The sequence below is a fragment of the Phaeocystidibacter luteus genome (genome assembly GCF_008933115.1).
In the GTDB taxonomy this organism is placed as follows: domain Bacteria; phylum Bacteroidota; class Bacteroidia; order Flavobacteriales; family Schleiferiaceae; genus Phaeocystidibacter; species Phaeocystidibacter luteus.
The window spans coordinates 1-57,671 of sequence record NZ_WBVO01000010.1; the positions used below are offsets into that span (position 1 = coordinate 1).

Genomic DNA, 57,671 nt, shown 5'->3' on the forward strand with positions numbered 1-57,671 from the left:
AGACCAGCTTCGGGAAAATGGACCATGCTTTAGCAGGTTCATTTTTGATTGAAATGCTGCTACGGGATATTCTGGACCGGTGGAAATCTTCTTGCTTGTGGATGAACGGCTGATCATAGGCACGGTGCTTTAGCGCGTGCCGCTGGAAGATAGACCTTTGGACTACCAGACCCACGGACTAATAGACTGGCTTCAGGAAAATGGACCATGCTTTAGCAGGTTCATTTTTGATTGAAATGCTGCCACGGGATATTCTGGACCGGTGGAAATCTTCTTGCTTGTGGATGAACGGCTGATCATAGGCACGGTGCTTTAGCGCGTGCCGCAAGATGAGGTGGCTTCGCTCGCAGAGAATTGAAGAATCATTGGTGGTGGTGAGAGTTCGCAGAGGAAGTCGGCGCTGCAAACACCCCTTGGATTTTCAACATCAGCATTGGGTATAGCATTGATTGGGAGAGGGCATCTAAGTGATAGCATCCATCGTTTGGGTCAATTGACTAAACACATACCTTTACTAGGTCAATTGATTTACTCTTCTCTCTGTGAAAATCTATGCATTCTCTGGATTAGGAGCCGATAAGCGAGTGTTCGAACATCTAAAGCTGGAACACTCGCTTATTCCCGTAGCTTGGATATCACCAAACAAAGGTGAACCATTAGCTGAGTATGCTCAACGGATTTCATTGAGCATTGATAAGAGTGAAGAGTTTATGCTTATGGGAGTCAGTTTTGGTGGATTGGTAGCTGTCGAAATTGCCAAGCTTCACCCTCCTGTCAAACTAATTCTTGTTTCTTCAATTGAGAAGAGTGATGAAAAGCCGGCATGGCTCAAGCTTCAAGGCCTACCCTCTTTGTTGAGCATACTTCCGAATCGAGCTTTCATTCCACCAAAGGGACTGATTGCTTGGTTGTTTGGCGCAGAAAATAGGGCTCTCCTCATTGAGATCTTGAAGGACACTGATTCGAATTTTGCCAAGTGGGCCTCTATTCAATTCGTAAAGTGGAAGAATAGAGAAGCGTTACCGAATACCATACGAATTCACGGTTCAAAGGATAAGGTAATTCCGTGGAAGTCGCATAGGAAAAGAGGAACATACCTTATCGATGGCGGAGAGCATTTCATGATTGTAGATAGGGCTGATGAAGTAAGCGACTTGTCTAATCGTTTCATCAAAAACATAAAAGACAAATCGACCTTGATTCGAGAGACTGTTCAAAAAATCAAGTTCGAAGCAGATGACAAGCTCGTGAACATACTACGAGAAAACAGACTCGCGATTCTTCAAAATGTAGTTCGTTCATTTGACTTTGAAAATGGTGGTAACGACTTCTCCATCGCAATAGATTGGGCCGTTGAATTAATCCGAGCAGATGAAGAATCTGACAATATCCTGATGCTTGCTGCTACATCTAGAAATGACACTTATTTTGAAATTTCACCATATATCTTACGTGTCCTTCAAGAGAGAAACCTCGAACGAATAAAAGGAGATGAAGCCACGGCAAGAGTAGCTTTCCACTTAGTTAGTCAGATTGTTCTCGACGGAAATTTGTGGCATTCAGTTGGCGAATTGAGCAAGTTATACACGACTGAATATAGGACCTCTGAACTTGCGGAGTTCTATCTAATCTATTGGACATGGCGAGATTTAGAGTCTGGATATACGAGTTACTACCTTAACTTTACTTCCATTGATGAATTGAAACAGTATGCGAAAGCTTATAGCCAAGAATGGATTCGACATAGATTGCACTACTTACAATGAGAGGTTCAGTCATCTCGGGATTCTTAAAATACTATGCAGGAAAATCTCCTTCTATTCGTCGCGAACAAACATGAATCTCTGAAACCATGTCTACCACCCCCGAACACGACGCCAGAATTGCGAAAATGACCTTTGCCTCGGTTTACCCCCATTATGTGACCAAGGTTGAAAAGAAAGGTAGAACCGTGGAAGAACTTCACACTGTCATCGAATGGTTAACGGGCTTTGACGATGCCAAGCTTCAATCGCTAATCGACGAGAAGGTCACCTTCGAAGCTTTCTTTTCTGAAGCTAGTGTTAATCCGAACGCTGAGTTGATCAAGGGAGTTATTTGTGGCTATCGCATAGAAGAGATTGAGACCCCCTTGACGCGTGAAGTGCGTTACCTCGACAAGCTGGTTGACGAGTTGGCAAAAGGGCGTAAAATGGAGAAGATTTTGCGATAGCTCGACATACTTTGACGAAAGAGTTGTAGGCAATACTAAAAATACCAAGGGCCCGTCTTGCGACGGGCCCTCCCCTTCCACTCTGATGAGAATTGCTTCTCATCATGGTTAAAATCTTATCCGAGATAACCTTTTGTACAAGCTATTTTCTCGGTTTGCTGTACGATGTTCTTTGGTTGATGACGTATACAATCGACAAGGTGAAGAGTCCAAAGAGGAAGCTCACGAGGTTCGACAGCGAAAGACCAGCAGCTTGTGTTTTAGCTTCTTCTAGACTGTGAACAGCCGCTTGTAGCTCTTCTATTTGCGAAGCCTGATGATTGATCACCGCTTCTTGTTCTTGAAGACCTTTGGTCAAAATTGGAATAAAGGCGGTGTAATTTAGGCTCAAATATGACGTATCGGTTTCTGAACCAGACACGACCTCTGGAAGTAGGGCGTTCACTTCTTGTGCGATGAAACCGTATTCTTCTTTGGCTTCAGAATGGTCGGAACACGCTTTCTTGGTGTATCGAACAGGACGCAGCTCACTTATTACCGCCATTGCGCTTTCCAAATCAGAGATATTGGTCTTCAGTCTACGGTCTGAAGAAGTATGAAACGCCGATGCAAACATGTATCCTTCTGCGGCCATATGTGTGTTGGTCCATACGCCATTTTTAATCTGAGTACGTGGCGTTGAAATCCCATAGCTGTTCGCCTGGCCGGTCGTTCCATATCCAAACGTCATGTATGGGTTGGAACTGCCACCGATTGTAAGGATGTCGTAGAAATTGTCGCCATTCTCGTATCCAAACTGAATGGTGCCACCTGCAGACTTGTAGAACTCTGCCCCTCCCGGGTGAAAGCCAATTCCATATCCAACAGATCCGTTGTAGAACAACTCAAAAGCGCGTGTTCTCGCCCAGCCATTGTAGGTGTCATTCACCTGATTCATGGCGTTGGCTCCTTCTGTTTCACCCAGGCTAATTAGGGCGCGAGAATCCAGAGCAGCATCGAAATTCAAGTTTCTTCTATCCACCACGAGATCGTGGTTTTCATTCGGAATACTCAGGTAAACACCCTTATCTGAGTCACCTGAAAGCGACATAAGTACGGTACCTGTCGAGTCAAGCAATGTAATCCCGTCATTTACGTCCATTGATGAATCTGCGTTCCGTTGTAGTTGCACGGAGAATTCACTCATTGGATTTGTGGTTCCCACTCCAACTTGACCGAAGGCCAGTGAAGTACAGGCTACAAAGAGTGCAGCGAAATACGTCTTAGTCATGTTTTCTTCTAATTACTGATTTGTCAACCTCTTTTCTTCTAGTTCTCGGCTGATTAAGTGTTAAATAGTTAGCGTTGCGCTTACTCTGCTTTTCAACATTCACGTTGAGCCTCAGAATCGAGCGCTTTTCTTTTTCGAGCTTTGCTGGTACCATATGCAGCTCCCGCTGCGATGAGTACTGCAACTCCTCCATCGATAGGTGCTGGCGTATCTGGACCTCCAGGTTGCGCTAAACACGCAGCCCCTAGCATGGTTAAAACCACCGTAAAGAGTATTCTCATTTTTTCCCTTTCTGTTTAATGGGTTATTGAATAAGTACTTTGAGTGGTTGCGAATTTGATTTGGATAGGTAAATGAAATAGATGCCTGGAGCCAAGGAAGATGAGAGTACAAGATCTTGACCTCGCTCCAGTGTTTCTGTAAAGAGGACCTGTCCGTTTAGGTTACATACCTGTACGGTACCCTCTGTTTGTGCTCCACCCTGAATGAGGAGCAATCCTTCTGTATTTTGCCATGCCTGTAGCTCGTCATCAAGCTGTTCGCTTTCTGAGATTGCCACACCAGATTTGTTAATGTGAAGCACGAATCGATCGTCGATCACATTCGAAGCCAAGTTGAAATCGGCGGTTTTGAGCGCTCTCAGGTCGTATCGCTGCCCTGTCTGCTTATCTTCTAGTTCAACGGATGACCAGGTGTCCATGTCATCGTCATTCAATGCAAAAGAATAGTTCATGTTGGCTCGAGGAACTGCAACTTTTAGAGGCAGACTGTGCGAGCCCGACGGTAAAGCCGCAATAGATATTTCTCTCGCTCCCTCGATCACCGCCATTTGTGGAGCATTCTGATCTCCCACTCTTTTAAGCGCCTCTAGTCCTAGGTCGTATGAAGTGGAAGCGGCTGGATCGAAATAAACTACCACCTGGTCGACTCTACCATGGTTATCAATAAGGTTCAATCGAAGTAACTCGGGATCCTTTTTGTAGAAAGCTGTCGCGGTTCCTTCTGCGTCACGCATTGCATTCGTGAGGATCAGGCTGTTTCCACTATTATCCGCCTTCACCCAAAAACCTTCAAGGGGCGCGATGTGTGTGGTTGAGTTATTATTCGAACCCGACGTATTGTAATTGATTGCTACACCACTTGGAAGTACGGCTACAAATTGTCCAGTACTTTGGTCCCAAACGTGCACTGCCTTATACCCGGGAAAGCATGCCGCATTTAATAAAACGTTCAGCGATAGGTTCGAAGGATATGGATTCGGAATGTAGTTCCATCCGGATGCATCAGCTTGAACTCCACCCGAGAACGCGGGGTCTAGGGTGTAGTACAAACTGAATGTTACCTCTCCATTGAATGGGGTCCCAGACACCTGAATATCCTGAGAGAAGTCGTGTACTCCATTGTTGGCGAGGTAGACAGATGCAGCCGCTGGGAGGCTATGATTAGAAGAGACCGACTCCCAGCCAGTGGCTGCGCTTCCACCTGCATCTGTAGAATTCCATGCGAAAAAGTTATGTCTTGCCGGTATACCCCCATCGTTTGCCGTATGGATAAAGGGCATGGTAGAATTGAAGTTCAAATCTGCAAACGTCCCAGAGAAAGGAAAGGCCATGTATCGCCATCCGTCGGTCGAGCTGGCCATTCGCTTTCCAAGTATCAGGTTAACCGAATTCGACACGTCATCCGTTTGACTGAGCTGTGAATACGCTGTAGCGTCCGCTTGTAGGTCGATGTATCCACTACCACTAGCAGATCCGTTGACGTGAAGAATATGTCCTGGTGTGACTACCAGCGTGTCACCACTCGAAACAAACAAATCCGATTGTCCGTATACAATTCCAGATAAGAGAACCAGAAAGAAAAAAGTACCTCGTCTAACCGTAGAATTCGAGCTGTGCATGCCTTGTAGTTTTATCGCTTTAAATGCAGTTTGTACTGCTCGAATGAGCGATTCACTTCCCGCGAATCTTACGCTCATCCTCTGGCAACAAAACTATTTGGCTAGATGTCAGTACTTACTGACAATACTTACACGCAACGTGTAAAGTGTGGGGTTGTTGGAAATTTTCTACAGCTCGCTAGATTCCCTTTGCAATCAAGAAAACCGTCCGTACCTCAAGGCTAAATTGTTTATCTCCTCCCTGCTCTCTGTACCTAACTTCTTGTGTATCCTACTCATATAGGTTCCGACCGTATTCACCTCGATAAATAGGGTGTCCGCGATTTCCTTATACGTTTTACCCTCTACGATGAGTGAACATACCGTGTGTTCCCTGGTACTTAGACTTTCGAACGGATCTACATTAATCGCAATATCCTTCCGGTACAGTCTGGAATCAACATATACCTCATCTAACATTACGAGCTTGATTGCGAACCCGACTTCCTCCCAGCCTGCCATCTTCGTCACAAATCCTCGAGCACCCATTTTCATCAATCGGTTTACCACCTCAACTATTCGGGTGCCCGACAAAAAGAGAACCTTCTGAGCGGGATGCTTTCTCCGAATCTGAGCAAAGACTTGCTCTACATCCGTATTGGGCATACCAAGGTCCATAAGCAGAAGATCGAATTCAAGACCACCCGACAATTCGGATAATAACTGTTTAGCGGAGGAGTAATGTATAAACTCCGAGAATCCCCAGGATTCACATTGCATCCGGACACTTTCAGCCACAAGTAAATGGTCTTCTAGTAAGCCTAGTCTCTTAAATTTCACGTTTCATTGGTGTTTGGTGGTGTGCGGTTGGCAGCTAGTCTGAATTAGAAATTACTAAATATTTCAATGTTACCGTTGTTCCGACGCCGACATCAGACTCAATCATCAGCTTCATCCCTAGTTCATCGCACAACTTAAAGGCCGTTTGAAGCCCCTTGCCAGAGCACGTTTCGCCATGGGTCCCCGCATTGCTACATTGGTGTGTATTGTTTCGTAAGGATCGAATCGTCTCTTGACTCATTCCTGCTCCTGTATCCGCGATGCTTATCGACAATATCTGACCTTGCACCGCGCAGAATATGGCCACTCTACCCGTGCTCGTATGCTTGATTGCATTATCGAGCAAGTTCCTCAATATGGTAGAAAGTGATTTCCGGTTTGATTTCACAAAGAGGTCATCTTCAATTCGTTGATAGATTTCAATGTTCTTTGCAAAGGCATTTAGTCGGTATATTTCTACCAAAGATTCTACCAGCGGTTTGAGTTCTACCCGTTCGGCACCCTTGAAGAAATCGGACTTCGCCTCTCCCCATTCAATCAATTCTTCCAGTAGATTCTGAACCTGCTTTAGACTTGAAACCGCATGAACCCTCAAGTTCTCTTGCTCTGCAACATCCAAGTTTTGCCTCTGTAATGTTTCCACATAGTTCCTCAATCCCCAGATGGGCCCGCGCATGTCGTGACCCAATATTTGAAGCAGTTCCACACGCTGACGTTCAATCTCCTCGAGTTTAGCGAAGTTGGATTGAATTTGAACCTCCTTTTGTTTCAGCTTGTACTTTATCCTCCAAACACAGTATATAAGAATGCAGATCAGTAGCCCCAAAATGGCACAACCCAGAATGAAACTAAACATCAAAGTGTCATAGCCTTCCACGTACGTCAAGTAACCATCTGCTTGGTCTGTCGCTCGGGTGTTAAAGGGTTTTGACCTCATTGTGGAGGACGAGGACCATTGATTCACTTTTCGATTTGGCATTTGTGGTAGTGTGCCAAAAAGTGATTGCAATGTAAGTGCAGAAAAGAGTACGGACACTCCCTTTACACGTAGACTAAACGAGTAATTCATGTTAGCGCTATCGGTATTGGCGAGTGGAGGGGGGATGACAAAGTTATGTCATTTCTAGAGTATTAACCGCGGCTAGGGACAGTTAAATAATCCTGCTAAAGCCCTAGCCCATCGATCTCCGACCTTATGCTACAGGAAACGGTTCAATTTGTATCGTGGTTCCCTCATTCACTTTTGAGTCGATATGAATGTGCACTCCCACCTCACGCGCTAGTAGGAAAACCGCACTCATTCCTAGGCCGGTCCCACCTTCCCCATGCGTACCTTCCGTGCGCTTAAAGGCACTTTGCGCTCTCAATGCGTGCAGCGTTTCTGCCTCCATGCCATGCCCCGTATCACGAATGGAAAGGGAAACAGTTTCTTCTCTTCTCTCAGCTTGTATGACCACCGTTCCTTCTGCCGTATGTTTGATAGCGTTCTCGATGAGGTTTCTCAGAATAGTAGAAAGTGCCCTCCGATCAGAAATAACCTCGAGGTCTTCATCAATTTCAATTCTGATATCAAGATTCTTTACAAGCGCATGAAGTCGGTAAGCCCCTAGTAATGAATCCACAAGCGCTCGTAATTCAATATTCTCTTTGTTACTGATAAGCATACCCGCAGAAGCTTCGGCCCAAGCCGACAAATCTTCGAGCATATCCTGAATTTCAAGCATACTGTTGAAAGCGTGAGCACGCATCTTCTTCTCATCTTGCTCGCTGATATCACCAGCATTCATGCGCTCTATGAAGCTTCGCAACCCCCACATTGGTCCGCGTAAATCATGACCAAGAATGCGGACGAGCTGAATTCTCTGGCGATCTACTTCTTCAAGTTTTTCATTGTTCAGCCTGACCGCGTGTTCGCTCTCACGAAGCTGCTTGCGTGTTCTAAAGAGGTAATAGACCAAAATCGAAAGCACGATGATAAATGAAGTGCCGATGTAAATGAGGCGTCGCCAAAACTTATCGATCTCTACGTAGTAGTCGATGAGCTTTGACTTCTCCACGTTTTCATCAAACAGTTCAAAATTACTCTGCTCTAAATCATGCAGTTGAGAGGAGCGAATCTCATCTAACCTGTGCTGGTCGTAGATCGAGTCGGTATGCCATATAATTCTGGATTTAACCCAACTGGCACCTTCGTAATCTTCCACTTTATCAAGAAACGTCGCGTATCGCCTAAGCACCCCCTCAATCAAGAGTGGGTTTTGATAGAGCATTGAATCACTCAAAATTGAATCGTACAGTTCGTTGGCCTGCTCGAATTCACGCAAGCTCGTATGTGCATTGGCCATTCCCATGAATGCCTCCACTTTTACGTCGTAATACATATCCGACAACGTGGTAGAAAGCAAGGATTCGTAAGTCTCCAGGGTTTTATTGAACTCGCCACGCGTATTGTGCAATCGCGCTTCTGCTCTCGTCTGCATAATTTTTAAGCGCAGTCTTTCCGATTCTGGAACACGGATGTGGTTAGCTAATTGAATGAGGCTATCGGCACTCTTGCTATCCTGTGCAGAAAGTTTAGAAACGGCCCATCCGTAATAGCAAACCTTCAAATCAACATCTCGATTTCCTTTGGTAAGCATATCTACACCCCTTTTGAAGAATACATCGGACTGTTCGAAGTCGCGCAATGTTGCCATCACTTGCCCCATAAAGCCAAAGTACGGGTGAATGGAATCGCGAAACTGAGGCTGCTGAGCGAGCTCTATGGCCTGGGTGAGCACTGATCTTGAGGTTTCAAAATCCCCTTTATGCAAATACGTGACAGACAATTGATTGAGAACTTTAGCCCGATTCCAGTCATCGTTTAATGAATCGTAGAATTCATAACTCAAGTCTAAATAAGTAGTTGCTGAATCTAGCTTACCGTGCAGCATGAGCGATTCACCCAACTTCATAAGTAATCGAGCTCCGACAGCCGTATCTCCTGCCAACAAGCTCGATCGGATACAATCTTCGTATGAAGCGGCCGAAACCGCATGAAGGCTTTGAACTTCGGATAGAATATGCGAATAGCATTCGGGATACTCAATATCAGACTGGGCGAAGAGGCCGCCAGGAAATAGTAGAATGCTAAAAAGCAGTCCACCTTTCGAGAAGTAGCTGATTAGGTTTTCTATGCAGGGCACAGTTGAATGGGGAATGTCAGGGTTCTACTTAAAGCTATGACAATTTATTCAATGATGGTACGGGATTCCGCTCTCAGGAGCCCAGAAACGCGAATAGCAAATAAAATTGACGCTTTTCAACTTTAGGTCGGCTTAGAAATATCTGAACGAGAAGCACGTTTGCCCAACAACCTATCCTATAATGCGAAACTTAACCCCACTCTATCTCCTTTCCTTTTTCACATTCTCATGTTTTGGGCAGAATCCCAGGGCATTTTTGAGATACACGTTTGAGACGGCTCAGTATGACACACTTCAAGTTTCCGGAACCAACCCTCTGGGGACCTTCGGCTATCCTCATTCTACCGGATACAATACCACTGGGGTTTCGAACATGCCTCAATCACTTGTTGGTCCAACCATATCAGGCGCGCAATACAGTCGAAAGACTAGAGCTGCTGAAGATTACGCCTACACCTCATTTCCAATGTCCACAGCCGTAAAGCTCATGATGATTGAAGGCGGAGATACCTTTTCGTTGTGCAGTGGAAGTATGGTGAGTGAAAAGCATGTCATGACCGCCAGCCATTGTTTGCATGATTTTGGGTCGGACTCCGTTCGATTCGATTCACTACTCGTTTGTCCGGCATATGACAATGGTCGTATGAATCCCATCTTCAAATGTAGCGGGGTGGTCCGAGCTCTTTACCCATCCAATTGGTTATCCGATTTCACAGACATCACGATTTTGGAGTTGGATAAGGAACTCGGGAAGCTCACTGGATATCTCGGCTTGACTTCTAGCGCTGAGGAGGATTCGCTGACAAATCGATTGTATTACAAGTTCTCCTACCCCAGCATTCACGTCCCTGTGTTCGACTCAGTACCCTACAATGGCGATACGCTCTATTTCAGCTATGGTATTGTCGATTCCATTGGTCCAAATACATTGATGATTTTGGGAGGCCATGGAATTCCTGGAGAAAGTGGCAGTTCACTATTTCGCAAAAACCGCTATTGGCAGGCTTATGGGGTGGTAAGTCGATCGGTAAACTACACTCATTCGCGCTTACTCAATTGGCAGTACGAGGTAATTTATGCTGAAATCTTATCTAGCCTTCACAGTCCATCCAGTCCGGAGGCGTCGCTTATCCTTTTCCCAAATCCAACGAGCGGCTCTTTCACGGTTCACAATAAAGGTTCTGGCAAAATGGAACGTGTTGTTTTAAGTACAATCACTGGGCGCGTTGTGAAGGTTTGGGAACCTGATTCTAGATCATTATACATTGACAACACAGAGCTTCCAGGAGGTGTGTATGTGGTTATGGTTGAGAGTGGCGGGATGGTGTTTGGGGAGAGGATTGTGGTGCGGTGACCTCACCGGCCGTTGGTCGGGCAAGCTAGATAGGCTCTCGCAGAGATGATGAGGATGTGCGTGATGGAGAGAGAACGCGGGGGTGCGTGGCGTCTCATCGGATGTGTTCCGCGCAAAACCGCAAAAAGCAAAACCGCAATATTGAATTATCGCTACGTGTAAAAAGCGCAAAACAGATGCGGGGAAGCGCCAACTTGCGTCACGTACGTGTTTGATGCCCTGAATTGATAACAATAGGTACGGGGGCTCTCGCGGAGATAATGAGGATGTGCGTGGTGGAGAGAGAACGCGGGGGCGTGGTGGATGTACTGGGTGGATATGCGTGATGTGGTTCTCGCAAAACCGCAAAAAGCAAAACCGCAATATTGAAATCATCGCGACGCGTAGAAAGCGCAAAACAGATGCGGGGAAGCGCCAACTTGCGTCATTTACGTGTTTGATGCCCTGAATTGATAACAATAGGCACGGGGGCTCTCGCGGAGATAATGAGGATGTGCGTGGTGGAGAGAGAACGCGGGGGTGCGTGGCGTCTCATCGGATGTGTTCCGCGCAAAACCGCAAAAAGCAAAACCGCAATATTGAAATCATCGCTACGTGTATAAAGCGCAAAAAAAGATGTGTTGAAGCGTGAACTTGCGTCATGTACGTGTTTGATGTGCTGAATTCTTAACTATAGGCACGGTGCTTTAGCGCGTGCCGGGCATTACGAACGCCATTCCCAGGAGGGGATCATTCTATTAGCCTCGTGGCTTTAGCCCGAGGGTATGTAAGGTCGCGATTTCAATTTGGCGATTTCTACTCGGTCCAATTGATTTTTAATTAGCGATTTTGCGTGAAACCCATCACGTTTTGCGGTTTTGCATTTTGCGTTTTTGCGTGAACCACATTAAGCGATTTTCCTCGAAACACACTTCATTCCATATAACAAAGCTTATGCTTACGATATAAAGTATAAATAAAAATATATCAATCATTCCTCTTTCCTTTGTGCTGTTCGAATGAAGTAACAAACGAACTTAAATCGCAAGCACATGGAAACATCACTTCAAACTCCTTCTAAAGGCAACGGCACTTCTACTGCGGTAAAGGTTGCATATGCTAAGGGAGATGGAATCGGTCCAGAAATTATGGATGCCACACTTCGAATTCTTGAAGCTGCAGGTGCCCGAATCGATTTCGAAGAAGTAACGATTGGTGAACAGGTTTACCTCAGTGGAAACACAAGTGGAATCGACAAGCACGCTTGGGATACCATCCGCAAAAATAAAGTGTTCCTCAAGGCTCCTATCACAACGCCTCGCGGAGGTGGTTACAAGAGCTTGAATGTGACCATCCGCAAATCTCTCGGTCTTTACGCAAACGTACGTCCTTGCAACAGCCTCAGCCCTTTTGTACAAACCCTTCACCCGAATATGGATGTGGTTATTGTGCGCGAAAATGAGGAAGATCTCTACGCAGGTATCGAGCACCAGCAAACCGACGAAGTGGTTCAGTGCCTCAAGCTGATTACTCGTCCAGGTGTTGAGAAAATCGTTCGCTATGCGTTTGAATTTGCCAAGGTGTACAACCGGAAAAAAGTGACGTGTTTCGTGAAGGACAACATCATGAAACACACGGACGGTCTATTTAGCACGGTCTTTCAAGAGATTGCTGCCGAGTATCCGAATATCGACTCACAGACCATGATTGTGGATATAGGCGCGGCCAAGTTGGCGAATCGTCCGGAGGACTTCGATGTAGTTGTGATGCCCAACCTTTACGGGGATATCATATCTGACATTGCAGCTGAGATTTCTGGCTCTGTTGGATTGGCTGGATCATCAAACATCGGAATGGAATGTGCCATGTTTGAAGCGATTCACGGATCTGCTCCAGACATCTCTGGACAGAACATTGCGAACCCGTCTGGTTTGCTTCGCGGAGCTATCATGATGTTGAATCACATTGGTCAGCCCGACGTTGCCGAGAAAATTGAGAACGCTTGGTTGGCAACGATTGAAAATGGAATCCATACGGCTGACATCTTCAACGAAAACCACAGCACAAAGAAGGTAGGCACCCGTGAATTTGCTGATGCAGTGATTTCACATATGGGACATAAACCAAACGCCCTAAAGGCTGTTTCTTATGAGGCTGATGCACAATTCAACCTCCCTGCATACAAGCGTCCAGCTCCAAAAAACAAGGAATTCAAGGGCGTAGATGTCTTTGTTGACTGGAAAGGAGAAGACGTGAACGATTTGGCGAGAATGCTGAATGAGATTGAAGGTCCACTCAAGTTGAGCATGATTACCAACCGCGGCGTAAAGGTGTGGCCGGAAGGTTTCAGTGAGACTTTCTGTACAGATCACTGGAGATGCAGATTTGAAAACGCATCTGGCGCAGAGGTGACATCGAAAACAGTAGCAGAGGTACTATCACAAGCCTACGTGAAAAATATAGATGTAATAAAAACGGAAAACCTCTACACTTTTGATGGCGAACGAGGATACTCGCTTGGCCAGGGTCAATAGTAGAGAGGCTTACAATTCAGGGTCGGAAGGGGACGCAGCGTAATGCTCGTCCCTTTCTTTTTTGGTGGGTTTCGGGCGTGGATGTGTGTGGTGTGTTTCTCCCGCCGGTGGTCGGGCAGGCTGCAAAAACGCAAAAGTCAAAAAAGCTAAAGGCTTATTAAACTCTATTGATGAGCGTGATGTGGTTCTCGCAAAACCGCAAAAGGCAAATTCGCTAATTAAAAATCAATTGGACCGATTAGAAATGGCCAAATTGAAATCGCGACCTCACATACCCTCGGGCTAAAGCCGCGAGGCTAATAAAATGATTCCCTACGGGGAATGGCGTTCGTTATGCCCGGCACGTGCTAAAGCACCGTGCCTATTGTTATCAATTCAGCACATCAAACACGTACATGACGAAAGTTCACGCTTCAACACATCTTTTTTGCGCTTTTTACACGTAGCGATGATGTGGATATTGCGTTTTTGCCTTTTCCGTTTTTGCGAGAAACAGGTTATACTAAACCTAGCCTATAATCCCATTCAGCGTCGTGCTCGGGCGCATCGCAGCGCTAGCTAGCGCTTCATTCGGCTGGTAGTACCCACCGATATTCATAGCTACGCCTTGGGCAGAATTAAGCTCGGATACAATCGCAGATTCATTGTTTGCAAGCGCTTCCGCGATTGGCGCGAATGCCGCTTTCAAATCAGCGTCTTTATCCTGATTTGCCAATTCTTGTGCCCAGTACATCGCCAGGTAGAAGTGGCTTCCACGGTTGTCGAGTTCATTTACCTTTCGGCTTGGGGATTTCCCGTTGATGAGAAGTGTGCTCGTCGCATTGTCAAGCGCTTCGGCTAGAATCAATGCCTTAGGGTTATTGAAGTTGTTGCCCAAGTGCTCAAGTGAAACTGCGATAGCAAGGAATTCACCGAGCGAGTCCCAACGCAAGTGATTCTCGCTTTCAAACTGCTGAACGTGTTTTGGAGCAGAACCTCCGGCACCGGTTTCGAACAACCCGCCGCCATTCATCAATGGAACGATACTCAACATCTTAGCACTCGTTCCAACTTCCAATATTGGGAAGAGGTCGGTAAGGTAATCGCGAAGAACGTTTCCAGTAACAGATACTGTATCAAGCCCTTGACGAATGCGTTCAACAGAGAAGATCGTTGCGTCTTCCGGTTTCATGATTCGGATATCCAATCCGTTTGTATCGTGCTCTTTCAGGTATTCATTCACCTTGGAGATCAACTGAGCATCGTGTGCACGATTTTCATCTAACCAAAAAATGGCAGGAACACCCGTTGCTCTTGCTCTATTCACCGCGAGCTTCACCCAATCTTTAATTGGTGCGTCTTTGGTTTGACAAGCACGGAAGATATCTCCGGTGCCCACTTTGTGTGACATCAAAACGTTTCCGGCATCGTCGAGCACCTTCACAGTACCTGCAGATGCCATTTCGAAAGTTTTGTCATGGCTACCGTACTCTTCAGCTTTTTGGGCCATTAGACCTACGTTGCTCACGCTACCCATGGTCACTGGATCGAACGCTCCGTTTTTCTTACAATCATCAAAAACAGCACGATACACGCTTGCGTAAGAACGGTCTGGGATAATCGCAACGGTGTCTTGTTGTTCACCTTTCGCATTCCACATTTGTCCGCTTGTACGAATCATCGCTGGCATGGATGCATCGATAATCACATCGCTAGGAACGTGGAGGTTGGTGATACCGCGATCTGAATCGACCATGGCCATATCTGGACCATTTTCTAGGGCAGACTTAAACGCGGCTTCAATTTCATTTGCTTTTTCAGCAGGCAAACTCTTGATGGCAGAAAGCACGTTTCCGAGTCCATCATTTGGATTAGCACCGGCAGCATTCAGATCGGCTTCATACTTCGCAAAAACATCTGCAAAGTAGGCGCGAACAGCGTGACCAAAGATGATTGGGTCACTCACTTTCATCATAGTTGCTTTGAGGTGCACGGAGAAAAGAATTCCCTTGCTCTTTGCCTCTTGAACTTGTTGAGATAGGAACTCGCGAAGTTTAGCAACGTTCATTACAGAAGAATCCAGAACCTCACCAGGGAGAAGAGCAATACGGTCCTTTAAAGTGGTCGTATTTCCGTTCTCATCTTCAAATACAATAGAAGCGAACTTGCTGTTATTGTTTGTGATAGATTGCTCACTCCCGTAGAAGTCACCCTCTGACATGCTAGCCACATAGCTCTTCGAATCGGCTGTCCACTTGCCCATGCGGTGCGGATTGCGACGTGCGAATTCCTTCACCGCCTTTGGTGCGCGACGGTCGCTATTACCTTCACGAAGCACTGGGTTTACGGCAGACCCTTTGATTTTGTCGTAACGAGCCTTGGCATCGGCTTCGTTGTCATTTGACGGCTCATCCACATAATTCGGCACGGCAAAACCGTGAGCTTGAAGCTCGGCGATTGCGGCCTTAAGTTGAGGAATGGATGCACTAATATTTGGAAGCTTGATGATGTTCGCCTCTGGAGTTTTGGCAAGCTCTCCGAGTTCGGCAAGGTGATCTGCAATGCGCTGATCTTCGGTCAAGGCTTCAGGAAAGTTGGCAAGAATACGTCCGGCCAACGAAATATCTCTCGTCTCAATGTCAACCCCAGCTTTAGACAGGAAGCTCTCCACGATTGGAAGGAGCGAATATGTTGCTAGTGCTGGTGCTTCATCTGTTTTGGTGTAGATGATTCTAGATGCTGACATGTAGTATGATTTTCAGGGTCAAAAACTTGTTTCGAGGGCAGCAAAAATAAGGAGAATTAGTGAGAAATGTGTGGTGGAGAGGGAGATCGTAGAGCGTGAATGGACCTATAGACTGATAGACTATTGGACCAATAGACGGGCTTCGCCTCACGTATTACCCCAGGGGAGAAGATTCTATTGCATGGAGCTTTCGCTCGTGCCGTTGAATGTCGAATTGGGGCCCATAGATAGTTTGAGAGCAATTCGTAGTTGGGAATACAATAGGTCTGTTGCCAGAGATGCTGGCCTATGGTAAGTAATAACGAGACAGAATGAATAACTTCGGAACATGAAAGCTCTTCTCACCGTTCTCTCCTTTTTTGCACTGAGTTCATGGGTTTCAGCGCAAATGACTCGAAGTTCAGATATGCATTCACCTCCCACCCATTACTATACAGAACGGGGTGCCTACATGGAGCCTTACATCAGATTTGACCTTTATTATAATTGGGCTTCATCCAGCCGGCACCGTATGTCTGACCTTAATCCAAGATTTGGACTTTTCTACAACCTTACAATGGATGGAATATCTAAACCATCGGCAAGTCAAGGTGCTGTGAGAATAACAGATTGTAGAGGCACTGATACGGTCACTGAATACCTTATAACTAGAGTAAATGATACGATTACCAATTCAATGACGTATTCGTATCCTCCAAATTACGATACTAAGCACACCCGTGAATGGAAGAGAGTTCAAGATTGTTTCCAGTCTACGGACAGCATATTTGATGCGTATACTATAATCGAAAATACTGATTTTTCAAGGGGACAATCTTCATACAGCTTCTACCCGAATGGGCACATTCGCAAGGAGAACTCATTTTACCATGACGTTCATAATGACTACTCGGACATTTGGTATTCTTCATCCTTCTATGACCGCGAAGGATTCCTAGTGTCAGCTAAAGATTCTTCGATTACAACTGATGAGCGTTACACGGATAATGTCACTTTATTGTCCAAGTTGAACGGAGTAAGAACATATCAGCATATTCGTACTAGCACAAGTTTTTACGACAGCATTTCAGGTCTTCAAATTTACAGTGACACCAGTTTTTACCTTGTTAACTCGCAGGGTTGGTTGATAGGCGGCTCCAAGTTAAAAGGTCTCAGACCGCAAGTAGATTCCATATTCGTAGATATCGAAAAGCAAAGCGAGAAGAATGACACAGTTCGTGCATACTCCTACAGCAAACTTCATTCAAACGCAAACAATAGCACAGCTCGAGAACAAATCATAGTTGGTGTGCAAACATTCATAAATGGTCATCGAATTGAGGAAGATTGGCGAACTGAAGGAAACCGTTGGTCGAGGCTAAAATTCTCTTATGATGATCAAAATCGATTGGTTCAAGTACAAAAGGCATCTTACAATCAACAACCCTCTAAAGACGCTGAGCCAACAACTGTGACCATGCATTATTCTAGGAAATTCGATAACCAAGGGCGCGTTATAAGAGAGGATTACCCTTATGAAACGACGTACTTTGAGTACGAATGAGTTTCATTGATGTGTACAGAATTCACTCGGCATACCTTGGGTTAAATCCCCCCACCACCCATCCGACAAGTTCAGAATATCCTGTCGCTCTAGTCGGATTGTAAACGTTTAAAAACGGATAGATTTCCACATCCAAAATTGTAGTCTGAGATTCACGATTTCGAGTTTTCAATCAGTAACTTGAAACCGGGGTGGGAATACCTCTCCCCTTCCAGAAGAGCCCACTAACCAATCATGCTTCTGCTCCAGTCCACCTTACCCTGACGCTCTCCGAATCTGCTCCCCCTTGCGGGATTCCTCCTTCTAGTCTGAACATTTCAGTAAGTCCATCAGTCTATAAGTCCATAAGTCCAACCCTCTAACCCTCCAACCCTCTAACCCTCTAACCCTCTACATCTACAACTCCCGAATCGGCTTCACCTCTCGGGATTCCTCCTTCCAGTCGGAACCTCCAACCCTCCATCAATCTGTAAGTAATTCGTACCTTCGCGTCTCACTCTAAAAACGAGTATAAAAACCGATATTTTCCCCATGAAAGAAGTCGTAATCGTATCTGCCGTTCGCACCCCGATTGGCAGCTTTGGCGGGAGTTTAGCTTCCGTTCCTGCAACGAAATTAGGCGCCACAGCTATCAAGGGCGCTTTGGATAAAATCAATCTCGACCCAGCACACGTTCAAGAGGTGTTTATGGGTAATGTGCTTCAAGCTAACCTCGGACAAGCGCCTGCGCGTCAGGCCGCTATCTTCGCTGGAATCGGACAAAACGTTCCGTGTACCACCGTGAACAAGGTTTGTTCCTCAGGTATGAAGTCCGTAATGCTCGCCGCACAGTCTATCAAAGCTGGCGACAATGACGTTGTCGTTGCCGGCGGTATGGAAAACATGTCTGCCGTTCCTCACTACCTCAACGGTCGTAGTGGTCAGAAACTTGGCGACATTAAAATGATTGACGGTCTCGTGAAAGACGGCCTAACCGACGTATATAACAACCAGCACATGGGCGTTTGTGCAGAGCTTTGTGCTTCTGACATGAACTTCTCTCGTGAAGAGCAAGATGCATTTGCACTCGAGTCTTACCGCAGAAGTGCTGCCGCTTGGGAAGCTGGCAAGTATGCCAACGAGGTAGTGCCAGTGGAAATACCACAACGCAAAGGCGACCCTATCATCTTCGCAGAAGACGAAGAGTACAAGAACCTTCGTGCCGACAAAGTTCCTTCACTTCGTCCGGTGTTTAAGGCCGACGGATCGGTAACGGCTGCTAACGCATCCACCTTGAATGATGGCGCTGCTGCTATCGTACTCATGAGCCGCGAAAAAGCTGACGAGCTAGGCATCAAGCCTATTGCCGTGTTGAAAGGATATGCTGATGCAGCGCAAGAGCCTGAGTGGTTCACCACTGCTCCAGCCAAAGCTGTTCCTGTGGCTATCGAGCGTGCAGGCTTGAAAAAAGAAGACATTGAGTATTACGAGTTGAACGAGGCATTCTCGGTAGTAGGTTTGGCCAACGTTAAGCTTCTCGGAATTGACGGAGAAAAGACCAACGTAAACGGTGGTGCCGTTTCTATCGGTCACCCACTAGGAGCATCTGGTGCCCGTATTATGGTTACACTCCTCAATGTACTCGAGCAAAACAACGCAAAGTACGGTGCTGCTGGCATCTGTAACGGTGGAGGCGGCGCCTCTGCAGTTGTGCTCGAACGCGTATAATTTACTAGCTTCATCCCGACGTCCGCAATAATGCGGATTGTCGGGATTTTTATTTTTCCATGGAATACGGAATTTGTCCGCTTAGCATTGTGCCAATGAGAGCCGAACCATCCGACTTGAGCGAGATGGTGAACCAAATGCTCTTTGGTGAGGTCTTCAAGATTGTCGACCAACGCAAAAAGTGGTACCGTATCCGTCTGGCACATGACGACTACGAGGGATGGATCGATCGCAAGCAAGCCCATCTCATCAAAAAGGAAGAATACGTTGAGCTCTCAAAAGCCAAACTTCCTGTTTCCGCTGCACCTGTCGACATGCTGCAAAGCCCCAATCCAACAGGACATCTTACCATTGTGCAAGGATCATACTTGCCTGGACTTCATTCGGGTGATAAAGTGGCATTTGACAATGTGACGTTCGAAGCACCTGAAGTCATTCTCAAAGAAAGTGGAACCAAGGCAGATCTTGTTGAATGGGCGTACTCTTATCTCAACGCTCCCTATCTGTGGGGTGGTCGATCTCCAATGGGAATCGACTGTTCGGGCTTCACGCAACTCGTCTACAGAATGATTGGGGAAGCCATCCCTCGCGATGCAAGTGACCAAGCCAAAATTGGCGACGCCCTTAGCTTTATAGAAGAGGCTGAACCAGGCGACCTTGCTTTCTTCGATAACAACGAAGGCTCAATCATCCACGTTGGCATCCTCTTGGAAGACAACTACATTATCCACGCTAGTGGAAAGGTGCGATTGGATCGCCTAGACCAAAGCGGTATTTACAATGCGGAGGAAAGAACGCATACGCATAGGTTGAGGGTGATTAAATCGTTGCTGTAGGGCTGGGAGGGGGCGTTTCTCCCGCCGGTGGTCGGGCAAGCTGCAAAACCGCACAAACGTGATGTGTTTCTCGCAAAATCGCAAAAGGCAAAAACGCAAATTACTTGACTGATGTTCGTGATGTGGTTCTCCCGCCGGTGGTCGGGCAGGATGCAAAACCGCACAAACGTGATGTGTTTCTCGCAAAACCGCAAAAGGCAAAAACGCTAAATGTTTACCGATCTTGATTGATGTGCGTGATGTGGTTCACCCGCCGGTGGTCGGGCAGGCCGCAAAAACGCTAATTAAAAAATCAATTGGAACGAGCAAAAAACGCCAAATTTGATCACTGCTTCGCAGCTTTGCGGTTTATTCCTCACAAACATATCCTCGGGCTAAAGCCGCGAGGCTAATAGAATGATCCCCTCTGGGGATTGGCGTTGGTAATGCCCGGCACGCGCTAAAGCACCGTGCCTATAGTTGGGAATTCAGCGCATCAAACAATTACATCACGCAAGTCGACGCTTCCCCTTATCTGTTTTGCGCTTTGTACGCGTCACGATGATTTCAATATTGCGTTTTTGCCTTTTGCGATTTTGCGAGAACCACACCACGCATATCCACACAGTGCATCCACCACGCCCCCCGCGTTCTCTCTCCACCACGCATCTTCTTATTTTCTCCGCGAGAGAATCTCCCACGAATCCGACTTCCTACCAGCGGCACGTGCTAAAGCACCGTGCCTACGATCTAGGAACTCGGTCTGATGATTTGGCTAACTCGCAGGCGATTGATTTCGTCGGAACTAATGGCGCAAAGTTTTCTAAGGATTCCTAAACACCCCGATGTTCTGGTTCTATTGCGTTTTTGCTTTTTGCGGTTTTGCGCGGAACACATCCAATGAGACGCCACGCACCCCCGCGTTCTCTGCCCACCACGCACATTCTCATTTTCTCCGCGCGAACCTCTCTTCCCGCTCACCGCGCCCCATACGACGCAATCTCTATCTTCAACTCCTCATACGCCGTACGCGCCCTACTCAATCCATTCAACGCTTGATCGAGCTCGATGTTCTTCTCCCCTATTTCAACCCTATGCTCACTGATTTCTTCTTCCCATTCAAAGATATCCTCATCCCAATCCCGAATGTCATCTTGTAAGCTCTCCTGCCTGCTTTCTAATCGGCGTATTTCGCGCTCCGCATCCTTGCGCGATTGCTCGGCATTAAGTGGCAGACGCGCTAACGTTTGGCGTTGTTGTCCGATTTCTTCCGCTACTACATTCAGCGCCTGACGTGCTTCCGCGATCTTCGTTTTAGTCTCTTGGATTCTGCGCTGCTTACTTTGAATCAACTCTTCATTGTCATGGATCTCATCTCGCAACTCCTCCACTAAATCTCTAGCATCTTCTAGGGCCTCTTCCTTCTCTTCCAACTCCTGATTCTTGTACTCAGTAAAAACCTGAAGTACCCATTTCTTCCCAGCAGTTTCAAGCATGGTAAACTCCCTTCTCTCCGCTCTCACAATAAATCCTCCCGTATCCGCAAAGGCTATTTTCACCTGAGCGCTATCGTGCAAATCCAATACCTCAGTATACACAGAAAAGAGTCGGTCACTATTCTTTGGGATCTCTACTTCCCTAGTCCAATACAACTGCTCGTTGTCATCAGAATCATCACCCAAGTCTTCTACAAATTCCACCCACAACTCCTGAAAACCCTCATACTCATCAATGGGTACACGAAACTTCAATGCGCCAACCGTAAGCGTATCAGCTATATTCAATGTCGACATCGAATAAGAATAGAAAACTCCTTGTCCGTAGGATTGGATTCCGAAAATGAAACAAAGGAATGTTAGGATATAGGTTTGCTTATTCATCATATTTCTTGGCTATTGGCGGTAATGTACAATTTAATAGATGTTGATATTGTAAGTAAACTCGTCAGTTTTTCTCTCCAAATAGTACCTTTCGGATTGTGGAAGTCCAATTCAATCCCAACCATCATTTTTCCGAAGAGTTCATTCTTCTCGATGTACGCGCCCCTTCAGAATTCGAAGCGGGACACATACCCGGTGCACACTCTTTTCCACTGTTCAATGATAATGAACGTGCAGAGGTGGGTACACTTTATAAGCGAGAAGGAAAGGACAAAGCCGTAAACCGCGGATTAGAAATCGTTGGTCCGAAGCTCGCCTACTTCGTAACTGAAGCAAAAACCATGGCAAACGACAAAACCATCGTTTTGTACTGCTGGCGCGGCGGAATGCGCAGTGGTTCCATGGAGTGGTTGCTGGAAACCGCTGGACTAAAAGTAGAGCGAATCAAAGGTGGTTATAAAGCCTATCGCGGTTGGGCAAATCAAAAGATTGAATCCTATTCCAACGGTGCCAAATGGCGCGTCTTAAGCGGAATGACGGGCTCAGGTAAAACCGAGGTTCTGAAAGCACTGGCGCAAAAAGGCGAACAAGTAATCGATCTTGAAGGTCTTGCCGAGCATAGAGGTTCTGCATTTGGACATCTTTTGATGAAGCCGCAGCCTACAACCGAACACTTCATGAATCTACTCGGCAAAGAGCTTCATGCCCTGAGGTCTAGCAAGCCCATTTGGATAGAAGATGAAAGCCGACTCATTGGAAAAGTTGTTCTTCCCAACGCTTTGTACGATGCGATTCAAGATGCTCCTCATTACGACCTGAACGTCACCACCGACCGACGAGCAAAGAACCTGGTTGAACAATATGGAGATGCTTCGGCTGACCAGTTCAAGGCATCGTTCACGTCTATCAAAAAGCGCTTGGGTGGGTTGCGATACAAGCAAGCGGTTGAGTCTGTGGACAATGGTGATTTAGAAGCTGCTGCTACCCTTGCGCTCGACTATTACGATAAGACCTACTCACATGCACTCGTGGAGGCAAGGAAAGGCGGTGCCACGATTTATCCAATAAAAATTGAAGATGAGATGACCTTTGACGAGGTTGCTCAACACATCATAGAAAATCACAGTTAGATGTCAGTTCGACTCACACAATACAGTCACGGCGCAGGCTGCGGATGCAAAATCTCTCCTGCAGTACTCGACCATATCCTCGAAAACGTTGGCGAGCAGCCAGACTTTCCTCAGCTATTGGTTGGTAACGACAAGCGCGATGATGCCGCTGTATACGATCTCGGAAACGGGCAAAGCATCGTTAGCACCACAGATTTTTTCATGCCGATTGTGGATGACCCCATCAACTTCGGGAAGATTGCCGCGGCCAATGCTATTTCCGATATCTATGCCATGGGTGGTAAACCGATAATGGCAATTGCGATTCTCGGCTGGCCTATCGACAAGCTGCCTGAGGAGGTCGCGGGTCTAGTTGTTCGTGGCGGACGTGAAGTTTGTAATGAAGCTGGAATTCCACTTGCAGGTGGACACAGCATTGATTGTCCCGAACCCATATTTGGACTAGCCGTAACGGGAATTGTTCCGACCGAAATGGTAAAGAGAAATGAAGGCGCAGTTGTAGGCGACCTGCTCTATTTGACCAAGCCATTGGGTATAGGTATGGTGACCACAGCCGAAAAGAAAGGCCTCGCTACGCCTGAACACGTGGAGTGGGCCGTGAACAATATGCTCACACTCAATAAACCTGGAGCAGAGTTCGCGCATTGGCCAGAAGTCCATGCGATGACGGATGTCACGGGATTCGGCCTACTCGGTCACCTGAACGAAGTTTGTCAATCGTCGGGCACCGGTGCAACCGTCCATTTACCGAGTGTTCCACAATTAAACACAGCTATTTGGAAGGCGTATATGGCGGCAAAGTCAGTACCTGGAGGAACGGGAAGAAACTTCCAATCCTACGGCAAACACTTAGGTCCGATGTCTGATCAAGCGAGAACGCTCCTCTGTGATCCGCAGACCAGTGGAGGGCTGTTAGTAACGGTAGACCCAGCAAAAAAGGACGAGTTTGAGAAGAAATGTGAAGCGTCTTTTGGTCTGAAAATGAAACCGTTTGGCCGAATTGAATCGAAGACCTCGGAGTTCTCTATTCAGGTGTCGGAATCTTCATTCACAGCTTAACAAAAGGACAACACGTTCTTCTTGTCTGTGAAATGAAAAAAAATTGCGACTGAATTGGTTTCAGAAGCAAGTTCTTCTATATTTGAGGCAGGCAAGAAAAAAAGAAAGGAGTGGGTCGCACAACCACTCCTCTCACACAAAAACTCGCCTATAAGTATGAAGAAACTTACGCCGGCAAAGATACGTCGGCGTTTTGTTTTGGCATATTATGCATGCGTTAATATTCCTTGAAAATGCGTGCTTCTGTTTCCGTTGAAAATACTGGGGTGGTTCTCGAGACTGGGGTGGTTCTCGAGACTGGTGTGGTTCACGCAAAAACGCAAAAAGCAAAAACGCAAATTACTTGACTGATGTTCGTAATGTGGTTCTCCCGCCAGTGGTCGGGCAGGCTGCAAAACCGCACAAACGTGATGTGGTTCTCGCAAAATCGCAAAAAGCAAAAACGCAAATTACTTGACTGATGTGTGTGATGTGGTTCTCCCGCGTTCTCTGCCCACCGCGCACATTCTCATTTTCTCCGCGAGAGCCTCTGTGCCTTTAGTTGGGAATTCAGCACATCAAACACGCTCACGACGCAAGCTAGCGCTTCCCCGCATCTGTTTTGCGTTTTTTACACATAACGATCATTTCAATATTGCGGTTTTGCCTTTTGCGATTTTGCGCGGAACACATCCGATGAGACGCCACGCACCCCCGCGTTCTCTGCCCACCACGCACATTCTCATTTTCTCTGCGCGAGCCCCCACACCCCCGAAAATAAATCCTCCCCTACCACGTTAACTTGCAGTATTTTGGCCCTGCTTTTGCTACACCGAATTCAACTTAACCTACACTCACATCAATGAGAAAGACCCTGCTCCTCTTGTTTCTGTGCGCTAGCGCGTATGGATGGGGACAAACACACACCGTGAATGGCTACGTAAGCGATGCCAGCAGCGGTGAAAAAATCATATATGCCTATGTATATGATCGCGTTTCAGGCATTGGAACACGCACCAACGACTACGGGTTTTACAGCCTGAACCTCACCGGCGATACCGCCTCTCTCCTCGTGAGCTTTATCAGTTTCACACCCCAAGAAATCAGTATGAAATTGGTTGGGACTGACATTCCGCTCAACATCGAGTTGATTCCAGATAACCTCATCGAGGAAGTTTTAATTGAAGAATCTAAAACCGAGGTTCCCATCCAGGAAGAATCACAGATGTCCACCATCCGCTTAGATGTTCGGCAGGTTAGAAACCTCCCCGTCCTTCTTGGTGAAACCGATCTTCTCAAAACCATTCAGCTCCTACCTGGTGTACAGTCAGGCTCAGAGGGTTCGAGTGGTTTTTACGTTCGTGGTGGGGGCCCCGATCAGAACTTAGTACTTATCGACGGAGTTCCGGTTTACAACGTTTCTCACCTCTTCGGTTTCTTTTCCATCTTCAATGGAGACGCCGTCAAGAGCGTCGAACTTATCAAAGGAGGGTTTCCTGCGGAATACGGAGGCCGACTCAGTTCTGTTCTTGATATCAGAATGAAAGAAGGTAACATGCGCGAATTCCACGGAGAGGGAAGCATTGGCTTGATTTCCTCACGCTTCACTTTTGAAGGACCCATTTGGAAGGACCGAACTTCATTTATATTCTCGGCAAGAAGAACTTACATCGACGCCCTAGTTGCCCCATTAATCGCCGCTGTAGAAGACGGCACTAGCGTCGGGTATTATTTCTACGACTTGAACGGAAAGGTTAACCACCGTTTCAACGATAACCACCACCTGTACTTTTCTATTTACAATGGCTTAGATAAATTCAGCGCATCCGATGAATACGAGTATTTCGACAGCGGTACGAAATACACCGATCGCTTTTCATCTGGACTAGATTGGGGCAATACGATCAGTAGCTTGCGTTGGAACTGGCGTGTGAATTCCTCCCTCTTCCTTAATACCACTGCGACGTACACGCGTTATAAGTTTAATGTGGATGTAGAGGAAGAAACCAAGGTTGAAGGTCCTGGTGTGGACTACAGAGAATTCTTCGCGGCGAACTACCTTTCCGATATTGAAGATTACGGCGTGAGATTCGATTTCGATTGGTTCCCACATCCAAATCACGAAGTGAAATTCGGTGGAGCCTATGTGAATCACACGTTCCGTCCCGGCATCAACACGTTCGAAAGCTCCGCTGATTCAAGTGCTGGTCTCGACACTACCTACGGGTCGACCATTCAATACGCCAACGAGTTTCAGATTTATGCCCGAGATAACTTTGACATCACCGATCGCCTCAAAGTGAATCTGGGTGTACACGCTTCACTCTTCAACATTGGTAGTGAGAACTACACGTCGGTTCAACCACGTGTTTCCGCTAGATACTTGCTCAATGACAAGTCATCCATCAAGGCCAGTTATGCAAATATGACCCAGTTCTTGCACTTGCTCACGAATCAAACTACTGGCCTTCCTACCGACCTGTGGGTACCTGCTACCGAGAACATTCGTCCGCAACAAAGCTGGCAAGTTGCCATGGGCTATGCACAGTCGCTGCCTTGGGACCTCCAATTCTCAGCTGAAGTCTACTACAAGGAAATGTCCAACCTCATTGAATATCAAGAAGGTGCAGGATTCTTCTTGGGCAGCACCGACTGGCAGAGTAAGGTCACGGTTGGACGTGGAACGAGCTACGGCCTCGAGCTTCTACTAGAGAAGAAAGTCGGTAAAACGACGGGGTGGATTGGCTACACGCTTAGCAAATCGACTCGCCAGTTTGACGAAGTGAACTTCGGGAATCCTTACCCCTATACGTATGATCGTCGACACGACCTCAGCATTGCATTGACGCACAAGTTGTCTGATACCTGGACATTCGGAGCAGTATTCGTGTACGGAACGGGCAATGCGGTGACGCTACCAACGGCTCAGTTCGTCGATGTCAATACCGGTCAGCTAATCGAGTACGTCGATCAAAGAAACAACTACCGAGCTCCTTCCTACCATCGATTGGATTTGAGCTTTACACATACCAAAAAGGTTAGATGGGGCGAAAGCATATGGCAATTTGGAATTTATAACGTCTACAGTCGTCAGAACCCATTCTACCTGTACTTCCAAAATACTGTTGATGGCCGGGAGTTGCGACAGGTTAGCCTCTTCCCTATTCTCCCATCTGTTTCATGGTCCTTCAAATTTTAAGATGATGAAAAAACTAGCATTATTAGCCCTTGCACTTCCCTTCATCGCTTGTGAAACCACAATAGATTTTGAAGGTGAACTTGCCGATCCACAAATCGTGGTATCGCCCGTAGACTATAACAGTAGCTCAGAGGATTACTATGGTCCTTATGGCTTCCATCCAGATTTGGACACGGCCGAGATAGTCCTCAGCACGAGCATTAACATTCTAGATGTTGGCTACCCAGAACCACTGGGAGATGCCTCGGTACAAATTCGTGAAAGAGGTGGCGCATGGAGATCTTTTGTCGGCAGTAATGTCGATGGATACTACACCTTAAGCCCATTTCAATTTGAAGAAGGCAAGTCGTATGAATTCAAGGCATCGCGCACGAACTACGAAAGCGTAAGTGGGGACTTCTCCATTCCAGTAAAGGTGGAAGTTGACGATGTACGATTGATTCGAAAAGTAGAAGGTGACACGATGATTGGCGAACCGAACTATTGGGAATATGAGGTTGAATTTACTGACCCGGGAGGTGCGCGTTACTACTCTATGTCTGCCTACTTGGTTACCACTCAATTCCCGCATGAGGTAATTTCAAGATACGTCATCACTTCGACGAGTCCCTTTGCGCAAGCATTATCTGATGGTGACTACTATTACTATACGGATGCATTGTACATGAACAATTCGCTTTTTGAAGGTAGAAAAGTATCCATCACCATCCGAGTTCAACAGCCGCTGGTACCGATCCCTTCGTACAGCTTTGCGATTGTTTTGAGGTCGCTGGATGAACACGCGTACAAGTACAACAGCTCAATCCAGCGCTATAATTTCTTTGGCGGAGGTGGCGACCCTTTCTCGCAGCCCGTGCAGGTGTACACCAACATTCAAAACGGACTTGGTTTTGTGGGAGGGTACTCGCTTGATATTGAGTTAGACTAACGGTTATCGCCCCACCACTCTCGTTCAAATTGGTCGAGGTACGTTACCATAAAATTGTGGCGTTCCTCGGCCAATTGCTTTCCAGCAACGGTCTGCATGCGATCTTTTAGCAGGAGAAGCTTTTCGTGAAAATGAGCGATGGTTGAAGACGTATTCTTCTTGTACGCATCGAACGACTCATGCTGTTCGTATTCTTCCTCGGGATCCCATAGAAGTCTGCTTCTGCTACCGCCGTATGCGAAAGCGCGAGCAATTCCAATGGCACCTAGGGCATCGAGTCTATCGGCATCCTGAACAACTGCCGCTTCGAGCGTTGATGTCTTCGTTTCCACCCCAGCGCCTTTGAACGTCACTTCGTTGACAATTGCCTTGATGGTTTCAGCAAGAGCCTCAGAGCCCCCTAGTTCTAGAATCCAATTTTTGGCAGTCTCGGGTCCGCTATCTACATCTCCACCGTTGAACTTCCAATCGTCCACATCGTGAAGTAGCGCGGCGAGCTCCACAATCTGGGTATCAGCCCCTTCCTCGATGGCGAGTAGCATGGCGGTTCTGCGCACTCGATCGATGTGAAACCAGTCATGGCCGGTCCCTTCATTCTCGAATTTTTGCTTGATGTACTCGGTAGTCTTTTCGATAATCTGTTCGGTAGTCATAAAACCTTCGTTGCTAGAATGGGTTAACAAAGGTAAAAGGGAAAAATGTTCGGATTATTCAAAAAGAAAACAGAAAAGGAGAAGCTCGAGGATAAATACCAGAAACTCTTGGACCAAAGTTATAAGCTGAGTCATACGAACCGTGCGGAATCGGATAAGTTGGCGGCGGAGGCTGAGGAGGTGAGGGTAAAGTTGGATGCAATGGATTGACTGGTGGCCTAATTGTTACCTCACACAGAGACACAGAGGACTCAGAGAATTTGGGGTTGAACGTGGCGTGGATCACCCGCCGGTGGTCGGGCAGGCTGCAAAACCGCTAATTAAAAAATCAATAGGAGTCAGTAAAAAACGCCAAATGTGATCACTGCTTCTCAGCTTTGCGGTTTATACCTCACAAACATATCCTCGGGCTAAAGCCGCGAGGCTAATAGAATAATCCCCTCTGGGGATTGGCGTTCGAAATGCCCGGCACGCGCTAAAGCACCGTGCCTATAGTCAGGAAGTCAGCTCATCAAACAATTTCATGACGTAAGTTTTGCGCTTTTTACGCGTCGCGATGATTTCAATATTGCGGTTTTGCCTTTTGCGGTTTTGCAGCCTGCCCGACCACCGGCGGGAGAAACAGATATCGCATATCCACCACAGCCCCCCGCGTTCTCTCTCCAACACGTACATCCTCTTTTTCTCTGCGCGAACCTCTGTGCCCTCTGCGACTCTGTAGCTTGCCCGACCAACGGCGGGTGAGGCCCAACCAACGGCGCGTGAGGTCACCACGCTGAATCCCTACTCACCCTCCGGTTCAAACACCACTTGTGCAATCTCATTCTCTACCGGCTCTAAGCTCGAGAAAAACAGCCATAGCGCATCTAGGTCTGTACTGTCTAAGCGGCTGAACGACCCCCACGGCATCGGGGATGTCATGTGCATGCGTCCGGCTGTCATTCGGTTGAAAAACATATTGCGATCCCAACCGTGCATAACACCAGTTTCATGAAGCGTCAAATTTGGAGTCACGAATTGCCAGCCTTGCGTTTCGGGCGTCGGTTCGAAAGTCATTCCTCCAGCATATTCTGGACCGATAAACGCACCAGATTTAAGGTCGCGATTAGTATGGCACCCACGGCAATTGGCGACACTTGCAGCGAGATATTTACCATACTCAACGGTTGCCCCCTTAACTACTTCCGGATGAGAATCCATTCCATCATCCATGGGCTTAAGCGCTAACGTTTTAATCGCCTTTCCCATCATCGTCCATTCCGTTGGTTCCACCACATGAGAAACGGGCTCTTGTGTGCGCAAGAATGCGATTACAGAATAGATATCCTCATCACTCATCGTTGAAAACGGCATAAGCTCAATAGTGGTTGTACCGTCGTGTAAGATGTTGTAGCGCATCATTCGGTAAAGCTCCCATCGCTTAGGTCACCAATGCCAGTTTCAGCATCTGGAGTGATATTCGGCGCTCTTAACAATGCGGGTGGAAGTGTAAACTCCATGCCGCCTTGAAGTGGTAAGTTTTCACCAGCATCGACTCGTGCTACATCCTCCATTTTGACATGGCAATGCGCACAATGTGCCGGTCCATATGCGAGATACTTTCCCTGGGCAATTCTTTCTGGAGTAATCTCTACGGAGAGTGATTCATCAACAGGATATTCTTCGGTGAAATCAACCTGATAAGAGAGGTTGACATAGAGTACTAGAATTAGAATCAGTCCGACGATAACGCCGACAATTTTTAGCAAGGTCTTCATATCGAGTAGGTTAGTTGTTGGACTTAAGGTACAAAAATTGGTGTGAGAGGGGTTGAGAGAGGATCTCGCAGAGAAATGGAGAAACATGCTGAGTGGGCAGAGAGCGCAGGGGATATGCTGGATGGGATTCACCCGCTAGTGATCGGACAGGCTGCAAAGATGCTATGCACTTCCATATCTAGACTGATGTGCGTGATGTGGTTCTCGCAAAACCGCGAATTAAAAAATCAATAGGAGCGAGTAAAAACGCCAAATGTGATCACTGCTTCTCAGCTTTGCGGTTTATTCCTCACAAACATATCCTCGAGCTAAAGCCGCGAGGCTAATAGAATGATCCCCTCCGGGGATTGGCGTTCGAAATGCCCGGCACGCGCTAAAGCACCGTGCCTATTGCTGGGAATTCAGACGCATCAATCAATCCCAGCACGCTGATGGGCACTTCCTACACCTGTTTTGCGTTTTTTACGCGCAACGATGATTTTAATATTGCGGTTTTGCCTTTTGCGATTTTGCGTGAACCACCCACGATGATCCACCCAGCACGATGATCCCCCGCGCCCTCCCTCCACCACGCACATCCTCATTTTCTCCGCGCGAACCTCTGTGCCCTCTGAGTCTCTGTAGCTTGCCCGACCAACGGCGGGTGAGGTCGCCACGTCAGATTATTCCCACATTTAACATTCCCGAAACCTCCCTCCCACTTCCCCTCTCTATTTTTGTTACACCAATAAACCGATATGACCGATATGCTTCGCTCCGTACCATTTTGGGTTAAAACCCTAGTTTACCTCGTGCTCGTTACTGTTGTAAGTGCATTTGCTTAGCGCTTGAGCAATACATACCTTTTATCCTATGAACAGGATAATCAAGACTTCACTCTCCGTATTAGGCTTGGCTGTTGCCAGCATTTCGTGTACCCCTACGTACAACTACGCCTCGGCTCCCATTGACAATGTTCACGCCTATCGTCCTAAAGCGAAAGCTGGGACGGATATGGCACAATCCATTTCCGTGAGTTATGACACTCAGGACGAGGGATACTATGAGCATGACGAGAATCTGGACTATGGACAGATTGACTACAACCTCTCCATGCGTGGGGATTGGTCGATTCACAACTTAAGCGCCAGCCTTGGTGCGGGCCAGTATACGATAGACAATGAGTTGAGCGGTAGACGCGATCTCTTCTACACATTTTTGATGGGCAGTTACGAATTCTCCGCCTACACGCGGTACGGATCTGCCGGATTGGAGTGGCGATACATCCAGATGGGTTTTGGCGGAGGTAGTGATATGGGAGCATATGCGGGAACGATGCGGAGGTTCGATGGTGACCTAGACTCTGACACGCTCGACTTTAACTTCTCGGGTTCACAGATCGCACACTTTTACCTCGCCACAGAGCTCAACTACGCACTCGGGAGCAATTCCAACATGGGATTACAGTTGGGCTTCCGACAAAACCTCCTATCGGTGGAGGCCTTCTACGCCTACCCTTTCACTTACCTCTATTACGAGCACAAGAACTATGGCGCTTTTGTGGGCTTCAATCTGTATGCGAGTACGGGACGTTCGAACGTAATAGACGGCATGTACACGAAGCCAGCCACGTATACCCGTCCGACTTTTGGGGTTTACTATAGCTTCTGAGGGACGATCAATCGCGTCGTTTTAGCCAGTAGATGAAAGAGTTCCATTCAATTTCATAGATTAAAGGAACTGAACCAATCCTCGGAATTCGCGTTCCGAAATAAAAACGACACCTATGAGAATGCTCTCTCGAAGCCTCGTATTAATTGCAATTTCCACTGCTTTATCCGCTTGCTTTGGGGGTGGCGGCGGGCCGATAATTGTTGATGTACCCTATGGGAATCCCACACCTGGGGCCACTACGACCTATATACCTAGGCCGACGATTCAAGATTCGGTTCGATACTCCTTGAGCTACAGCATGCAATCGTTTAGCAAAACATACCTCCCTCAGGACGAAAACAGATATCATGGCGACATCAATTTCTCTATGATTAAGCTATTATCGAGTTCCTACACTGTGGGACTTGTTGCAGGCGGAGGATGGGGTACCTATACGTTTAATCATCCCAGTATCAATTCTACAAGCAAGGATTATTACTCGGTTTATGCTGCGCTTGATGTATCTCGCGGGCACATGACCATAAACGACAAACTAACGATTACACCGACATATCTGCGATTAGGCCTTAGTTCTACTGTTGGTCAATACAGGTCATTCATTCCAGAATACGCAGATCGATTTGGGGGAAGAGACTCGGTCATCGTTGATGATCAAGGAAAGGTATCGGGGATATACAGCATTGGAATGCAAATCGATTATGAGGTTAACTCTGACTTTAATGCAGGCTTTAACTTGGAGATTCGAACCTTTTGGAAGTTCTGTGAACAACACACTGTTCCTAGACTCGAAGCTTGCCATAGAGTTTAGGGGCTTGGGTGCATTTGCGGTTTACTCGTACGCATTGGATCGAGATTCTTCAACGCCGCCAGTACAATTTGGAATGTTCTACGCCTTTTAGCAGTGGGGCACTCAGTCCATCACCTTGATCGCCAGTATTGTAGGAAACCGATTGAATGGGTAGAAGGACAGCTGGCAACATTGAGGGACGATTTTTCTTCAAAATGCTGTCATTTTCCCATTTCAATTTTATCTTTGCGCCCGGCTAAGCCACTAGGAGAGGTGGCAGAGTGGTCGAATGCGGCGGTCTTGAAAACCGTTGAGGGTCACACCTCCGGGGGTTCGAATCCCTCCCTCTCCGCAAAACTTGAAACCCTGACGAGCGCAGAGCGCTGTCAGGGTTTTTTGATTTATCGAACCGCGTAAAGCTAGCTTTCAAGCGGAGCGATGAATCAAAAAACTAGGGCATGACGAAGGAATGCCCGTAGGTTTCAAGTTTTGCAGGTCCACTTCACTGGGATGCCGCAAGCTGACGAGAGGAAGCGCTGCGGAATCCCGACCGAAAGCTCAACCTCTCCTCCCTACTCCCTTGCAGAAGTTGAGACATGAAAAAAGACCGTAATGCGAAACGAAGTGAAGCATCAGGCTTCAATTTTTTTGCAAGGACTCTCCCCCTGGGATCACAACCGCAGCGAAGCGAAGGTTGTAATCCCGACCGTTTACCAAACTTCCCCTAGAGCGGAGCGATGAATCAAAAAACTAGGGCATGACAAAGGAATGCCCGTAGGTTTCAAGTTTTGTAGGACTACCTCACTGGGATGCCGCGAGCCGAGGCACGAGGCGCTGCGGAATCCGACCACATCTCACAGGTGAGTCGAATCCATTAAATGAAACGCCTCGAGTATCGGCCTCGAACAACTGGTAAACTCCAGAATCCAACGGGTCTCTATCTTCCACAAAAGAGACTTCCGACCGACGCAGCTCCTCGAATATTGCATTCAAGTTGCTGTTCTCCATTAGATGTTTCTTCAGTAGTTTTTATAGGTGTCTCGAATTTCGAACAGAAATGGTTTCGATGGAAACGGTTTAACGGGAGTTTAACTACCACCTATCATGAAGGCGACCAAACAAGAATTCTTTCATTTCATAATCTCCACCAAGACGAATGTTCCTTGGTACTTCGTGTAGTTCTATTGCCCTGCTCTTTCTAAGCTCCCAATAGGGACTCCACATGCCATAATCCAAATACACTGTGGTGACCATTTCTCCTTCTTCCATTTCATGACTCACGCTATTCACATAATACATACTAGACCCTGTGTGACTTCGAAAATGAGGAAAGTCTACTTGCTCTGATCTCCTAGGGATTCTGTGCAATCCTTCGACTGTTACAAGCTTGAAGCCTTTGAACCCTGTAAGTGCAAACTGAACCTTTCCTTGCTTAACCTGAATAGGTACGTTAGCATAGTCCTCAGACATCAAAAGATTATGAATCTTATGAATTCGCTTATGAAAGGCGCTAGCAGATATGCCCATTTCATTCGCAATACTCTTTAGCGTTGGCATACGTTCATCTCCATGAAAGACATGCAGGAAGTTGCGCAAGAAACTTAGAGTGGATGCCAAAGCTCTGTCTTGTTCACAAACTTGAGTAGCCCTTGAGTGTTGATGGAGGATGTCGAAGAGGAGCTCCTTTGTGGGGGTGGTTTCGGGGTGCATGACGCGCTATTCAAAATACTTAAGGAAATCAGGATAGTTCCAGTTCATCTCCTCAAGCAACTGTTCGACATATTTTGCTTCCTTACGATATGCTGAGCAATCAGCAGCTTTATTGGAGTTACATGGTTCCTTTAAGAATTTACAAAAAATTGCTTCGTCATTGTAAAGTGAGGTGTTCTCTGCGTGATACCTGCACAAGAAGCAATTCTTCACTGGAAAATTCTTTTTTCCCAAAACGGCCACAGCAGACTTAAAGAAAAAAGGCTCAAATGTCCCGTAGTCTTCAAAGGTTGTTGAGAAGTAAATTTTATCTCCAAACCTCTTCCTCTTTTCTACAATCTCTCTTGGAGTGAGTTGAGAAAGGTGACATTTACCAGAGTTATATAGAACGAAAAAATTAAAGTACCTAAAACACGACCCCTTACATACATCCTTAACTGCCGGGGTGGTTCTAAAATTCAGAAAACGCACTTTTTCATTATTGACAGAAACTTTGCGTTTCTTAATTATGTCCAGATCATTCTCATTCTGTACGTCAAACTCGATTATCTTAAACTCGGAATTCTCTTTTTGCTCTGAAAGTTTATGAGTTACCGCAATCTCCACATAAACCTTCTCCTTTCTTGTTTCATTAAGTAGCAATAAATCAGGAATGAACTGACCATCCCTCTGCTCGTACTCAATTATCTTAAAATATCGAGTTAGATCAAATTTCTTTAACTTCTTATCATCCATGCAAGAGAATCCAATTGTCTCTTGAAAGTGGTTACACTCTACGTCTTGTTGAAGCTCAATAAAAAAAGGTATTCTAGTTTCTAGACACGTGGTGTAGACATCAAAAAAGACTTGTTTACCCAGCTTATGCAGGTATGTTTCGGGTGAGCAGTTAACGTGTTTTTTATGAGCAAAATGGTGAGCTTTCTTTTTACCTAGCCTAGGTATAAGTGGATTTCTGCATGATAAACACACATATCCTTCCTCATCTAAGGCTTCTCGATTGAGATCATTGATATCTACAAGTTCCTCTCCGGCGTCAAGTGCATATTGATATTGAATCATAGGTCAATTCGTGAATAACAATACATACTCAAGAAGAGTGCCATATCAATATATCCAACCTAGCCACAAGATCAATTTAGATTAGAAAACACATCCTGTAAATAGGATTTGTTGCTTTCGATGAACAATATGTTATTGTCACTAAAATCGTCCCTTGTCTTATTTCCATCGCTCCATACTCGTCTTAACTTATCGTAAGGCGTGACTGAGAGAATGAAAGCCGAGATTGAAACCTCAGCGTCATTCTTGTCATTCTTCAGATCAGTTTGAATTTTAGCTTCCAAAGTGGAGGCATCATTCTTACACCACAATACTTTTGGATTATTGAAGTGTGTTTCTCCGAGCATTATTCCCTTCGGATCGAGAAAGTAGATGTATTGCTTCTTGCCATCCACAACCCAAACTATGAAGTCAGGAAAAAAAGATGAGCTATCCATGAAGAAGCCAATTCCTTTAACCGAAAGGTTTCGAAGTACAAACAGTTGCTTATTCTTGAATTTATCTGATTCCTTAGCGAACTGGCGCAAATGGTCTATGAAGTCTCTTTCACCATCATTCAACCTCACAGGAACAGTTTTAATCTCTTTGAACTTCTTGCCATCAGCAATTGAAGCTATGGGCGAATAAAGATGCTTTTCGTAGTGAATAGAAGGAAGCGTAGCATCATCCTTCTCATATATCACTTTAATTTTAGCTTCTAATTCTTTAATGAACGAATCGTGTTTTTTGGGCACCTTCACAATCATTGTATGTGAAGCTGGGAACATTGCTTCATGCTCTTTGTGTGAGAGCATATCATAAGTAAGGTGTTCAGAAAGGAATGCTTTTTCTTTATCAGCATAGAACTTATTGATGTAGTCCTTTACCAAGCTCACAGCGACACCTTGTATTTTGCCTGAAATAGCTTCGTTGATGCCAAATTGCCCTTTATGGCTTAGAAGATTGAAGCCACCACTTTCTATTAGCTCGGATAGCACTGGTTGATTTATAATTAAGTTGTGATACCCTTTAAGTAGTTTGAATCTGTTGGCTTCCAATGAAAGGGCATTGTAGTCGAGAAAGTCTCGAAACTCTTTGAGGAAATTCTCCTGATAATCTACAACATCTTCTGCCACCTGGCTATTGAAACCACCTGCTGCAATGCTGATTTTATTGCGCGTGTCAATAGTCACCCTTTTCGCCACATCTGCGCTATATTTCAATACAATCAGTTCATCCTTAAAGGATTTTCCTTCTTGTTTTTTGAAGGTCATTATATGCCCATCCCAAAGCTCTTCATGGTTGAGTTTGATTTCTATTGGGATATTGGTGTAATCAGGTACTTCTTTCTCTATTTCCGTTAAGAAACGATTCATGTAAGAAGCGTTCAAACCCATTATTGAAATGGTCTGTAATGCTCGGACATGGTAAGGAGCGTTAGCTTCTTCTCGTTTTAGGGATAGGTTTTTACCCTTTAGACGAACACCACGACCAAACAACTGAATGATTTGAGCACCTTCGCTTTTACCCATGTTCATAAGGCCCATACTTGAAACTCTCCATGAGTTCCAACCTTCGATAAACTTCTTAGATCCAATTAGGATATTGATGGTAGAGTTGGTCTCTGAAATGGCTTGAAATAATGAGTTGGAAAAATTATCATCCTGAATGGTCAATTCTCCTTCGGTATCTGCTTCAAGTGTTTTTGCATACTTAGGTACATCTCCGATATTAATTACTGCGAAATATTGATCACTCGTTTTTGTCTTTAGCGCAATTTCACCTTCTGCCTGTTTGACCTGAAATGCTTCTATGTTACCAATGCCATTGAAAACTTTGCTCAGAATTGTTTCTGCAATCGGTTTTGATGTTTTAAGGTGTTCAAATTGTCCTATGAAAATATCATTCCCATCTGCATCCCTTAACCCCGTGCTGTCATTTAGGATTTTATCAATATCTACTTGCAAAGAGGCTGGTGAAGAAAGTGCATACTTAAAGAACTTTATAATCCTAGAAACATCAGAAACACTTTCCTTATCTCCTTTGGTTAAGCTGCTTGAATTGGAGCTAATAACACGGCTTCCAACAAATACCCAAAGGGGCTTCTCAATGTTGTATTGGCGAAGCTCTTTTTCATATTTCTCAAACAGTTCAAGCTGCTCGTAGTAACCTAACAAACTGGCTGTAAGAAGTAGCTTATTTTGTTCTTCACTGTATTCGTTTTTGGTGTCAAGGTTGAATACACTAAAGTCTTTGCCATAACCATCTGTATAGAAATGGCGATAGGAGTAGTCAAAAATGATGGACTTACCGTATTCCTGCAATAAGTCTTTAGTGCTGTTGGTGATGATCTGACCAAAGGTTGCTGAATACTCGAAAGTGAAAGAACCTTCGCCACGAGTCAAATGCTCTCTCAGATTCTTCCATGCTCTTTCTTCCGACTTTTGTCCCTTGTGTCCTTCATCTATGAATACTAAGTTCTTTGACTCTGAGAAGTAATCTACATCAACACTTACGCCTTCTCCTTCTTTGTCTTTAACCAACTTGGTAATCTCTAAAATGAGTATCTCACCTTCCTTGGTTTTTAGGCTTTCCTCACTTCCTGAGTATAGTTTGACGGGAATACCACTCTCCGCACAACTTTCATAATGTTGCCTGCTTAATCCTTCATTTGGGGTTATGAGGATGATGTTTTCCCAATCTTTGAAGTACTTGGTGATTTGCCAATAGTTGCAATGCATCAAAAGGGTTTTACCACTTCCGGTCGCCATCCAGTAAGCAAGCTTCTTCAAGTCTTTTTCTGTGTACGCTTCTATTTGCTTAAAGTCTTTGCTTGCTTCAGCATATTCATTAAGATTGACAATTAGCAGATTTGAATTATTGCTGTATTGATCAAAAAAGCACTCAGTAAATAGCAAGGCAAACCATTGATAGTATTTGAATGTGAGAAACGGTTCAGCTCGGTTTTCACGGAGTTGTTTCTCATAGCCCTGGATGGCTTCATCGTATTGCTGTATCGCTCGATCTTCAATGAGTTTGTCTGAGTTAGACATTAAAGCACTGGCAAAATAGGTGTAACCCGTTGAGCTGGTGCCTGACTCTTTGTTGTTAAACTCATCTCGCAAGTCTTCAAAGGCTTCATAACCCAACTGATGCAAGATGTACCTGAAAAGGACAAGTTGTTTTTCTAGTTGCATGGTTATGAGAGCATTTTGTTTTTGAATACTTCTTCAATGGGTTGATAGCCTTCTATATGTGCCTGGTCGTTGATGTAAAGTAGATCATACTCGAAGCCTTTAAGTTCCGATTTTAATGCTGCTGCATCTGCTTTGAAATCATCTACACTCCAATCTTTTACTGAGCGCCATACCACCAAAATACTTTTGTTGGCATTGTTGTGACCATAAATGAATTGGTACTTTTTGCCATTGACTTCTTTGGTGATGCATTTCTGCATGTGCAGCCCTATTAGGTAGTTGAAGGTTTCTACCAAATCAACAGCTTGCTCGGTATCATAAGTGAAGCCATCCCATACCTTGAGTTTGTAATCCCAAGGGTTTTGCATGGCGGCAGTATTCACTAAGGATTGGCTGCCTTTGGTTTCAAACTCCAAGAAGTACTTAGGGATGTACTGCTCAAATTCCAAAGCCTTTTGTACTGCATCTTCTGAGGCATTGAAGGCAATGTTTTCTAAGGCTTCTTCATACTGCTCTAGGCGTTGGTACTTGAAGAATACCCCAAGCCCATTCATGCTGCCATCTTTTGGTTTGCCATCCTTCCAATCGAAGGTGTAGGCGATTTTTTTGATGCGTGGGAGAATAGTTCTGTGAACATTTTGAGCCATATCTTGAATAATAAAAGACATACTTCTTTCAGCCACATCATTCAACTGGAAAGTGCTTTGTGCAGTGGTTCCTGAACCCGCAAAAAAGTCTAATATATAACCTGTTTTTTTGGAAGAAAGAGCTAACAAGTTTCTTACAACTGTGGTTGGTTTAGGATTAGGGAAAGTTCCACGAACACCAACAATATTAGCCAACTCTTTCTCACCATCTGTGAAGTCAGAGATCACGGATTTAGAAACATCAGTCGTAACAGTATTAAGATGCTTTTTTAGTCGTGGCACTGTGTTTTCATCTTCCCCAAAATGAATCATATGTTGATCATTCATTTTTTTAAAAGACATGGCTTTCCTTTCACTTTCGTATGACCACAACCAACCGCGACTAGGATGAGGACACGGTTTTCCTGTGACAGGATGTTGTGGTTTATAGAATCTAAATTCTGGTGAATTGTCGTCTTTATGATCTTTTGTGAGTGTACTGGAATTTGGCCATGAAGCATCCGCAGACGCGTAAACATGAATATTTGCTTTCTTCTTTTTAGCATCTTTTTGAGTCACCCACTTGCCACTTGCATCTCTATATTCAGCATACTTATAGCTTCGAATCCCTTTCCAAGGATTGTTTCTTTTGGTTTCCTTATTCCATTCGAGTCCTAAAGCTTCAACCTCGGCTTTGTAATTTTTCTCCTGTTCTCTGTAAAGAATTCTTAGTTCTTCACTGATTTTGTCCAAAGTTGGATAATCCTTGTTTAGCTTCTGAATCAGCTCTTTTACTTCAACATAGCCTGGTTTTGCCCTTCTGAAAGTCTCATGTTCTTGGATAGCTGCATTCTTATCTTTGGTGTATGCTTGGATGTATTCATGATTATGCGAAAAGGTCTTCGCATCATTGTGGGTCGTGTTCTTTACCCAAATCACATTTTCAATGTAATTCTCGGGGCCAAACTCTGCTTCCAATAAGGTGGAGAGTCTATGAGTCACTTTATTTTTTGGGTCTTTGTCGTCAATGCTGGTAAAGAATAATCCATCTTGAGCCATTAAATCTCTGGCAATGGGCATTCTGTCTGCTATCATTGTGAGCCAACTGCTGTTTCTGAATTTGTCTTTGTATAGGAAGTCATTACCACCACTGTTGTAAGGTGGGTCAATGTAAATGGTGTTAATTTTTTGAGAGAACTTGTCTCTGATCAAATTCAAACCTTGATAATTGTCCGACTCTACTACCAAACCATTTGACGCAGCTTCAATATCTCGACCATCGGAAACCACAGAGAGCAAGTTATATTTGAAGTCAGTAGAGAAGTGTTTAGTATCAATGGGTAACCTTCTTCGTTCACCTTCTTTCCCTATGTCAGTAACTCCAAACAACTCTTTCCACTCATTAACCTGCTTCTCATTGTTAATTGCTTCTTCTAAAATAGGTTTGGCTGTTTCTTCGCCAACATATTCCACCAATCGGTCGATGGTAATCACCCATTCGGTGCTTAGCACAAACTTCTTTTTCTCCCACAGCTTTTTTTGGAAGTCTTCAATCTGGCTAACAAAATCAATGATGGCATCGGCAATAGATTTGAATACCTTAATGGTTTTAAGGTTATGCTTTAGTCGGTCAAAATGTGAATCTATATCGGTTACATAAAGGTCGTCTACATTCACCAATTCACTCTTGATGTAATAATCTAGCTCACGCTCTAAGAAGCCTTTCAGATTCTTATGAATAAAGAAATCGTGCTTATTCTTTCGGGTGTAGTGCTGGAGCTTCTTTAAGAGTAGGGGTTTGCCTTCTTGTTCTTTCCATAGGTTGGCAAATATTGGATTGGTGCCAAATTCTTTTTTCAAGAAATCAAATGCAATTTCATCTAAGGTGTCTTGCTTGCTATTGCCTTTAACTTTCTTCTTTTCATCATCACCTAATGGTCTGTACTCAAAATAGATAGTAATTTCTTTCTCGTTAACATCAGGCTGCTTGTTGGCTAACACAAATTGCAGGTCGCTGTCATCTTTTTCTTTGATTTCAGGCGACTTATCAGAAAGCATAAAGAAGTTGGTTTCTTCGGCTTTTACATTGCCTTGCTCCAATTGTGCATTGTGCAATTTGAAATTCACTACAAGGTTACTATCAGCGGTTTGAACCTTAAACGCATAGTGGTTGAATGTCTCAGATGACTTGATGTAGTATTGATCTTGATTAGCCCAATGAAAGTGGGTTTCTTCTCCGTTGTATGGCACTACATACTTTTCATTCTTACCAAACCTACGTTTGCTGATAAAGTCGCCCTTATCATAGTAGCGTGAGAAGAACAAGGTCAGGTGGTTGTATATCTGATTCTCAGTTTCAACTGACACGGAAGATTCAGTGGCTTTGGCCTGTAGCTCTTGATAGTGGTTGATTTTATCCTTGCCGAACTTCTCAAGAGTTTTCTTTTCACTCTCGTCTGCTTCTAACCATCCCTTTATGATATCATCCTTTTCAAACTCGACGATTAGCTCTTGCACTTGCCTAGCTTCATCGGCTGACAAAGTCTGCAATTCTGCTTTTACCTTGTCTACCAATAGCTGGTCAATGAAGTTGGCAATCTCCTTCTTCTTGTAATGGAGAATCTTATAAACACCAAAATCCAAGTCCTGTGAATCGAACTGAAATAGTTGATTGAGGAAGGATTTTAGTTGGTCTAACGGTGTACTGTTAATGGCCATGTAACCTTTATTTCTTTGAGTTCTTCAGTTCTTTACTTGCTATGCTGAGCGCATTTTCAGCTTCAACTTGATCTTTGACAAGTTCTAACACCTGGTCCGCAAGCCAAAGCGTAATCAATTCTTTCTCATCGACATTGAAAATCTTGGCAAGAGCTGCGACGTGCTCATGTCTTGCTCTTCTTTCACCACGTTCTATTTTACTAAGAAGTGGTGTATCTAACTCCAATCGAGCCGCAACTTGTCGTTGAAGAAGTTTGGCGTCTTCACGCAATTCTTTAATTCTATTACCAAAGATCACACTAGCGTTTTTTAGACTTGTCAATATTTGTCGAACTTAACCAATTTACACAAGTCCTCACCAATTCCGTTTCCACATTTATTCACTATTGAAAGGATGTGAAGATGCACTCTTCAGAATACATCTTCAAACCTTTCCGGATGATCACACTAGAACCACTATTCATCAATTCTGTCAATCACCTCTTTCACAATGAGAAAGATGTACTTCCATTTCCTATTTTTCATATCAACAGTGTTATAATCTCGTGGGAAAACTCCCTTATTTATTGCAGCATACATCAGCTACAACTATAAATAGTCTGAAAATTTCAAAAAGTCAGAAATGAGAGAAATTTCTCCAACAAAATATTTCTTCTATACAACCTTAGTTTCTAAATTTCGTCGACCATTTGAGAACTTCTGAGCGAGAAGCCCTCTGCACTGAGAAGTTTCCAAATCGTAACCCTTCTGAGAAGCAAGGCTCTGAAACACTGATTTTCAGGACGATATATGAGAGGTTCATTTCCCTCCCTCTCCGCAAAACTTGAAACCCTGACGAGCGCAGAGCGCTGTCAGGGTTTTTTGATTCATCGAACCGCGTAAAGCTTGTTTTCAAGCGGAGCGATGAATCAAAAAACTAGGGCATGACGAAGGAATGCCCGTAGGTTTCAAGTTTTGCAGGTCCACCTCACTGGGATGCCGCAAGCTGACGAGAGGAAGCGCTGCAGAATCCCGACCGAAAGCTCAACCTCTCCTCCCTACTCCCTTGCAGAAGTTGAGACATGAAAAAAGACCGAATTGCGAAACGAAGTGAAGCATCAGGCTTCAATTGTTTTGTAGGACTCTCCCCCTGGGATCACAACCGCAGCGAAGCGAAGGTTGTAATCCCGACCGTTTACCAAACTTCCCCTAGAGCGGAGCGATGAATCAAAAAACTAGGGCATGACGAAGGAATGCCCGTAGGTTTCAAGTTTTGTAGGACTACCTCACTGGGTGCCGCAAGCCGAGGCATGAGGCACAGCGGAATCCGACCACATCTCTCAGGTGAGTCGAATCCATTAAATGAAACGCCTCGAGTATCGGCCTCGAATAGCTGGTAAACTCCAGAATCCAACGAGTCTCTATCTTCCACAAAAGAGACTTCCGACCGACGCAGCTCCTCGAATATTGCATTCAAGTTGCTGTTCTCCATTAGATGTTTCTTGAGTAGTTTTTAAGGTGTACGAATATCGCGGCTGAATCTTTACACTTGAAATCAATTAACCAACCTTTAACAACTATTATGAAAGATCCCGAACTAGCATATGAGAAACTGATGTGTGAGCTATTCCGCTGCTGCAAAAGTGAAGACGCCCTTAGACAAGCAGACGCAAGAGAGTTTTCTGGATTCAACGACTCGAACGAATTGGAGCAATTCAGCTCAGTTCAACTCGGACTGCTCGCAGCCCTCCAGAAAATGAGAGTTGATTATACTCTGGGTACAAACTACAACGTCAATAATGATTGGTTGTTAGAAGACGAGCAGATCGACTTCTGGCAGAATAAGGTTGTTATTGCTAATGACAGGCTAAATATCATGAGCCTATTGAACCATATCATCAATCTGCATAATGATCTTAAGGCTAAAGAGAAGTCATATGATTACTGAGAAGAAGTTGTCAAAATGCGAGTTTCCATTTCTTCACCGTACAGATTCAATCATAATATATTTCAGTGAATCGCTTTAGTCCTTCCCTCTCCGCATCACGCTTCAAGGCGCAAGGCTTGTAAAAGAATAAACCAGTCATGCTAGCGTAAGAGAGGACGTCATCTAATACCCTGGTGTACTATCTCACAGTGGGTAAGTCTTCAGAGCTCTATTGAGCTGATAAGAAAGCTTGAGGAAGTTTGTGGATTCTTCGGTCTTGCATGTTTTCATCCACGACCCTAAGCAGTGAATCAATATCAGTGTTTTTCAGATGATCGTACCATTCTTCGAACCTACCATATCCCTTCTCGAATCGAATCATGTCCCAGTTCAGAGCATCTTTTCTCAATCCTTTCAAGATTTTTTCGCTCTTATTAGGTGAGTTCAGTAGTGCATTATAATATTTGGCTTGCCATAGTTTCGGCTGCTGAAGTGTAGCCTTGACAAGTTTTGTTTTCAATTGAGAATCAAAAATCCTTTCAAGTGTCCCCAGACTGTCTTCGAATCTGGAGCCCCTACGAACTACATTTCTAACTTGACTAGCCGCATCATTAATAAGTCTCCCATCATCATCCAAGGATATTTTGTATTGTAATCCTCTCTTGCTTAAAATTTCGAAATGTACAACCGGCCATTCTAGACAAGCTTTGATATCACTGCCTCTTGTATTTCCATAAAATCCATATAAATCAAAATATGGACTATAGTTATCTGACCTAGGTTGACGAACCAATTCAAGCCCAAAAACAAATGGTTTGAATACCATATAGTATTTACCCTGCGAAAATTTGGACAACTCCGGTAAAGCTTCAGTCCAAGTTCGGAAAAAATCACTTTTCTGGGTCATATATAAAATTGATTTTGCAATTAATTTCCAATTGGAATAAACTCTTCACGATTGCCAACAGCTTGCGGGAAACTTCTGGACAGCACAGCTAAGTTTGACGAATTACCGTGACAGACCAGCCAGCGATTAAGCTACTCATACTAGGTGCATTAAGCTAGCTTTAGTCTGTGTGTCGGTAAGAAAGAGCTCTGACACCATCAAGGGGCCCCAACCCAAGCCCTTGTGGTGAAGTTCGGAAGAATAGAATTAAATCGGTGCGGAGCACACCCGATCCTAAACTATTAACTTGGAGTCAGTTTGAGTAATTCTAATATGCTGGCATCACATAAAAGCTGTCCTCAATTGTCGCTGAACGTTGTAGCAATCGACTTCTAACCGAAATGGATAAATAATGCATTCCTGGACGATCAAATGTATGTTCTAAACTCCAATTGCCATTCTCATTTTTTCTGACAATCATATCCAAAGCCTCCTTGGGATAAGCTTTTTTATCGATGACGATGAATTCAGGATATAAGTCATTCTGATATTCAAGAACACATGAAAAAGTTGATGGTTGACCAACAATCAGTTGATTGGAAGCCGGAATCAAATGAACGTTGTAATTAGAAAGTTTCACCACATTACTAAGTGAATCAACCTGAGACTCAAGTAGACTGATTCTCTTGATGTAATGAGAATGATTTTCATCATTCTGCGTACATCCTACTATCGCCAATAAAAGTAACATTGTAGTTATTCTTTTCATTTTCATTCTATTTAAGTTGCCAAGTAGTCGAATCGCTCCAAATACCACTATCATTACTAACTCCAGATTTTGAGAACCAACGTACTCGACGAATTGTATCCCTGTTGAGAACATTCTCATACCAATCTCCTTTGACCTTCCAAACACTATCTGAAGGTGATTGAAAGTCAGACATCCTATTAACCTGATTCAATAAAAAGTCGTCTAAGTTATTGGAACCATGAATTACAGCGCCAGGATACTCTTCAACATGTAACCCGTCAGCACAATTCGGACACAACTTAGTAAATTGTGCTGACGGGTTACATGCCCATGCAAGAGTGAATTGACATTCAAACACACCAATTGCCGTGAAACGAATTCTTCTACTCCTCTTCACCCTAGGTCTACTAGCATCGTGTAATAGCGACCATGTCACCACGGCAACAGGACGCGTGTACATCATCAACACGAATATTCCAATTCCAGGCGCTAAGGTTAAAATAGCCAAACGAATTAGCTCAACATTCAATGTTAGGTATATCGATTTGGACTCTACAACAACTGATTCACAAGGAAGGTTCGACTTGACGGTTACTCAGGATGTATCCAAAAGCCACATTGTATATGCCGAAAAAGAAGGATACTTCAGTATGCTTTTAGGAAGTCCGAATAGCAATTTAAATGACGATGAGGCAAACTCAATCAATCTATATCCAGTGCCACAGGCGTGGGTGAAGATTAATTACGATCAATTGGATCCGAATCATGGGATTCATATCAATCGTCCATCGGGCACTAATAGGATAAATGGATTCACATTGATTAACGACACATCGGTAGTCAGTCGAATCTATGGAAGTATGAATGAAGAATTGAGTACTTTCTTCTATAAGAACACTACCCAAATCAAACATGAACGCATCCCTGTTCAGACAGGAATTCATGACACCGTAGAGGTGAATATCGCTTTCTAATTTTTAATCAAGCTCAAATAGGCATGAACTATTCAAAAATACTATTGATGCTAGCACTATACTTATCGTTAGCTGCGTGTAACAAAGCAGCTGAGCCTACCACAATCGTAGGACAAGTTCGGACCTACGGAACGGAAGAAGGGATACAAAGAGCTCCGGTAAGAGTGCGGATTGTAGAGGAAAAGAGCAACAGCTGTTTTGGTTGTGGAACTTCCTATCCGGTAAAAAGTGAAGTATGGACAGATCAAGATGGCTATTTTTCAATTAGTGCTGACCTCTACGAAGACTTGACGTATTACCTGGCCGTTAACGACGATGAACTGCTCAATGACAGAAAATATATAGCGCCTACTCACGGCAGTATTGACCACCCTAGTAGAAGGATCAACTCTGTCGGCGGCACCATCCATAAAAATTACTACCTCACAGCTTATGGTTGGGTGAGATTTACATTCCTCAATCAAAGTGGAAGCCAAAGGTTTTCTTACAGCGTCGGCGGTGGAGGATATGAAGAATTCTTCAATCCTAACAATTCAATCCAACGCGTTTGGGACTTTGGAGGAAACTTGGAGCACGACATTGCCGTTGGAAGGACTCTAAATGGAGTAGATTCGGTATGGAGAGAGAGTTTCTTCGTAAATGCATTTGACACCATTGACTACCAACTCGAATATTAACCGCAACTAAGCAAACAGCCACGGAATTATCACGCGGCTGTTCTGATAGTTCCTAATTCACATTTTTCTTAAACCAATAACCTATGAACCTTAAAAGTACAATTTTGTGGCTGGCCCTCCTAATGGGAGTAGTATCAGCTAAAGGGCAACCCCAGCTAGATAGCCTGGCCGCCATGTTCGATCAGTTACCCTCACACCTTTACCCCAGTCAAATTCTCCATGACCGAAGTCCAGCGTATATCTATTGTTGGAACGTAGATTCGACAAGGGCATGGACACTGGACTCGAACAACCTTGCTTCACCTTATCTTTATGACGGGAGCATTCCAGCTCCACTTTTGAAACGAAGTCATTGGGCGAGGATGTGTGCCGACATGAAGGTTAGTTCAACTAACCCAGCCTTAGTGCCGGATGCAGCCACACTGTTTACTCGGGATAGCATTGCACGACTCAATTACGACATTCCCATAGGCGGAATGCATCTAAACTACCATCGGATGAATCCTTTTGCCTTGGATAGCGGGTATCTGTACTACGACACGACGCTAAACAAGTATACCTTAATGCCTGATACGTTGTGGTTTGATAGAGCGAACAACTTGTTCCACTATACAGAAAACCCTGACAGTCTTGGAGCTTTAGCATTTGAGGAATATGAGGTGTTTGCTGGAGTACTCACCGAAACGAGTATTTACGCGCATGCATCTGTAACCCGTCAGCACAATTCGGACACAACTTAGTAAATTGTTAGTCATAGTTCTAGCTTTAGGGATAGGACTTTAAATTGTATCGCTCCACGGGGATGATACAGAGCTATTCCAATCCGTTTTGATTATTGAGTAACTTGATTATGCGAACTCAATCTCCATATTAAATAGCTTTTGCTATGATTTTTGGCTGTTTGGTTCACTTAAGCAGTCACGCACAATCCGTATACACCAATGTAGTGAATCATGTTGCCCATGACACCCGACCAGCTTTTGAGATAGTCGGCGACTACTACTATGTTGCGAACACGCTGAACATTTGGCCGTACAGTCAGATGCAGTACGTGAAGTTGGACACGAATGGGACGGTGCTCGATACCTTAGAAATTGTATGGGATCACACCAAGGTATTTCCTTCAGGGTGCCCGAAATGCCTAGATTATCACAATGGAGTACTCTACCATGCGTACTCGGATTTCGTTGCGAGTGATGGAGTTAATGATTCAGTGGTAACGATTTTTAGCAAAATTCCGTTGGATTTGACCGATACTCTTGTGACGAAGCAATATCAGCCGATTAACGCGCGTGCATCAGATATCAAGGATATGGTATTTGATACCGACTCCACGTTCATCATCGCCGCAATTGACGTGTACTACTTGCCAGATTCAACCATGAAGTTCAATACCCTTATTGCTAGGTTAGACACGAACTTCAACACGTTATGGGAAACACTTATTCCCGACTCCGATCCGATTCGAGATTTTGGGTTATTTCCAGAAGACATCGTAATTGATGCGTATGGAACCATTTTAGTAACTGGAACGCCAGCTTGGCTTGCTCAGGTCAATGAAGCATTCGCGGCCCGTTTGGATAGATTTACGGGGCAGCTTCTATGGAGGAAGACTTATACAGGAACTATTGGCACCAGAGGCATGAACGCAGCGGATCATGGCGACGGAACGTATCGGTATGTGCAGAGTTGGATTACGGATGAACCCAAAGCCCACCATATGTATCACATTGGCATACTCGATACGTCAGGCAATATCCTAAGCGAACGAGTATTTGGCAAAGAGAATCGAACGCAAACCGCAAATGATCTTGTCCGCTTAAGCGACGGCAACTATTACTGTGCTGGAGTTACTCATCAATTCACAGGATTAGGATTTAAGTTTACCCCTTCGTTAGACAGCCTCTGGATGCTTAACTATCGATATGGAGCTTCGAGTAATACTTGCTATCTAGAGATATTCCAAGAAGACTCAAGCGGCATGATAGTCCACAACGGCTGGGTAACGCATAATCAGTTGGACAACTGGTTATTTCGAGTAGACAAACAAGGGTGTCAGGTATCAAACTGTGGACTTGATATTGAAGAACACGACAACGAACAATCTCCATGGCGTGTTTATCCCAATCCTTCCTATGGATTGGTTACTCTTGATCACCCCAGTATCGCACATTTCGGAGTTCTTCACATCGAAGTGTATGACGCATTAGGACAATTAGTTCTGGAACGCAATCACAGCCAAGGAACACCGATTTCATTTAAGCTTGAAACCTCGGGACTGTACGTCATTCAGATTCTACCTGAGCATACCAATACAGAGCGATATCAAACGACTCTCATTGTACATTAACCACGGACACCCATGCGTGGAGATTATCGGAGTCGACCGGACGCCCTCTAACCTATCAAACATATATACACAATCTCCTGAAGCGACGAAAACACAATACTTCGGAAGCTCTATCGATTCCGAGATGTTACTTCGCAATATGGCTAAGTACAAATTGTTATCTATTCCATTTTTGCTCAGTAAGTAATATCTTCGAATTAAGGTTACCAACTGAGAACTTATAAGCGAGAAGCCCTCTGCACTGAGAAGTTTCTCCCGCAACCGCGGGATAACCCTTCTGAGAAGCAAGGCCCTGAAATATTGATTTTCAGGACGATATAAGAGAGGTTCATTTCCCTCCCTCTCCGACTCAATGTTTGAATCATCGAGTAAATGAATAAAATCCTATTATCTATAATATAATATCGTTATAGTCTACTCTTTTGCAATTGGTTGACGAGTTGTTTTGATATTGTTGTTCCTACCTAGCTAAAGATAAGACTACGTCAACATCATACTCAGCTCGCAAGTACCAGACATCTCTTTGTAAATCATCCCATATTTTAAGATCGTCCTCTAGATTCAAATTCAGATTGACTCCTATTTTAATACTCTCAACCCCGGCGAGATTCTCAAATCCATCTCGAAAATTTTCAACTCTTGACGTGTAAATTGTAATATCCTCAAGATTAGGGAAACGTGTTTTCCAGTCAATCTTCGTGGCATAATCGTAATCCATACTAATCGTCATTGTCTGAATTGATTCAGAAGCAAAATTATCAGGTAGAACACGGTACCCAGAATCAGTGACCAAAGACAATTGTTTCACGCGATCAAGCGACCATATACTTGATACTCGATGTAAATCTCCTGTATAGTCATGCAGCCAAAATGACCATAGTACAGGGAAGTTATCAAGGTTGGCGACAAGGCTATCAAGAATAACAGGCTCATTCACAGCTAAGCTCATATGCTCAAGCTTATCGAACCTCTTCCTGAATAACGCTGCACCATCATTATCCAAATTTACATTGAGAACAACTAAATTCTCCACACATTCTGGAACCACTTCAAGAGTCCCCTCTAAGTAAAGATCTTTCAATCGCGCAGCTCCACATAAGTCAAAACTGATCAAGTCCTTAGCTGCAATCCTGAGTGACAAAGTCTTACTCAACAATGACATACTGAGCAACTCAGGACAATCAAATGCATCGATGTGATCAATACTGTCAGGCTGCACCCCTACATCGTAACTTTTCAGTTCTTGACATTCAAAGTACTGACCAAACGAATTCAAACTAAGAACATACATGCACATTAATGAAAGAAAACATCTCATGGGCTTTGTGTTGTTGGATTCTGTGAACGCCATTTCCATACAGTAATTGTCCTATTATAGGTGGACCTGACTTGCCTGGATATCGTGAAGTGTCCACCGATGATGCAATTTCGAACTTCTACATTTCTCGTATCTGTAAAAAATCGAGCATAGTTGACATTTCCTGATGAATAGGATCCATTCAATTGATCAAAAACACTCCTCTTCCAGACAAACTCTCCACTGGAGATAGTCGTTCTTGAACTATCTCGTATATCGTTCTGAAAGTCAATTGAAAAGACTTAGTGCTTCTCAGAGGGGTTATCCGCCGGTTGGCGGACGGGCTGAATGAGCTATCGGAGAAGTAGAGGACTTGGCTTCTCAGAATTGCTCATCTCATAACAGCATACTAAGGTAGTATTCTGATCAGTTTTTTAGAAGGAAGGTGCAATTCTACTTCGCAATATTGCGAAGTAAGACTTCGGAATCGACAGTGATTCTGAAGTGGCGCCAATCCTAATATTTCATCATAGAAGCAGTATCCTTATTCTAAACGTGCGCTAATTAGAGTCTTTCATTCTCCAAATCGCAATCTTCTCTTCTGAAGAAAACGTCCTACGAGTCCTTCTTTTAATGTCTTTGATGACGGCTTCAGACTTCTTTTTTGCTCCCATAACAACTCAGTTTTAAAGTCCTATCCCTAAAGCTAGAACTATGACTAACAATTTACTAAGTTGTGTCCGAATTGTGCTGACGGGTTACAGCGTTTCATAATTTATAAGGTTTAGATTGGTGTCTACAAATCGTCGGGAATTCGCACACAAAGAGCTTCTTCCCCATTATGCATATACATAACCCTCCGAATAGGGTCTATTACCACTCTACTTCGTACATCTCCCAGATGTTCTACCTGAGATTCTTCGATAAGCTGTCGACCCGTTAAGACGTCTGCAATAACCAGTTGATGAGCACAGTAAAAAAGTTTACCTTCGAAGTAGGTGAATCGATCATCAAACCCAAAAGGATGATCTTGAACGATCCATGTGATTTTACCATCTGAGGTGTTTAAAGCGACCAGTTCATCACTAGCACTTTTGACGAGTATTTTATCCCCGTCAATATGTAAGTCCCCACCAGAAAATTGCATCGGTAGAGTCGGATTGACTGAGTTAAAGTTTTGTGACCAAATGGTGTTCCCACTAGCAAGGTCAATAGCAATTGCATTGTATTGAAGCAATCCATATACTACACCATTGTCCACTTTGAGAGGAATAATTCCAGAGGATTCAACAAAATCTATATTCCTCCACAAGAGGGTATCAGCCGTCAGGTTGTATGCGAAGATATCCGTGCGGTCGGAAGACCCTGTAAAGCTTCTGTTCTTCCAAACGACTACTTCATCATCATTGGCAAGGGTCCCAAAGCCCATTGAATTGAATCCTGGTTTGTAATTATCGGTTCGATCAAAGGCATAGACAGTATCCCAAGCCATCTGGTTAAGAGGTGTGCGCATCACAGCCGCACTATGATTATTGGGATTCTGACCATTGTACTCGATTCCTCGATACAAATAGCCATTTGAAGTATAAATAAATGGGCCGTTGTCCGCAACAGGTCCGTGCCATTGCGTTTGTCGTGTTTGAATATTGATGCAATCGACAGATCGTTGCCCACTTAAGAACAAATACTGTCCTTCGTAAGCCATACTTTCATGAGAATAGGCAAATGGTCCATCTGAGTGATCGCTCCAGTAATCTATAATGGTTCCGTCCGCGGCATCCATAAACATCACAGGGGAGTTATACCCATTTAGTTCGTAATCGGTATTGAACACCACAACAGTATCGTATAGTACAGGGTTCATTGAAATTGAACCACTTGTAGCGCCTGAAGGGACAATAGGAGTTCTCCATACCACCTCAAGTTTTGTTGGGCCAGAAGGTGGTGGTGGGTCAGGAGTCTCCTTGCAGCACGCTAGTACTGCAAGGAGTGGGAATAGTATATAGGATAACATCTTCATGTCTACTTTTCGTATAGTCTGAACTTATCTCCGTGAAGTCCGTTGAACAACTCGTTCAACCGGAGTTTTGTTTGTTCACAATTCCGTTCCTGCATATGGTTGGTGTTCAACATTGGCCAGTTTCTAGCACCGGGATAGGCAATCTGGGAAGATTTGGTTACCACGCCATCGTTGGGTTCATCAATTACATAATGCTCAATATATGGGGTAGTTACGCATATGTTCATCGGATCATTTGTTCCGCAATCTGCTGGATTGCTTACCCATACGGGAGTTCCGTTTATGCACTTGCACATATATCCGTTTGCATAAACACTGTCTCTTCGTGCCCCGATAATTCTCTTCCAATACATATTCGCTCCTTCCAGCCAATGGGCTGCGACTCTATTCTGACTTGCTCTGAGTTTATTGAATACTCTCTGTCTGTCAAACAATGTCCATCTTCTGTTCTCATAGTCCCGAGCTTCTGCCTTATAATGAGATATCAAGTTACGAATATCGTTTGGCAGGCCGTCATCGTCATTCATGGCAAAAGGATTAGTTGTCAGTATATGTACTCCTCTAACTGTGTCTAGATCATTAGTCATTGAATGCAATACCCTCCAAAATACGGGTTCTTCTTCAATTCCATAGAAAGTGACCACCTCCATTGTATCAATCTGAGCGAGGCTGTCGATGACATCTAAATAAGGAGCACCTTCCTGGTAGTCCAAACCTGAGTCATGTCGAATAGATGATATGAGAATAGGCAGCACTGTTTCTTCTAAACCAGTACAAATGCCGCTTGAGAAATTAGCAATGGCCGACGGGTTTATAAGATTGGCCAGAAGCCAGTATTGATCGATTGCATTGTTGAAACTGGCCGTAGACAATGCCTTGCATCCATCTCCTAACCAGGGCTGGGCTATTCCTGTAATAGGGTGGGAGTTGTTGAGTATAGATGCGCCTCCGTGAGGTGAGCCAAATGTGGCCAACATGCCAAACTGAGCTGATTTCTGGGTGGAGATAGTCGGTCTTGAACTATTTCTTATATCGTGCTGAAAGTCAATTGAAAAGGCTTAGTGCTTCTTAGAGGGGTTATGAATAAGCTATCGGAGAAGTAGAGGACTTGGCTTCTCAAGTTTGCTCATCTCATAACAGCATACTAAGGTAGTATTCTGATCTGTTTTTTGGAAGAGAGAGGCAATTCTACTTCGCAATATTGCGAATTAAGACTTCGGAATCGACAGTGATTCTGAAGTGGCGCCAATCCTAACATTTCATCATAGAAGCAGTATCCTTATTCTAAACGTGCGCTAATTAGAGTCTTTCATTCTCCAGCTCAGATTGCTTTCCTTTCCAGTTAAGAAAAGATGAATCCGAAAGTCCAGAAAAATGACCATCTGGCGGCATCACAGAAACGTATGGCCACTTGGTATCCTTTATAGATTTGACATAAGACTTCACCAAACGGAGCGCCTCGCGTTGGGCATCAATGAACCTCAAAATATCAGCTAGTACTCCTCTTGGCCTGTTGGTAATCTTCGATGTTGATTTAACATCCACCCTAGCCAAGAGTAAATCTTCATTCCTAGGATTCAATAAGATTTGAATCTCACCAATTAGTCCTTTGATATAACGAAGAGTATTCTTCGCTTTCTTCGTCCCAGTATCGAGCACATCAGAGAGAGCTGCCTTAAATTGAGAGTACAAATTCAGCAAGTACTGAAAGTACTCTGAGAGAGAGTCGAATCCATTAAACGAAACGCCTCGAGTATCGGCCTCAAACAACTGGTAAACTCCAGAATCTACCGAGTCTCTATCTTCCACAAAAGAGACTTCTGACCGACGCAGCTCCTCGAATATTGCATTCAAGTTGCTGTTCTCCATTAGATGTTTCTTCAGTAGTAATTATAGGTGCTTCGAATTTCGAACAGAAGCTGCTTAAAGTAAAATTCTTTAACGGGAAATTAACCAAACACAAACATGCAAAACGACTTCGGAAGAATTCCTTAACGGTGGGCTACCAGAAATCAGATTTATAAATCGTTTAGAATTATTCACCTTTAAAGAGATAATTCTGTTTTAAAGTACTTTTATCCTTTCATTTTATTCGTTAATCATGTCCACCACACTCCATATCAAAAACATGGTCTGCCCACGGTGTATCACCGCAGTGAAGCAGGTCTTTGTCAATTCTGGAGCCACGATTAAGGAAATCTCTCTTGGCGAAGTTGAGCTTGATGAAACGGTAGATGAGAAAGTGAGATATAAAATATCAGGTGAATTATCAGCTCTGGGATTCGAACTCTTGGAGGAAGGTAGATCAAGTCTTGTTTCAAAAATCAAAAGCTTGATTATTGATCGCATTCACCACAACCAGGAAGAGTTAGCAGAAAACTTTTCGACCTATCTATCTGATCAACTCCATCACGATTATTCATATTTAAGTCGATTATTCTCATCTGTTGAAGGCATTACAATTGAGAGGTTTGTCACACGACAGCGGATTGAAAAAGTGAAAGAACTTCTCTTCTATGATGAGCTCACGCTAAAGGAAATCGCCTACCGTTTGAACTACAGCAGCCCCGCTTACCTTTCCACCCAATTCAAGAAGGAGATCGGAATGACCCCAGGTGAATTCAAGAGACTTCATCGCCCTGGTCATAACCCGTTGGACAGCATCTGACAAAATCTTAGAAGCCTTTCACAAAATACTGTAACGATTTAAGTACTCAGCCGAAGGACATTTGTACCGTAACAAATGAACATTGGCATGAGTACAACAAATCATACAACTATAAAGCGAACCCTGCCTGTAACGGGGATGACCTGCGCAGCTTGTGCATCCAGCGTCGAATCGATGCTCTCACACACGGATGGTGTGCTAAACGCAAGTGTCAACTTCGCTTCTAACTCGGTGCTTGTTGAATACCAGAAAGGCACCGACCCTAAGTCGCTACAAAGAGCGGTGCAGTCCATTGGCTACGACCTCATCATAGATGAGGACAATGCAAAAGAGGCCCAGCATGACGCACAGCTTGCCCACTATAAAAGCGTAAAACACAGAACCCTTTGGTCTGCGCTTTTGACACTCCCAATCTTTTTCATTGGAATGTTCGCCATGGATTGGGACCCGGGTAAGTGGATATCGCTTATACTGTCGATTCCGGTTCTCTTCATCTTCGGAAAGAGCTACTTTATCAGCGCATGGAAGAATGCAAAACACAGGAAGGCAAACATGGATACGTTGGTCGCCCTAAGTACAGGTATTGCATTCTTATTCAGTGTTTTCAACACCTTGCATCCTTCTTACTGGCTTGAGAGAGGCTTGGTTCCTCACGTTTATTATGAAGCAGCCACGGTGATTATCACCTTTATCACCTTGGGGAAATGGCTGGAAGAAAAAGCCAAGTCTAACACCTCATCCGCGATCAAAAAGTTAATGGGTTTACAACCCAACACAGTCTTTCTCGTAGAGGGAAACAATGAGCGAGAGGTTCCTATTAAAGAGGTGAAAGCCGGTGATATCATTAAAGTAAAGCCCGGAATGAAAGTTCCTCTTGACGGTGAGGTAATCTCGGGTGATTCTTATGTAGATGAAAGCATGATTACGGGTGAACCTATCCCCGTTCTCAAACAAAAATCGAGTGAAGTTTTCGCAGGTACGGTCAACCAAAAAGGAAGCTTTGAATTCCGGGCAATCAAAGTCGGTAGTGAAACCCTTTTGGCACAAATAATTGAAATGGTCGAGCAAGCACAGGGTAGCAAAGCTCCTGTTCAAAAGCTTGTAGATCGCGTTGCAGCCATCTTTGTACCTACTGTTATTTCAATCGCCGCCGTCACTTTTGCGGTATGGATAATCTTTGGAGGAGATGATGCGTTTACACACGCCTTGCTCACATCAATCACGGTTCTGGTAATTGCCTGTCCATGTGCATTAGGACTTGCTACTCCAACGGCCATCATGGTGGGAGTGGGAAAAGGAGCGGATAATCAGATACTGATTCGCAATGCCGAAAGCCTCGAGCTAGGTCACAAAGTAGATACTGTAGTACTGGACAAAACAGGAACTATCACGGAAGGAAAGCCAAGCATCAGCGGATTATACTGGAAGAAACGCAAGAATGTTCAGGCTCTGAATTCAATCCTTTTGGCAATGGAGTCGAAATCCGAGCACCCACTTGCCGAAGCCATTGTACGAGAATTGACCAATGACGGGGTATCACAAAGCAACTTAAAGAGCTTCGAAAGCATTACTGGCAAAGGTGTTGAAGCAACGACAGAGCTAGACGAGAAGTACTATGTGGGGAATAAAAAGCTACTTCTCCTAAATGAGGTTCTGATTTCAAAAGAGATTGAGGAAATCGCCCACAAATGGAGTCAAGAAGCTCAAACAGTGGTCTACTTCTCTAATCATCAGGAAGTGCTCGGACTCATTGGCATATCGGATAGAGTAAAGAAGACTTCAAAA

Annotated in this window: 43 protein-coding genes and 1 tRNA gene (1 of these 44 running past the window's edge); 22 read left to right on the forward strand and 22 right to left on the reverse strand. The window is 44.6% G+C overall.

Annotated features, from left to right (window positions below; all coding sequences use genetic code 11):
* Nucleotides 1–542 precede the first annotated feature (542 nt).
* Nucleotides 543–1,766 carry an alpha/beta fold hydrolase gene (locus tag F8C67_RS14360; RefSeq protein WP_189660813.1) on the forward strand — a complete coding sequence of 408 codons (1,224 nt, stop codon included), beginning with the start codon at nt 543–545 and terminating at the stop codon, nt 1,764–1,766.
* A gap of 86 nt (nt 1,767–1,852) precedes the next feature.
* Nucleotides 1,853–2,212, forward strand: coding sequence for a DUF2200 domain-containing protein (locus F8C67_RS11410; protein ID WP_151667982.1), 360 nt, complete (start codon nt 1,853–1,855; stop codon nt 2,210–2,212).
* Nucleotides 2,213–2,354: 142 nt separating this feature from the next.
* Here the strand turns inward: F8C67_RS11410 and F8C67_RS11415 are convergent, their stop codons facing one another.
* From F8C67_RS11415 to F8C67_RS11440, 6 genes are all read right to left on the reverse strand, one after another.
* Nucleotides 2,355–3,482, reverse strand: coding sequence for a tail fiber domain-containing protein (locus F8C67_RS11415; RefSeq protein WP_151667983.1), 1,128 nt, complete (start codon nt 3,480–3,482; stop codon nt 2,355–2,357).
* Nucleotides 3,483–3,574: 92 nt separating this feature from the next.
* A complete protein-coding gene (locus tag F8C67_RS11420; protein WP_151667984.1) occupies nt 3,575–3,763 on the reverse strand; it encodes a PID-CTERM protein-sorting domain-containing protein in 189 nt (62 codons plus the stop codon).
* 23 nt (nt 3,764–3,786) lie between these two features.
* On the reverse strand, nt 3,787–5,460 hold the full coding sequence (locus F8C67_RS11425; protein WP_151667985.1) for a T9SS type A sorting domain-containing protein: 1,674 nt from the start codon (nt 5,458–5,460) through the stop codon (nt 3,787–3,789).
* A 117-nt stretch (nt 5,461–5,577) separates the two neighbouring features.
* Nucleotides 5,578–6,201 (reverse strand): LuxR C-terminal-related transcriptional regulator, encoded by a 624-nt coding sequence (locus F8C67_RS11430; RefSeq protein WP_151667986.1) that lies wholly within the window; start codon nt 6,199–6,201, stop codon nt 5,578–5,580.
* Between the two features lie 34 nt (nt 6,202–6,235).
* On the reverse strand, nt 6,236–7,270 hold the full coding sequence (locus F8C67_RS11435) for a sensor histidine kinase (protein WP_151667987.1): 1,035 nt from the start codon (nt 7,268–7,270) through the stop codon (nt 6,236–6,238).
* Between the two features lie 124 nt (nt 7,271–7,394).
* Entirely contained in the window at nt 7,395–9,386 is a 1,992-nt protein-coding gene (locus F8C67_RS11440; protein WP_151667988.1) for an ATP-binding protein, read from the reverse strand.
* Between the two features lie 181 nt (nt 9,387–9,567).
* Between F8C67_RS11440 and F8C67_RS11445 the strand changes: the two genes are divergently transcribed.
* Together F8C67_RS11445 and F8C67_RS11450 are read left to right on the forward strand one after the other, a co-directional pair.
* Complete coding sequence (locus tag F8C67_RS11445) at nt 9,568–10,740, forward strand: T9SS type A sorting domain-containing protein (protein WP_151667989.1); 1,173 nt, start codon at nt 9,568–9,570, stop codon at nt 10,738–10,740.
* A 1,031-nt stretch (nt 10,741–11,771) separates the two neighbouring features.
* A complete protein-coding gene (locus tag F8C67_RS11450; RefSeq protein WP_151667990.1) occupies nt 11,772–13,253 on the forward strand; it encodes an NADP-dependent isocitrate dehydrogenase in 1,482 nt (493 codons plus the stop codon).
* 508 nt (nt 13,254–13,761) lie between these two features.
* On the opposite strand, the gene F8C67_RS11455 is transcribed toward F8C67_RS11450, so the two are convergent.
* The gene (locus tag F8C67_RS11455) at nt 13,762–15,978 is read right to left on the reverse strand and encodes an NADP-dependent isocitrate dehydrogenase (RefSeq protein ID WP_151667991.1); all 2,217 of its coding nucleotides are present in this window, start codon (nt 15,976–15,978) and stop codon (nt 13,762–13,764) included.
* A gap of 328 nt (nt 15,979–16,306) precedes the next feature.
* Between F8C67_RS11455 and F8C67_RS11460 the strand changes: the two genes are divergently transcribed.
* The 3 genes from F8C67_RS11460 (at nt 16,307) to F8C67_RS11470 (ending at nt 20,064) form a co-directional block, all read left to right on the forward strand.
* A complete protein-coding gene (locus F8C67_RS11460; RefSeq protein ID WP_151667992.1) occupies nt 16,307–17,521 on the forward strand; it encodes a hypothetical protein in 1,215 nt (404 codons plus the stop codon).
* 531 nt (nt 17,522–18,052) lie between these two features.
* A complete protein-coding gene (locus tag F8C67_RS11465; RefSeq protein ID WP_151667993.1) occupies nt 18,053–19,228 on the forward strand; it encodes an acetyl-CoA C-acyltransferase in 1,176 nt (391 codons plus the stop codon).
* A 59-nt stretch (nt 19,229–19,287) separates the two neighbouring features.
* Nucleotides 19,288–20,064, forward strand: coding sequence for an NlpC/P60 family protein (locus F8C67_RS11470; protein WP_151667994.1), 777 nt, complete (start codon nt 19,288–19,290; stop codon nt 20,062–20,064).
* Nucleotides 20,065–21,020: 956 nt separating this feature from the next.
* Here F8C67_RS11470 and F8C67_RS11475 read toward each other — a convergent pair.
* Entirely contained in the window at nt 21,021–21,926 is a 906-nt protein-coding gene (locus F8C67_RS11475) for a hypothetical protein (RefSeq protein ID WP_151667995.1), read from the reverse strand.
* Nucleotides 21,927–22,021: 95 nt separating this feature from the next.
* Here F8C67_RS11475 and mnmH point away from each other — a divergent pair, with 95 nt between their 5' ends.
* From mnmH to F8C67_RS11495, 4 genes are all read left to right on the forward strand, one after another.
* The gene (gene mnmH, locus F8C67_RS11480; protein WP_170266438.1) at nt 22,022–23,053 is read left to right on the forward strand and encodes a tRNA 2-selenouridine(34) synthase MnmH; all 1,032 of its coding nucleotides are present in this window, start codon (nt 22,022–22,024) and stop codon (nt 23,051–23,053) included.
* On the forward strand, nt 23,054–24,112 hold the full coding sequence (gene selD, locus F8C67_RS11485; RefSeq protein WP_151667997.1) for a selenide, water dikinase SelD: 1,059 nt from the start codon (nt 23,054–23,056) through the stop codon (nt 24,110–24,112). It begins immediately after the preceding gene.
* An 841-nt stretch (nt 24,113–24,953) separates the two neighbouring features.
* A complete protein-coding gene (locus tag F8C67_RS11490; RefSeq protein WP_151667998.1) occupies nt 24,954–27,290 on the forward strand; it encodes a TonB-dependent receptor in 2,337 nt (778 codons plus the stop codon).
* 4 nt (nt 27,291–27,294) lie between these two features.
* Entirely contained in the window at nt 27,295–28,218 is a 924-nt protein-coding gene (locus F8C67_RS11495) for a DUF4249 domain-containing protein (RefSeq protein WP_170266439.1), read from the forward strand.
* Here F8C67_RS11495 and F8C67_RS11500 read toward each other — a convergent pair.
* Nucleotides 28,215–28,871, reverse strand: a complete 657-nt coding sequence (locus F8C67_RS11500; RefSeq protein ID WP_151668000.1) for an HD domain-containing protein — start codon at nt 28,869–28,871, stop codon at nt 28,215–28,217. The genes F8C67_RS11495 and F8C67_RS11500 overlap by 4 nt on opposite strands.
* 45 nt (nt 28,872–28,916) lie before the next feature.
* Between F8C67_RS11500 and F8C67_RS11505 the strand changes: the two genes are divergently transcribed.
* Complete coding sequence (locus F8C67_RS11505) at nt 28,917–29,081, forward strand: Lacal_2735 family protein (protein ID WP_151668001.1); 165 nt, start codon at nt 28,917–28,919, stop codon at nt 29,079–29,081.
* A gap of 573 nt (nt 29,082–29,654) precedes the next feature.
* On the opposite strand, the gene F8C67_RS11510 is transcribed toward F8C67_RS11505, so the two are convergent.
* On the reverse strand, nt 29,655–30,272 hold the full coding sequence (locus F8C67_RS11510; RefSeq protein ID WP_170266440.1) for a hypothetical protein: 618 nt from the start codon (nt 30,270–30,272) through the stop codon (nt 29,655–29,657).
* A complete protein-coding gene (locus tag F8C67_RS11515) occupies nt 30,269–30,628 on the reverse strand; it encodes a cytochrome c family protein (RefSeq protein WP_151668003.1) in 360 nt (119 codons plus the stop codon). Before F8C67_RS11515 ends, F8C67_RS11510 begins: the two co-directional genes overlap by 4 nt.
* An 852-nt stretch (nt 30,629–31,480) precedes the next feature.
* On the opposite strand from F8C67_RS11515, the gene F8C67_RS11520 reads away from it, so the two are divergent.
* The 3 genes from F8C67_RS11520 (at nt 31,481) to F8C67_RS11530 (ending at nt 33,420) form a co-directional block, all read left to right on the forward strand.
* Nucleotides 31,481–32,278 carry a hypothetical protein gene (locus tag F8C67_RS11520; protein ID WP_151668004.1) on the forward strand — a complete coding sequence of 266 codons (798 nt, stop codon included), beginning with the start codon at nt 31,481–31,483 and terminating at the stop codon, nt 32,276–32,278.
* 115 nt (nt 32,279–32,393) lie between these two features.
* Nucleotides 32,394–33,089 carry a hypothetical protein gene (locus F8C67_RS11525; RefSeq protein ID WP_151668005.1) on the forward strand — a complete coding sequence of 232 codons (696 nt, stop codon included), beginning with the start codon at nt 32,394–32,396 and terminating at the stop codon, nt 33,087–33,089.
* A 246-nt stretch (nt 33,090–33,335) separates the two neighbouring features.
* Nucleotides 33,336–33,420, forward strand: a tRNA-Ser gene (locus F8C67_RS11530).
* Nucleotides 33,421–34,160: 740 nt separating this feature from the next.
* On the opposite strand, the gene F8C67_RS11535 is transcribed toward F8C67_RS11530, so the two are convergent.
* From F8C67_RS11535 to F8C67_RS11555, 5 genes are all read right to left on the reverse strand, one after another.
* The gene (locus F8C67_RS11535) at nt 34,161–34,664 is read right to left on the reverse strand and encodes a hypothetical protein (RefSeq protein WP_170266441.1); all 504 of its coding nucleotides are present in this window, start codon (nt 34,662–34,664) and stop codon (nt 34,161–34,163) included.
* A 120-nt stretch (nt 34,665–34,784) separates the two neighbouring features.
* On the reverse strand, nt 34,785–35,837 hold the full coding sequence (locus F8C67_RS11540) for a competence protein CoiA family protein (protein WP_151668007.1): 1,053 nt from the start codon (nt 35,835–35,837) through the stop codon (nt 34,785–34,787).
* 71 nt (nt 35,838–35,908) lie between these two features.
* A complete protein-coding gene (locus F8C67_RS11545; RefSeq protein ID WP_223277560.1) occupies nt 35,909–38,965 on the reverse strand; it encodes a DEAD/DEAH box helicase family protein in 3,057 nt (1,018 codons plus the stop codon).
* Between the two features lie 50 nt (nt 38,966–39,015).
* Nucleotides 39,016–42,357 carry a DNA methyltransferase gene (locus tag F8C67_RS14365; protein WP_151668009.1) on the reverse strand — a complete coding sequence of 1,114 codons (3,342 nt, stop codon included), beginning with the start codon at nt 42,355–42,357 and terminating at the stop codon, nt 39,016–39,018.
* Nucleotides 42,358–42,364: 7 nt separating this feature from the next.
* Nucleotides 42,365–42,655: a helix-turn-helix domain-containing protein gene (locus F8C67_RS11555; RefSeq protein ID WP_151668096.1), complete on the reverse strand. Its 291-nt coding sequence runs from the start codon at nt 42,653–42,655 to the stop codon at nt 42,365–42,367.
* 1,296 nt (nt 42,656–43,951) lie between these two features.
* Here F8C67_RS11555 and F8C67_RS11560 point away from each other — a divergent pair.
* The gene (locus tag F8C67_RS11560) at nt 43,952–44,284 is read left to right on the forward strand and encodes a hypothetical protein (RefSeq protein WP_151668010.1); all 333 of its coding nucleotides are present in this window, start codon (nt 43,952–43,954) and stop codon (nt 44,282–44,284) included.
* A 208-nt stretch (nt 44,285–44,492) separates the two neighbouring features.
* Here the strand turns inward: F8C67_RS11560 and F8C67_RS11565 are convergent, their stop codons facing one another.
* Complete coding sequence (locus tag F8C67_RS11565; RefSeq protein WP_151668011.1) at nt 44,493–45,170, reverse strand: hypothetical protein; 678 nt, start codon at nt 45,168–45,170, stop codon at nt 44,493–44,495.
* Nucleotides 45,171–45,477: 307 nt separating this feature from the next.
* Nucleotides 45,478–45,900 carry a hypothetical protein gene (locus tag F8C67_RS11570; RefSeq protein ID WP_151668012.1) on the reverse strand — a complete coding sequence of 141 codons (423 nt, stop codon included), beginning with the start codon at nt 45,898–45,900 and terminating at the stop codon, nt 45,478–45,480.
* 368 nt (nt 45,901–46,268) lie between these two features.
* Between F8C67_RS11570 and F8C67_RS11575 the strand changes: the two genes are divergently transcribed.
* The 4 genes from F8C67_RS11575 (at nt 46,269) to F8C67_RS11590 (ending at nt 49,901) form a co-directional block, all read left to right on the forward strand.
* Nucleotides 46,269–46,874, forward strand: a complete 606-nt coding sequence (locus tag F8C67_RS11575; protein WP_151668013.1) for a hypothetical protein — start codon at nt 46,269–46,271, stop codon at nt 46,872–46,874.
* A 47-nt stretch (nt 46,875–46,921) separates the two neighbouring features.
* On the forward strand, nt 46,922–47,551 hold the full coding sequence (locus tag F8C67_RS11580; RefSeq protein ID WP_151668014.1) for a hypothetical protein: 630 nt from the start codon (nt 46,922–46,924) through the stop codon (nt 47,549–47,551).
* Nucleotides 47,552–47,634: 83 nt separating this feature from the next.
* Entirely contained in the window at nt 47,635–48,291 is a 657-nt protein-coding gene (locus F8C67_RS11585; RefSeq protein ID WP_151668015.1) for a hypothetical protein, read from the forward strand.
* 146 nt (nt 48,292–48,437) lie between these two features.
* Nucleotides 48,438–49,901: a T9SS type A sorting domain-containing protein gene (locus F8C67_RS11590; RefSeq protein WP_151668016.1), complete on the forward strand. Its 1,464-nt coding sequence runs from the start codon at nt 48,438–48,440 to the stop codon at nt 49,899–49,901.
* A 460-nt stretch (nt 49,902–50,361) separates the two neighbouring features.
* On the opposite strand, the gene F8C67_RS11595 is transcribed toward F8C67_RS11590, so the two are convergent.
* The 4 genes from F8C67_RS11595 to F8C67_RS11610 form a co-directional block, all read right to left on the reverse strand.
* Entirely contained in the window at nt 50,362–51,252 is an 891-nt protein-coding gene (locus F8C67_RS11595) for a hypothetical protein (RefSeq protein WP_170266442.1), read from the reverse strand.
* 742 nt (nt 51,253–51,994) lie between these two features.
* Nucleotides 51,995–53,062: an outer membrane protein assembly factor BamB family protein gene (locus F8C67_RS11600; RefSeq protein ID WP_170266443.1), complete on the reverse strand. Its 1,068-nt coding sequence runs from the start codon at nt 53,060–53,062 to the stop codon at nt 51,995–51,997.
* A 158-nt stretch (nt 53,063–53,220) separates the two neighbouring features.
* Nucleotides 53,221–54,195: a hypothetical protein gene (locus F8C67_RS11605; protein WP_151668019.1), complete on the reverse strand. Its 975-nt coding sequence runs from the start codon at nt 54,193–54,195 to the stop codon at nt 53,221–53,223.
* A gap of 322 nt (nt 54,196–54,517) precedes the next feature.
* The gene (locus tag F8C67_RS11610) at nt 54,518–55,087 is read right to left on the reverse strand and encodes a hypothetical protein (RefSeq protein WP_151668020.1); all 570 of its coding nucleotides are present in this window, start codon (nt 55,085–55,087) and stop codon (nt 54,518–54,520) included.
* 232 nt (nt 55,088–55,319) lie between these two features.
* Between F8C67_RS11610 and F8C67_RS11615 the strand changes: the two genes are divergently transcribed.
* Together F8C67_RS11615 and F8C67_RS11620 are read left to right on the forward strand one after the other, a co-directional pair.
* Nucleotides 55,320–55,886 (forward strand): helix-turn-helix domain-containing protein, encoded by a 567-nt coding sequence (locus tag F8C67_RS11615; RefSeq protein WP_151668021.1) that lies wholly within the window; start codon nt 55,320–55,322, stop codon nt 55,884–55,886.
* Between the two features lie 87 nt (nt 55,887–55,973).
* On the forward strand, nt 55,974–57,671 hold the 5' portion of the coding sequence (locus tag F8C67_RS11620) for a heavy metal translocating P-type ATPase (RefSeq protein WP_151668022.1). The gene runs 531 nt beyond the window's last position; 1,698 of the gene's 2,229 nt are visible here — the first part of the coding sequence; the start codon lies at nt 55,974–55,976; the stop codon falls past the right edge of the window.

What these genes read in the sequence shown, in the direction of transcription:
- F8C67_RS11410 (WP_151667982.1), top strand. Translation starts at nt 1,853, where the DNA reads ATGTCTACCACCCCCGAACACGACGCCAGAATTGCGAAAATGACCTTT.
- F8C67_RS11415 (WP_151667983.1), bottom strand. Translation starts at nt 3,482, where the DNA reads ATGACTAAGACGTATTTCGCTGCACTCTTTGTAGCCTGTACTTCACTG.
- F8C67_RS11420 (WP_151667984.1), bottom strand. Translation starts at nt 3,763, where the DNA reads ATGAGAATACTCTTTACGGTGGTTTTAACCATGCTAGGGGCTGCGTGT.
- F8C67_RS11425 (WP_151667985.1), bottom strand. Translation starts at nt 5,460, where the DNA reads ATGAGCGTAAGATTCGCGGGAAGTGAATCGCTCATTCGAGCAGTACAA.
- F8C67_RS11435 (WP_151667987.1), bottom strand. Translation starts at nt 7,270, where the DNA reads ATGAATTACTCGTTTAGTCTACGTGTAAAGGGAGTGTCCGTACTCTTT.
- F8C67_RS11445 (WP_151667989.1), top strand. Translation starts at nt 9,568, where the DNA reads ATGCGAAACTTAACCCCACTCTATCTCCTTTCCTTTTTCACATTCTCA.
- F8C67_RS11450 (WP_151667990.1), top strand. Translation starts at nt 11,772, where the DNA reads ATGGAAACATCACTTCAAACTCCTTCTAAAGGCAACGGCACTTCTACT.
- F8C67_RS11455 (WP_151667991.1), bottom strand. Translation starts at nt 15,978, where the DNA reads ATGTCAGCATCTAGAATCATCTACACCAAAACAGATGAAGCACCAGCA.
- F8C67_RS11460 (WP_151667992.1), top strand. Translation starts at nt 16,307, where the DNA reads ATGAAAGCTCTTCTCACCGTTCTCTCCTTTTTTGCACTGAGTTCATGG.
- F8C67_RS11465 (WP_151667993.1), top strand. Translation starts at nt 18,053, where the DNA reads ATGAAAGAAGTCGTAATCGTATCTGCCGTTCGCACCCCGATTGGCAGC.
- F8C67_RS11470 (WP_151667994.1), top strand. Translation starts at nt 19,288, where the DNA reads ATGGAATACGGAATTTGTCCGCTTAGCATTGTGCCAATGAGAGCCGAA.
- F8C67_RS11475 (WP_151667995.1), bottom strand. Translation starts at nt 21,926, where the DNA reads ATGATGAATAAGCAAACCTATATCCTAACATTCCTTTGTTTCATTTTC.
- selD (WP_151667997.1), top strand. Translation starts at nt 23,054, where the DNA reads ATGTCAGTTCGACTCACACAATACAGTCACGGCGCAGGCTGCGGATGC.
- F8C67_RS11490 (WP_151667998.1), top strand. Translation starts at nt 24,954, where the DNA reads ATGAGAAAGACCCTGCTCCTCTTGTTTCTGTGCGCTAGCGCGTATGGA.
- F8C67_RS11495 (WP_170266439.1), top strand. Translation starts at nt 27,295, where the DNA reads ATGAAAAAACTAGCATTATTAGCCCTTGCACTTCCCTTCATCGCTTGT.
- F8C67_RS11500 (WP_151668000.1), bottom strand. Translation starts at nt 28,871, where the DNA reads ATGACTACCGAACAGATTATCGAAAAGACTACCGAGTACATCAAGCAA.
- F8C67_RS11505 (WP_151668001.1), top strand. Translation starts at nt 28,917, where the DNA reads ATGTTCGGATTATTCAAAAAGAAAACAGAAAAGGAGAAGCTCGAGGAT.
- F8C67_RS11510 (WP_170266440.1), bottom strand. Translation starts at nt 30,272, where the DNA reads ATGATGCGCTACAACATCTTACACGACGGTACAACCACTATTGAGCTT.
- F8C67_RS11515 (WP_151668003.1), bottom strand. Translation starts at nt 30,628, where the DNA reads ATGAAGACCTTGCTAAAAATTGTCGGCGTTATCGTCGGACTGATTCTA.
- F8C67_RS11520 (WP_151668004.1), top strand. Translation starts at nt 31,481, where the DNA reads ATGAACAGGATAATCAAGACTTCACTCTCCGTATTAGGCTTGGCTGTT.
- F8C67_RS11525 (WP_151668005.1), top strand. Translation starts at nt 32,394, where the DNA reads ATGAGAATGCTCTCTCGAAGCCTCGTATTAATTGCAATTTCCACTGCT.
- F8C67_RS11540 (WP_151668007.1), bottom strand. Translation starts at nt 35,837, where the DNA reads ATGATTCAATATCAATATGCACTTGACGCCGGAGAGGAACTTGTAGAT.
- F8C67_RS14365 (WP_151668009.1), bottom strand. Translation starts at nt 42,357, where the DNA reads ATGGCCATTAACAGTACACCGTTAGACCAACTAAAATCCTTCCTCAAT.
- F8C67_RS11560 (WP_151668010.1), top strand. Translation starts at nt 43,952, where the DNA reads ATGTGTGAGCTATTCCGCTGCTGCAAAAGTGAAGACGCCCTTAGACAA.
- F8C67_RS11565 (WP_151668011.1), bottom strand. Translation starts at nt 45,170, where the DNA reads ATGACCCAGAAAAGTGATTTTTTCCGAACTTGGACTGAAGCTTTACCG.
- F8C67_RS11570 (WP_151668012.1), bottom strand. Translation starts at nt 45,900, where the DNA reads ATGTTACTTTTATTGGCGATAGTAGGATGTACGCAGAATGATGAAAAT.
- F8C67_RS11580 (WP_151668014.1), top strand. Translation starts at nt 46,922, where the DNA reads ATGCTAGCACTATACTTATCGTTAGCTGCGTGTAACAAAGCAGCTGAG.
- F8C67_RS11585 (WP_151668015.1), top strand. Translation starts at nt 47,635, where the DNA reads ATGAACCTTAAAAGTACAATTTTGTGGCTGGCCCTCCTAATGGGAGTA.
- F8C67_RS11590 (WP_151668016.1), top strand. Translation starts at nt 48,438, where the DNA reads ATGATTTTTGGCTGTTTGGTTCACTTAAGCAGTCACGCACAATCCGTA.
- F8C67_RS11595 (WP_170266442.1), bottom strand. Translation starts at nt 51,252, where the DNA reads ATGGCGTTCACAGAATCCAACAACACAAAGCCCATGAGATGTTTTCTT.
- F8C67_RS11600 (WP_170266443.1), bottom strand. Translation starts at nt 53,062, where the DNA reads ATGAACCCTGTACTATACGATACTGTTGTGGTGTTCAATACCGATTAC.
- F8C67_RS11605 (WP_151668019.1), bottom strand. Translation starts at nt 54,195, where the DNA reads ATGTTGGCCACATTTGGCTCACCTCACGGAGGCGCATCTATACTCAAC.
- F8C67_RS11610 (WP_151668020.1), bottom strand. Translation starts at nt 55,087, where the DNA reads ATGGAGAACAGCAACTTGAATGCAATATTCGAGGAGCTGCGTCGGTCA.
- F8C67_RS11615 (WP_151668021.1), top strand. Translation starts at nt 55,320, where the DNA reads ATGTCCACCACACTCCATATCAAAAACATGGTCTGCCCACGGTGTATC.